This window comes from Ensifer sp. 1H6, assembly GCF_001976035.1.
Taxonomy (GTDB): domain Bacteria; phylum Pseudomonadota; class Alphaproteobacteria; order Rhizobiales; family Rhizobiaceae; genus Ensifer; species Ensifer canadensis.
Window position 1 is genome coordinate 115344 of the sequence record NZ_MOAI01000008.1, and the last position, 57178, is coordinate 172521.

Here is a 57178-nt window from a genome sequence, read left to right on the forward strand (position 1 = left end):
GTCGCCCCTGCCATTGACGAAACGGACGCCGAGCAGGCTGTCGCGAGCGGCACCGGCGATGAGGCGCCTCGGCCCCGAGACATTGGCCGCGAAAACCCCGCCGATCGTCGGTTCGCCGGTCGTTGCAAAGATCGGGCGGTGGTCCATCGGTTCGAATGACAGCATCTGCCGGTTTTCGGCAAGGGCCGCCTCGACCTCGGCAAGCGGCGTCCCGGCGAGCGCGCTGACGGTCATTTCCGCCGGGTTGTAGCTGACAATACCTGAGAGACGGCGGGTGGACAGCACCCGGTCGGCGCGCACGGGGTTGCCGAGGCCGGAGCGCGTGCCGCCGCCGATGACGGTAAGCGACGCCCTTTCCGCGGCCATCGCCCGAACCACGGTTGCGATCCCCTCTTCGCTCGCAGGCTCGAAATGCACGATCATGCGGCGGGGCGTCCTTCGAGCGGAAAGACCTTGGACGGGTTCAGGATCCATTGTGGATCGAAGGCGCGCGCGCCGCCATCTGCTGGTCCAGATCGGTCTGGGTGAACTGATGCAGCATGAGATCGCGTTTCTCGATACCGACGCCATGTTCGCCGGTCAGGCATCCGCCGGCATCGACGCAAAGCTTCAGGATGTCGTTGCCGGCGCTTTCGGCGCGTGCCGCATCATCGGGGTCGTTGATGTTGTAGAGGATCAGCGGATGCATGTTGCCGTCGCCGGCGTGAAAGACATTGGCGACGCGCAGACCGTAGGAAGCGACGATCTCGCCGGTGCGGCGCAGAACGTGGGAAAGCTGGCTGAGCGGCACGGTGCCGTCCATGCAGATATAGTCGGCGATGCGTCCGGTTGCGCCGAACGCCGATTTGCGGCCCTTCCAGATCAGCGCCGCCTCGAGCGCCGATTGGCTTTCCTTGATTGTGGTAACGCCGTGGCGCCGGGCAACGTCGATGATGCTTGCGAGCATCGCGTCCATCTCGGCCTCCGAGCCCTCCACCTCGACGATCAGTAGCGCCTCCACATCCAGCGGATAGCCGGCATGGGCAAAGGCTTCGCAGATCTCGATTGCCGGCTTGTCCATGAATTCCATGGCGACGGGGATGATGCCGGAACCGATGACGTCGGCGACGCAGGCGCCGGCGGCTTCAGAGGAGGCAAAGCCGAACAGCACCGGGCGGGCGCCCTCGGGCTTGGCGATCAGCCGCACGGTTGCCTCGGTAACGATGCCGAGCTGCCCCTCCGAGCCGCAGACAAGGCCGAGCAGATCGTAGCCGGCCGCATCGAACGCCTTGCCGCCGAGATCAATGATCGTGCCGTCGAACAGCACCATCTTCACGCCCAGCAGATTGTTGGTGGTGACGCCGTATTTCAGGCAATGGGCGCCGCCGGAATTCATGCCGATATTGCCGCCGATGGTGCAGGCAAGCTGCGAACTCGGATCCGGCGCGTAGAAGAAGCCATCGGCGGAAACGGCTTCGGAAATATTGAGATTGGTCACACCGGCCTGGACCGTCGCGGTGCGGTTGAAGAAGTCGATATCGAGGATGCGCGACATCTTCGAGAGGCCGATTACCACAGCGTCTTCCTGGGGGATGGCGCCGCCGGACAAAGAGGTGCCGGCGCCACGCGGCACGACGGGAATGCCGTAGCGGCTGCAATATTTAAGCACCGCTGCCACCTGTTCGGTCGTCTCGGGCAGGGCGACGGCAAGCGGCATGCGGCGATAGGCGATGAAGGCATCGGTCTCGAACGGCTTTAAGCCGCGCTCGTCGCTGATGAGGCAGCCTGATGGCAGCAGGTCTGCCAGGTCAGCAGCGATCTCGCGGCGCCGGGCGATGACGGCCGGCCTTGGCTGCAGAAAGCCGATCGTTTCCGCCATCAAATCCTCCGCCCATATGTCAATTGGTTCATTTTCTTTACCACTAGGATAGCCCCCTCGCAAATGCTATCGAGCTTTTCCATTTCGGAAACAATGGCAACGATTGATGACGAATTTAGGCGATCTTGAGATTTTTGCACGCGTCGTTTCCTCCGGCAGTATGTCGGCAGCAGGGCGGGCGCTGGATTTTCCCCCGCGGTCATCTCCAAACGGATCAAGCGGCTGGAAGACCGGCTGGGCACGCGCCTGTTGCAGCGCACCACCCGGCAGATCTCGCTAACCGAGGCGGGCCAGGGCTTCTACGACCGCGTGCTCGGCATCCTCACGGGCATCGAAGAGGCGGAAGCCTATGCCTCAGGACGCTCGTCGCAGGCGCAGGGCGTGCTTCGCATTTCGGCGCCGACCTCCTTTGGCCGCATGCATATCGCGCCGCATCTGACCGGCTTCATGAAGGACCATCTGGATCTCAAGCTGCACATCGTGCTCACCGACGACTTTACCGATATCGTCGCCGAGGGCTTCGACATGGCCGTGCGCATCGGTGAGCTGACCGATTCGAGCCTGGTAGCGCGCAAGCTCGCGCCGGTCCGCAGGCTGCTCTGCGCCTCGCCGGACTACATTGCCAGCAACGGCGCCCCGAACGAGATTGGCGACCTCGCCCGGCATTTCTGCCTGCCCGCCCACAACAACGACAACTGGAAGCTCGAAGGGCCGGAGGGATCGCTCGTCTGGCACCCCGAAGGGCCGCTGGTGACCAATTCCTCTGAAATCGTCCGGGCGGCGGTGATCGCCGGCGCCGGCATCGCGCTCCGCTCCACCTGGGATATCGGCCCGGAGCTGCGCAGCGGCCAGCTGGTGCAGGTGCTGCCGCAATGGGAGGGCTCGAAGAACCTGACGCTATCGGCCGTCTACCCGAGCCGCCAGTTCCTGCCGGCCAAGGTGCGCCTGTTCATCGATTATCTCGCCGGCCTCTACGGGCCTGTCCCCTATTGGGAACGATAGGCGCTATTTGTGCTCGCCGTCGCCGTGATGGTGGCGGATGCGGCGAACGATGAGCCAGACGCCGGCGACCGCGAAGGGCACGGCAAGTCCGGTCAACAGACCGGGATCGATCGGCAGCTCATGGCTGACCGCCTTGGCGAGATAGCCGAACAGACCGACGACGTAATAGGAGATCGCGGCAACCGACAGACCCTCGACAGTCTGCTGCAGCCGCAGCTGCAACTTCGCGCGCCGATCCATCGAGTTCAAAAGGGCGCTGTTCTGCCGCTCCAGTTCGACATCGACCCAACTGCGCAGGAGCGCGGTGGCGCGGGCGAGCTTGCGCGACAGGTTCGCCTGCCGCTCCTCCACCGACTGGCAGGTGCGCATTGCCGGCGCCAGCCGACGCTCGAGAAAGGTGCCGATCGTCTCGTAGCCGGGGACCGCCGTCTCGGCCAGGGTGCGGATGCGCTCCTGGACGATGCCGTAATAGGCGCGGCTGGCGCCGAAGCGATAGAGGCTGAGTGCAGCACCCGCCTCCAGATCGGCCGCAAGCCGGGTGATCTCCGCCAGCATGTCGTCCGCCTCTTCGCGGACGTTCTCCTTCATGCGCTGAGTGATCGCCGTCAGGCCGTCTTCGGTGCGGCGGATCTCCGGCGACAGTGATTGCGCCAACGGCAGGCCGACCATCGCCAGCGTCCGATAGGTTTCGATATCGAGCAGACGCTGGATCAACGCGCCGGTGCCGGCCTCGGTCATGCCGCGGTCGATCACCAGGATCTGCGTCAGACCGTCACCGTTCTGGCGAAAGTCAGTGACGAGGATCGCCTGGCCGTTCTTCGTCTCGCTGTAACAGAGGCTGGTCGGGTCGAAAGCCTTGATCGCCTCGCGGGTCTCCGGTGAGTCCGCGCGGATCTCGAGGCGGATGCCCGAAATGAGCGAGCCGGGCGGCGAAAAGCCGTCGCCGAATGGGTGGATCGCCACCTCGCCACCGAAATGCTCCGGCGCCGGCCGTCCCAAAAATAGGTCGAAAATTCCGTATGCCGTTCCCAGCGCAGCGTGCCCTGCCCCCAGGCCATGGCATGATGGTTGGCATCGCGTCCAGGCGGCGCAATGCCACGCGAACGCGACAATTCCGACAGAACGGCGTGGTCGACGATCGAGCCGCCCTCGGTCATGAAGGCGAGCTGAAAGATCACGCGCGGCGTCGCCACCAGGGCGTAAGGCCGCGAATGGACCTCGCCCAGCGCCTGCGCTCGCATCGGCGCGACCGGAAATGCAAAACTTCCCTTTGCCATGAAGCGCTTTATCCCCCTCACGCGTTCATCATGACTCTCTTATCAACCGAATGAGCAAAAGCAAAAGGACGCATTGCCGCAGTTTGACTTTTGTCAGGGCGGCCAAAGTGGACAAGGAAATTGACCAGTTGGCTGCCGATGCCTAGATTGCGGCGCATGGGAGACCCAAGCGTGACCGAAGACCAGATCGACCTCTATGCCCGCATCAGCCACAGCCGCACGGCGGACGAGGTTGTCAAACAGATCGAGCTTCTCATCCTCGAAGGCATCCTGCGCGACGGCGACAGGCTGCCGGGCGAACGGGAACTGTCGAAGCGTTTCGACGTGTCGCGGCCGATCCTGCGCGAAGCGTTGAAGGAACTGGAGGCGCGCGGCCTCGTCGAGAGCCGCCACGGCGGCGGTACCTTCGTTGCCGATGTCGTCGGCGAAGTCTTCTCCAAGCCGCTGATCGAGCTGATCGGCCGCCACCACAAGGCGACGCAGGATTATCTCGAATATCGCCGCGAACTCGAAGGCTTGACCGCGGAACTGGCGGCAACGCGCGCAACGGATTTCGACCGCGATATCCTCACGCGCATTATCGAGCGAATGCGAACCGCCCACCGCAGTGGTGACTTCAACGACGAACTAGCCTCCGACGTCGAGTTGCATCAGGCGATCGGCGAAAGCGCCCACAACATCATCCTCATGCACACGCTGCGCGCCTGTTACCGGCTGCTGACGCAGGGGATCTTTTTTTCACCGCAATTCGGTCTTCGACGCGCCAGGGGCGCGTGACCGGCTGCTCGCGCAACACGAGGCAATCTACGACGCGATCATGGCCGGAGACCCGAAAGCGGCCAAGGCCGCTGCCCAAAGCCATATCGATTTTGTTGCCGCCTCCACCCGCGAGGCCGAGCGCACCGGCGAGTGGGCGCGCATCGCGCGGCTGCGCCTCCAGCAGCGCGATCAGGCGAGCTGAAGCCGGGACCAACGCCCGGTTGCCGCCCCGCTGGCAAAACAGGCGCGAAAGCACCATATTCTGTCGCATCGGGACCACAGTTTGCAGCGAAGCTGACCGCATATCCGGCAGCCGACACGGTGCGACGTTTACACGCAACGCGACGCTGGCATACTGGCTGGAACGTCCAACGAACACTGATTCGCTAAGAGGAGAGCAAACGACCTTGAACTTCCTGAACCGGCTCGCATCCGATGTGCAGCTGATGCTGCGTCGACCGGCGCGCATGCAATATGCAGCGCTCTGTTTCCGTGTTCGCAAGAAGTCCAAGGCGCTCGAGATTCTGCTGATCACCAGCCGTGATACCGGCCGCTGGGTCATTCCCAAGGGATGGCCTATGCAAGGCAAGCGTGCCCACGAGGTGGCCGAGCGCGAGGCCTATGAAGAGGCAGGCGTCAAGGGCCGAGTGCAGAAGGCCCCGGCCGGCTTCTATCTCTACAAGAAGCGCATGGATCACGGCCTGAAGATCTCGGTCAAGGTCCAGGTGCATGCCCTCGAGGTAGACGATCTCTGCAAGCACTTCCCCGAGGAAGGTGTGCGCAAGCTGGAATGGGTCAGCTGCGAGGAGGCAGCCAGCCGTGTCGCAGAGCCGACACTGAAGGAGCTTATCCTCGCCTTCGGCCGCCGCGTGGCGGCACCGCCCTCGCCGGTCCCCAAGGCCGTCACCGGCTAGCCACCGCGGGCGATATCTTCGGCCATCTTTTGCACAGCTTTGCAGACATCATCAATTCCGCTTGAAAGCATTTCGCGGTGGCAGTAGTGGCCATGGTGAAAAGGGAGACCGCCATTGCCAAAGTCGCGCACGCGCCTTGAAAAGCAGACGCTCGACAAGGATCTGGACAAGTTCAGCCTTGCCGAGGAGGCATCGCAGCAGGTGATGCGTGGTCTGGCAGCCCCGGGCCTCGCTCTCCTGTTCCTGCTGCTCAGCATGGCATTTGCCGCAAGCTTCGTGACGAACTCGGCGACCGCGCCGATCATCATCGCCGCAGCCGCGATCGCCGGCTACATGGCGATGAACATCGGCGCCAACGACGTCACCAACAACGTCGGCGCGGCCGTTGGCGCCAAGGCGATGTCGATGGTAACGGCGCTGACAATCGCCGCCGTCTTCGAAATCGCTGGCGCGATGCTCGCCGGCCGTCAGGTGACACTGACGGTCGAGGCGGGCATCATTTACGGAGAAGACATTCTCGGGGCCCAGACGATCGTCTGGGTGATGATGGCGGCGCTCGCCTCGTCGGCCGTCTGGATCAATATCGCCACCTATTCCGGCGCGCCGGTTTCAACGACCCATTCGATCATTGGCGGCATCGTCGGAGCGGGCATTGCGGCTGCAGGCGTCTCCAGCGTGCAATGGTGGGAACTTGCCGGCATCACCGCCAGTTGGTCGATTTCACCTGTTCTCGGCGGCGTCATCGCCGCTGCCTTCCTTGCGCTTCTCAAGGAATTCATCATCTACCGCGAGGACAAGATCGCATCGGCCAGGCGCTGGATGCCCGTGCTTCTCGGGGTGACGGCAGGTTGTTTTACCGCCTATCTCGCGGTGATCGCCCTGGTGCAGGTTGCCTCGATCTCGCTGGTGACGGGCCTCGGCCTCGGCCTGATCGTCGGCATCGTCGTCTATTTCCTGAGCAAACCGTGGATTCGCCGTCAGTCGGAGGGTCTCGACAACCGCAATCAGTCGCTACGCAAGCTGTTTCGTGCGCCGCTGATCCTGGCGGCTGCGCTGCTTTCCTTCGCACACGGCGCCAATGACGTTTCCAACGCCATCGGTCCGCTGTCGGCGATCGTGTCCGCGCTCGACGGTGTCATCACCACGGAGAGATCGCCAACACCGCTTTGGGAACTTGCGATCGGCGCCATCGGCATATCGCTCGGCCTGCTGCTCTATGGCCCACGGCTGATCCGCGTCGTCGGCCAGGAAATCACCCGCCTCAATCCGATGCGCGCCTTCTGCGTTGCGCTGGCAACCGCGGTAACCGTGCTGCTCGCCTCCGCCCTCGGCCTGCCGATCAGCTCGACCCACACGGCGGTCGGCGCCGTCTTCGGCGTCGGCTTCTTCCGCGAATGGTATACTCGGCACTCGCAGCGTCGCCTGGAATATGTGCGCCAGAAGACCGGGCAGGCAGACTTCATGGGATCGACCGAGACCAACTTTGCCGAGGTCCGCCGCCGCCGACTGGTGCGCCGCTCGCATTTTCTGACGATCGTTGCCGCCTGGGTCATCACCGTTCCGGCCTCGGCCCTGCTTTCGGCCGTCGTCTACTTCATCCTTTCCAGCCTGTTCATCTAGAGGTAATCGACATGCGCGCCAATTTTCGCATGCAGCGACTGTTCGTGGAACATGCACTCCATGCCGGTGCAACCCAGGAGACGACCAAGGAACAGTTCAACTATTTGATCAACGTGCTCCGCTACGAGGAAGGCGGGTCCGTCCTCGTGTTCAACGGCCGCGACGGCGAATGGCGAGCCGAGCTTTCGCTCCCGACCAAGAAGCGCCTGATCCTGACTGCCGTCGAGCAGACACGTCCGCAGCCGGCACCTTGCGATCTCGTCTATCTCTTTGCACCGCTAAAGGTCGGCCGCCTCGACTACCTCGTGCAGAAGGCCGTCGAGATGGGCGCCGGGGTGCTCCAGCCGGTGATGACGCAACATGTTCAGGGCAAGATCGGCAACCTCGACCGGGTGCGCGCCAATGTCGTCGAGGCCGCGGAACAATGTGGCGTGCTCGGCATACCCAGTGTCGAAGAGCCCCGCCGGCTTGAGGACCTGCTGCAAAGTTGGCCCGCGGATCGGCGCATCATCTTCTGCGACGAAGGCAGCAACAGCCAGAATCCGCTACCGATCCTGAACGGCATTAAGGAAAAGAAGCTGGCACTGCTGATCGGGCCCGAAGGCGGTTTTTCCGACAGCGAGCGAAGCCTGCTGCGCAGCCTCGATTTCGTCACCGCCATTCCTCTTGGCCCCCGCATTCTCAGGGCCGATACCGCAGCGGTTGCGGCCATGGCGGTCATACAGGCAACGGTCGGTGATTGGCACTAACCGGTCGTTCGCACGCAAGCGCGGCGCATACTTTTTTTGAACAGATCTTGAAAGAAATTGACTTGCACCGCACCTGAATACGGTTCAAGCAGCCCCATCCACTTCCGCTGACCGGCGGAACCGCTCAAGCAAAAGAAGACGCTCATGGCCCGAGATACCACCGACCAGACGCCGGTAACCTCTGTCGCTGACCTGACCGCTTATCTGGCGGAGGGCTCGAAACCGGAGGAGCGGTTCCGGATCGGAACGGAGCACGAAAAGTTTGCCTTCTTTAAGGCGGACAACAGCCCCGTGCCCTATTACGGCGACGCCAGCATCCAGGCGCTGCTCAACGGTATGGCTGCAAAGAGCGGCTGGGATCCGATCGTTGACGAGGGCAATATCATCGGTCTTGCCGAGCATTCCGGCAACGGGGCGATCTCGCTGGAGCCGGGCGGTCAGTTCGAGCTCTCCGGTGCGCCACTCGAAAACCTCCACCAGACTTGCAAGGAATCGAACCAGCACCTCGCCGTCCTGCGCGAAGTGGCCGAGCCACTCGGCATTCGCTTCCTCGGCATCGGTGGCAGCCCGAAATGGACGTTTGACGAAACGCCGCGCATGCCGAAATCGCGCTATGGCATCATGAGCCGCTACATGCCCAAGGTCGGCACCAAGGGTCTCGACATGATGTATCGCACCTGCACGATCCAAGTGAACCTCGACTTCTCCTCGGAAGAGGACATGCGCCGCAAGATGCAGGTGTCCTTGAAGCTGCAGCCGCTGGCGACCGCTCTGTTTGCAAGCTCCCCCTTCACCGATGGCAAGCCGAACGGGCTCCTGTCCTGGCGCGGCGATATCTGGCGCGACACAGACAACCAGCGCTCCGGCCTTCTGCCTTCCGCTTTCAAGCCGGACTTCGGCTTTGCGGACTATGTCGAATGGGCGCTCGACGTGCCTATGTATTTTGTCGTTCGCGACGACCACTATCACGACTGTACCCATGTCACCTTCCGTCAGTTCATGGGCGGAGCGCTCAAGGGCGAGATCGCCGACTGGCAGCCGAACATGGGCGACTGGACCAATCATCTCTCGACCCTCTTCCCCGACGTGCGCCTCAAGCGCTTCCTGGAGATGCGGGGCGCCGACGGCGGCCCCTGGCGTCGGATCTGCGCTCTGCCTGCCTTCTGGGTCGGCCTGCTTTACGACGGCGAGGCGCTCTCTGCCGCCGAAGCACTCACGCGCGACTGGACCTTCGAGGAGGTCGGCTCACTGCGTGACACAGTGCCCGCCCAGGCGCTCAACACAAAATTCCGCGCCGGCAGCCTCTACGACATCGCCCGCGAAGTCGTTTCGATCTCGCGCGGCGGCCTGAAGCGACGCAACCGGCTGAACGGCGACGGCATCGACGAAAGCCAGTTCCTCGCACCGCTCGACGAAGTGCTTGCCAAGAAGGCAACGCTCGCCGAGGATCTGCTGTCGCTCTACAACGGCCGCTGGAATGGCTCCGTCGATCCGGTCTTTGCCGAGTACCAGTACTGAGCCGGTAAGCCTGCCATTACAGCGCCGCGCGTCAGGCATGACGCGCCCAAGGACGCTGTAACCGCTTAAACTTGCTGCATAATTTCGTCCTTAAATCGAGCCGGATTTAAGGAATTATGCAGTAAAAAGCGGTTTCCAGCCTCCAATTTCCCGGTATAGTGCAACGATATGCGTCGCTTGCAGCGCCGCGCATCAGACATGACGCGCAAAGGACGCTGCCACGCTTTACACTTGCTGCATCATTTTCCCCTTAAATCGTTCCGATCTAAGGAATCAGGCAGCAGCCGAAGGGAACCGGGGATGGCACCGCTTTTTGACATGTTCACGCAGGCGCAGAACGGACAGGCCACGGAGCTGATGGCTCGACAATTCGGGCTTGCGCAGGAGCAGATGGCGAAAGCTACCGCAGCGCTGCTCCCGGCCTTTTCCGCCGCCTTCAAGCGCAACACCACAAACCCCTACGATTTCGGCGCGCTGCTGACGGCGATGTCCAGCGGCAGCTATGCCAAATACTTCGAGGACGTGAGCCAGGCATTCACGCCGCAAGGCATGGCCGACGGCAACGGCATCCTCGGCCAGCTCTTCGGCTCCAAGGAAATGTCGCGCGCGATCGCGGCCCAGGCAGCCCAGGTCACCGGCATCAGCCAGGAGATCTACAAGCAGATGCTGCCGGCCATGGCCGATACGTTGATGGGCGGGCTGTTCAAGCAGGCGACGGGCCAGTTTGCAGGCGCGAACGTCGCCTTTGCCAACAATCCGATGGCAACGATGATGCAGCAGTGGATGCAGGCGGCCGGCCTTGCCAGGAAGCCGGAGCCGCAGGCCAACCCCTTCGACAATCCGTTTACGCAGGCGATGCAGGACTTCTTCGGTGCCGGCAAGAAAGAAGAGAAGGCCAAGGCGCCCGACCTCTTCGCCGATAATCCCTTCATGAAGGCGTTCCAGGACATGATGCAGACCGGCGCCGGCACGACAGCCAAGCCGGCTGCTGACAATCCTGCCGTCGCCCAGTTTTCGCAGATGATGAACAGCATGTTCGACAGCGGGCTGGAAATGCAGAAGGAATATCAGAAGAACATCGAGGCGCTGTTCGACAGCTACAAGACCGGCACCGGCGACAAGGCCTGAGCTGGATTAGAGCATTTCCAGAAAAAGTGCGAAGTGGTTTTCCGCCTGGAAATGCGTAAAAACAAAGAGATAGAGCGTTTCTGCGACTCCGTCTAAACCGGAAACGCTCGACGACGCTACCCTCACCAATCCGGCACCTGCTGGAAAAGAAAAAGGCCCGGTACATGTCTTGGTTCATGTACCGGGCCAAGCGGCAGGGTCTATTGGCTCTACCCTGCGGGGAACGTTTGGGCGCGCGATAGAGGCAGCAGCACCGAAACTTCGAAATTCGTAGCATGACCCGCGTTGGCGGCAGCTTGCGCGGATCATGCTCGACTGGCGCATCTCAAGCGGCGGGATGCGCCATAGGGAAATCAATCGTGACGGATCCCCTTGTAGAAGAGGCTCACGCGGTTTCGCGACGCACGCGTCAGATAGCTGGCGGGATTGTCGAAGAAGGGCGAGGTGATCGCCTCGTGCACATCTTCGCGCCGTAGCCCCATATCGAGCAGTTGGCGGTCATCCAGCTCATTCAGACGCGCAATCTGGCATCGGCTTCGAAACAGGCGCCATGCAGCCGTCATCACGCCGATAACGCCAGCGGCGCGGGAGGCATAGGCCTGCTTTCCGGCAACGAGGTCGAGGACGTGGTCGGTCGTGCGCATGACGGTACTCCTTTTTTCAGGCACGAAGGGACCCGTCCCCTGCGCGAGGTCAAACGCAGGGGTGGGCCAGGGAAGTTGGGATTAGCCGGCACCTGTGCCGGCCGGGATCAATGAAATTTGCCCCTGATAGATCGCAAATCCTTATTGATCAGTCCAACGAATGTTTTTAATGATATTCATCAAACAATCTTATGGGTGTATCACGGCCATGTCCGCACCGCTTGACATTGATCAGCTGCAAACCTTTGTCGCGATCGCCGACACGGGCAGCTTCACCAAGGCCGCCGACCGGGTTTTCAAGACACAGTCGGCCGTATCCATGCAGATGCGGCGCCTGGAAGAGCGCATCGGCAAGCCGTTGTTCATGAAGGACGGGCGCGGCAACCGCCTGACCGTCGAGGGTGACCGGCTGCTCAACTTCGCCCGCCGGATGATCCGTCTCAACAACGAGGCGATGGCCTCCTTCGACGACAATCGCCTCGAGGGCACGCTGCGCATCGGCACGCCTGATGACTATGCCGACCGCTACATGCCGGAGATCATCGTGCGGTTTGCCAAGACGCATCCGAACGTCGAGCTCTACATCATCTGCGAACCTTCGGTGGATCTTGCGGAGAAGATGGCCAAGGGCGATCTCGACATCGCACTGGTTACGCACAATCCACGTGCCCGAGCCTCGGACGTGGTGCGCACAGAGCCGCTCTGTTGGGTAAGTTCGATCAACCATCCGCTGCCGGAAAATGCGCCAATCCCGCTTGCGGTCGGCCGACGCGACTGCCAGTGGCGGCAGGCGGCCTGCGCCGCGCTCGATGCGACCGGCAAGGAATACCAGATCCTGTTTACCAGTTGGTCCTCGACCGTGGTCGCGGCCGCCGTGCTTGCCGGCATGGCGGTTTCGGTCCTGCCGGAATCGGCGCTGCGTCCGGGCATGAAGGTGCTGACGCTTGCGGACGGCTTCCCGGCGCTGGCTCCAGTGCAGATCGGCATCATGAAGCGGCCGGGTCTGTCGCCATCGCTATCGAATGCGATCACCAACCACATCACCGCCTGCCTGGACAACATCACGCCGATCACCGTCAACGACGACATCGACGGCGATATCAAGGGTTTTCCGCGCTATCCGCGGCTGCGGCAAAGCCACATGCTGCCGGGCTGGTAAGCATTTTTCGACACTTAGCAAAAAGGCCGCGCTTCCCGTGGGAGGCGCGGCCTTTTTTATGCGAAACGAGACGGGAGGGAAGAGGCGGACCCAGTGCCCGCCTCTTCTCCCCGCTTACAAGGTAGCGCTGCTGATCGCGCCGCCTTCATAGGCGTGAGCGGCTAGATCATTTCACTGTTTCATCGAAACAGTGAAATGATCTAACTCGTTGAAATAACGCAATTCCGGACGGGAAACCGTTTCACACTCTTCCTGGAATTGCTCTAGCCGAGCTTCGCCTTCAGAAATTCGACAGTGCGGCTCCAGGCAAGATCGGCTGCGGCCTTGTCGTAGCGGGCGGCCGACGTGTCGTTGTTGAAGGCGTGGTTGACGCCGTCATAGACATAGATCGTCGCGTCCTTGCCATTGTCGGTCAGCGCCTTGCGATAGGCTTCGATACCCGCATTAATGCGTTCGTCGAGGCCGGCATAATGCAGCAACAGCGCCGCCTTGATCTTCGGCACGTTCTCGGCCTTGGGCTGCGCGCCATAATAGGCGACACCCGCCTTGAGATCGGGCGCATTGACCGCAAGCCGATTGACCAGTCCACCGCCCCAGCAAAAGCCGATGGCGCCGACCTTGCCGGTCGACTGCGCGTGCTCTTCGAGGAATGCGACGGTTGCCACAGCATCCGCATTGGTTTCGGCGGCATCGAGCGCGCCGATCATCTCGCGTGCCTTGTCCTCATCCGCCGGCGTGCCGCCCGATGGCGACAGAAAATCCGGGGCGAGCGCGATGAAGCCCTCGAGCGCCATGCGGCGGGCGACATCGCGAATATGTGGATTGAGCCCGCGGTTCTCGTGGATGACGATGACGGCCGGCAGCTTTCCGGTCATGTTTGCCGGGCGGACCAGATAGCCCTTCATGTCGCCGTCGGCGCCGGGATAGGAAATGTCCTCGCCGATGATGCGATTGTCGGTATCTGCGATCATTTCGGCCTTGGCGCTGCTAGCAGCAAGCAAGGGGGCAATTGATGCTGCGGCCGCGGCAGAGCCGGCAAGCGCGGTCAGCGTTTCCATGAAACGGCGGCGATCAAGACTGAGATGGGTGTACTCGTCGTAAGCGTCGATCATTGCCTGCGTGATGACGGGTTTGTTCATGACGGCCTCCTTCGGTTTCTTCTCCTCAACAGCGCCGCGCGTTAGATATGGTGCGCCAAGGGCGCTGTAAGGCTTTAAACTCGCTGCATGATTTCTCCCACAAATCGGTTCCGATTTAAGGAATTATGCAGTGGCGGCAGCGCGAAAGATTACCGCCCGCGACAGAATAGGTCAGCGGGCGGCATCGAACATACAAACTTGCGTTACCGCTTGGCGGAAAGGCACACTTCGCAGCAGGCGGATCAGCCGGCGAGATCAAGCACAATGCGGCCATCGATCTTGCCCTCTTCCATGCGCTGGAAGATGGCGTTGATGTTCTCGATCTTGTCCCAGGTGAAGTGGGAGGCGACCTTGCCCTCGCCCGCAAACTCCAGTGACTCCTCGAGGTCCTGGCGGGTGCCGACGATAGAGCCGCGGATGGTGATGCGCTTCAGGACCGTATCGAAGATCGGCACGCACATCTGGCCAGGCGGCAGACCGACCAACGCCATCGTTCCCTTGGAGCGCAGCATGTTGAAGGCCTGCTCCATCGCCTTGGGTGCCACGGCCGTCACCAGCGCGCCGTGCACGCCGCCGGTCGCCTTCTGCACCTGCTCGACCGCATCCTTGTCGCGCGCATCGACGACGAGATCGGCGCCCAGCTTTCCCGCCAGCGCCAGCTTGTCGGGGAAGATATCGACGGCTGCGACATGCATGCCCATGGCCTTGGCGTATTGAACCGCCATGTGACCGAGACCGCCGATGCCGGAGATCAGCGCCCATTCGCCGGGGCGCACTTCCGTTTCCTTGAGACCCTTGTAAACCGTGACGCCGGCGCAAAGGACGGGCGCCGCCGGGCCGAACTCGAGCTTATCAGGCAGCCGGCCGACAAAGTCCGGATCGGCCAGGCCATACTCCGCGAACGTGCCGTTGACCGAATAGCCGGTGTTCTGCTGGCTGCCGCAGAGCGTCTCCCATCCGGTCCGGCATGGCGTGCAACCACCGCAGGCGGTGTGCAGCCACGGCACGCCGACGCGGTCGCCTTCCTTCAGCCGCTTGACGCCGGAGCCGAGCTTGGCGACATAACCGACGCCCTCGTGGCCGGGGATGAATGGTGGATTGGGTTTTACCGGCCAGTCACCGTTCACCGCATGCAGGTCGGTATGGCAGACGCCGGTCGCCTGAAACTTGATCAGCACCTGGCCGGGACCGGGCACTGGTATCGGCATTTCCTCGATCACGAGCGGCTTGCGGAATTCGCGCACCACGGCGGCTTTCATCGTTGCGGTCATATCGATCTCCGATGCTGTCTTGTTCGACGTCGGCGCAAAGGCCTTTGCCGGGCACGCGAGGCGCCAGCGACAAAGCTACGCTAACGACAGCCAGACTATCCGCAAAGTCGTGACGGGTACTTGATACGCATCAAGGCGCGAAGTTCATGTCGGAAAGTGTCGCAGATTTGCGTCAGTCGTGCCGGAGCGGCACCCGACCCAAAGCGCCGCGCGTCTTACCAGACGCGCAGAGGTCGCTGTAGCGTTTTGAATTGCTGCCTGTTTTGTCCTGAAACCGGCTGCGATTTAAGGAAACACGCAGCCATCAGTTCATCGCCATCCAGACGGAAAGCCAGATCCACATCCCACCGAGTGCAGCCACGCCGACCATGAACAGCGGTCGGCGGTAGCGGATGCGGTTGCTGGTGACATGGACGAAGGCATGCAGATAGCGCGAAGCAATGAACACCCAGGCGAGCGCCAGCGAGACGATATTGTCAGCCTCGGTGATGTAGAGAAGCACGCAGCAGACGTGGAAAAGCACCGGCAGTTCGAACTGGTTGGCGATGCTGTTGCGGACGACCAGGCTCTCGCCCGGCTCGTCGCGGTTCTCGCGAAACTGCGAAACCGAAACCTTGCCGGCCCGCACGAGACCGACGCGGCGGATCGACAGCAGGGCATAGAGGACGAAAACGAGCAGCACATGCGCCACCATCGGCCGGAAGATCTCGAAGCCCGTCACCGCTCTTACTCCACTCGACACAACCAAACAGGAAAACGGGGGCGCCGGATGGCACCCCCCATCAGGAAAAACGGGGGCGCCGGCCGGCGCCCCCCGGGAGGACTCTTAGTGCGAGCCCGGATAGTTCGGGCTTTCGCGGGTGATGGTGACATCATGCGCATGGCTTTCCCGAAGGCCGGCGCCGGAGATGCGCACGAAGGTGGCGCGCTCCTGATAGTCCTTGATCGTCGCGCCGCCGACATAACCCATCGACGCCTTGAGGCCGCCGGCGAGCTGATGCAGAACGCCGGACACAGGGCCCTTGTAGGGAACCTGGCCTTCGATGCCTTCCGGTACGAGCTTCAGCGTGTCGCGCACTTCGGCCTGGAAATAGCGGTCGGCCGAGCCCCGCGCCATCGCGCCAACGGAACCCATGCCACGATAGGCCTTGAACGAGCGGCCCTGGTAGAGGAACACTTCACCTGGGCTTTCGTCGGTACCGGCAAGCAGCGAACCGACCATGACGGCGGAAGCGCCGGCGGCGATCGCCTTGGCCAGGTCGCCCGAGAACTTGATACCGCCGTCGGCGATGACGGGAATGTCCGCGGCCTGAGCGGCTTCGACAGCAGCCATGATCGCGGCCAGCTGCGGAACGCCGACGCCGGCCACGATACGCGTGGTGCAGATCGAGCCCGGACCGATACCCACCTTGACCGCATCGGCACCGGCGTCGATCAACGCCTTGGTGCCATCAGCGGTGGCGACGTTGCCGGCCATGATGCGAACCGAGTTCGACAGCGTCTTGACGCGGGTGACCGCATCGAGAACGCGCTGCGAATGGCCGTGCGCGGTATCGACAACAATAAGGTCGACGCCGGCGTCGATCAGACGTTCGGCGCGCTCGAAGCCATCATCGCCGACGGAGATGGCGGCGGCGGCGCGAAGACGGCCCTGCGCATCCTTGGAGGCGTTGGGGTTCAACTGCGACTTCTCGATGTCCTTGACGGTGATGAGGCCGACGCAACGGCCGTCGCCGTCGACGACCAGAAGCTTTTCGATGCGGTGCATGTGCAGCAGGCGCTTGGCCTCCTGCTGGTCGACGCTTTCCTTGACGGTGATGAGGTTTTCACGCGTCATCAACTCGTAGATCTTCTGGTTCGGATCGGAGGCGAAACGCACGTCGCGATTGGTGAGGATACCGACGAGACGGCCCTGCTTCTGGCCACCGTTGCCGCCGTTTTCAACGACCGGGATACCGGAAATGCCATGGATCTTCATCAGGCCGAGGGCGTCCGCCAGGGTGCCATCGGGACCGATCGTCACCGGATTGACGACCATGCCGCTTTCGAACTTCTTGACCTGGCGGACCTCTTCGGCCTGCTCGACCGGCGTCAGGTTGCGGTGGATGACGCCGATGCCGCCGGCCTGTGCCATGGCGATCGCCAGGCGTCCTTCGGTCACGGTATCCATGGCCGAGGAAAGGATCGGGAGGTTGAGGTCGATATCCTGCGCGATGCGGGTAGAGATGTTCGTCTGTCCCGGCATGACTTCGGAATGCCCGGGCTGGAGCAGAACGTCGTCGAAGGTCAGAGCCTCCAGACCGGTTGCCGTTTCGATGATACGCGCCATGGCCAATTCCCTTCAATAAACGAAAATCCCCGGGAAACGGGCTGCGATTTGCCCACCGGGTGACTTCAAAGCTTTTCTTGGAAGTTGGCGAGGGCTCGTAACACGGATATGTCAGGATGAAAATAGCAAAGCCCGGGAAATGTCCCGGGCTCGACCCATTGTTGTTGCATGGCAACATTTTTGCCCGTCCGCAAAGCTCAGATATCGAGCTGGTAGCTCGCCGGCACGAAGCGATAGCCCTGGTCGTGCACTTCCACGAAACCGACGGCCGGGAATGGCATGTGGTAGCCGATGAAGGGCAGTCTTTCGTTCGCAATCATGTCGAAGACCTTGCGGCGCGAGACGGCAGCCGCTGCCTTGTCCATGTCGAAGCGCACCTCCCAGTCCGGCCGCTGCAGCGACAGGACATAATGATTGGCGGTATCGGCCGTCAGCATCATCGCCTTGCCGTCCGATTCGAGACGGAACACCATGTGTCCGGGGGAATGGCCGAAGGCAGCCATCGCCGAAATGCCCGGCGCCACGTCGGCGCCGTCGCCGATGAACGTCGCCTTCTCGGCGAGCGGCACGACCTTTTCCAGCACACCCTTATGGCCACCCTCGGCCGGCGTGCCGACCCGGGCCGGGTCCTTCCAGAAGGCATATTCGGCCTCGCCGATGATATAACGGGCATTGGCAAAGGCCGGCTTGCCGCCCTCCATCAGGCCGCCGATATGGTCGCCGTGCATATGCGTCAGCACCACCACGGAGACGCGCTCGGGCGCGTAGCCAGCCGCGCGGATGCCGTCGATGAGGCGGCCGGAACCCGCTTCCCGTCCGGCTTCGCCCAGGCCGGTGTCGAACAGGATCACCTCGCTCCCGGTATCGACGAGAACAGGCGAATAGCTGTTGAGCAGCGCGTCGGTTGGAAGAAAATTCTTGGCCAGCAATTCGGATACGGCCTGTTCCGACTGGTTCGTGCCGTAGGTCTCATGCGGCCTGGCAGAGACGCGCGTGCCGTCGCTGATGACAACAACCTTGAGCGCGCCGAGTTTGAGAGCCCGGATGGGCGTTTGTGCTGATTGCATGTTCCGGTTGTCCGCTTTTTCCTGCGCTGCGGCAGATCCCACCATGATTGAGGGTGCCGCCAATACACCCGTTGTCCCCGCCGTCATCAAGGTGCGGCGGTTCATCGACATGTCGCTCGTCATCATTTTCTCCCGAAATCGCAGCTTCGGTTCCATCACCCGGCCAGAACTAGCGTCTTGACAGCAACGGACAGGCGGGATCACAGGCTTTTGATCCACAATCGTCGGTTTGGTCCCGACAAAGCCATCGCAAGCGCTAGCTTGGAGCCGAGCTGACGCTGACCACGCCCAAGGTAAATTCGCATGAACCGTATCGTCCCGATGATCCTAGCCGTCGCGCTCTTCATGGAGCAGATGGATTCCACCGTCATTTCGACATCGCTGCCGGCTATCGCCCGCGACATCGGCGTCGGGCCGATCACGCTCAAGCTGGCGCTGACCGCCTATATGGTGTCGCTGGCGATCTTCATCCCCTTGAGCGGCTGGATGGCCGACCGTTTCGGCGCCAAGAAGATCTTTCGCGCGGCGATCCTCGTCTTCATCGCTGGTTCAATCCTTTGCGCCATCTCCGACAGCCTGCTCGCCTTCGTGCTGTCACGGTTCCTGCAGGGCATGGGCGGTGCGATGATGACGCCCGTCGCCCGCCTCGTCTTGGTGCGCAGCGCACCGCGCAGCGAGCTCGTCTCGGCCATGGCGCTGCTCACGATCCCGGCGCTGGTGGGGCCGCTTGCCGGGCCGCCGCTCGGCGGCTTCATCACCACCTATTTCTCCTGGCACTGGATCTTCCTGATCAACGTGCCTGTCGGCATCGCCGGCTATATCCTCTCCGGCATCTACCTGCCCCACATGGAACCCCGCAATCCGCCGCCGGTCGACATTGTCGGCTTCCTGCTCGGCGGCATCGCCGCATCCGGCGTCGTCTTCGGCCTGTCGGTCATCAGCCTGCCGGCGCTGCCGCCGATCATCGGTATCGGCTCGGTCATCACGGGTGTGATCGCCACCCTGCTTTACATCGTCCATGCCCGAAGCCATCCGCACCCGATCCTCGACCTCAAACTGTTTCAGGACAGCGCGTTTCGCGCCGCCCAGATCGGCGGCACGGTATTCCGCATTTCCGTCGGCGCGGTGCCCTTCCTGATGCCGCTGATGCTGCAGGTCGGTTTCGGCCTCAACCCGTTCCAGTCCGGGATGATCACCTTCATCGGCGCGGTCGGCGCGATCACCACCAAATTCTATGCGCGCCGCGTGCTCGCCTTCGCCGGCTTCCGCACGACGCTGATCATCGCCGCCATCATTGCAGCGGTCACCACCTTCGCCAACGGCTTCTTCACGCCGGCAACGCCCTATCTGGTGATGGTCACCATTCTCTTGATCGCCGGTTTTGCCCGCTCGTTCTTCTTCACCAGCGTCAACGCACTGTCGTTTGCCGATATCGACGATGCGGATGCCAGCAAGGCGACATCGATGAGCGCGGTTCTGCAGCAGATCAGCCTGGCGCTCGGCGTGGCCGTTGCCGGCGCGATCCTCGAAATCGAGACCTCGCTCAGCGGCGGGCCGCTGCAACTCGACAACTTCCATACTGCCTTCATGATCATCGCCATCGCCAACCTTCTGGCGGCAATCCCGTTCCTGACAATGGCGAAGAATGCCGGCGCATCCGTTTCCGGCCACAGGCTGCCCGTGCGGGAAATCGAAACGACGGCAGGAAAGTGAAAGATTATTCCGGCCGTTCGCAGACGGCAGACAGCTTGTTGCCATCCCGGTCGCGCACGAAGGCCGCGTAGAAATGCGCGTGGAACGGCCTGAGGCCGGGGGCGCCCTCGTCCGTGCCGCCGTTGGCAAGTGCTGCCGCATGGAAGGCATCGACCGCCGCGCGCGTTTCGGCTTCAAGCGCGATGGTCGCTCCATTGCCAAAGGTCGCAGGCTTGCCATTGAACGGTGTCACCACCCAGAAGCGGCACCTGATATCGCCATCGGCGCTGTAGCCGATTTCGGTCTCGTCCTGGCGCTGACGGCGGTATCCGAGCGTCGCCAGAACCGGGTCGTAAAACACGCCCGCGCCGTCGAGATCGTTGGTGCCGACCGTCACATAAAGCAGCATGATTTAGTCCGCAGCCTCGTCTTCCATCGGTTCGTCCGTGTCGGTGACGCGGCGTCCCTTGAAGCCCTTGGCGAGCAGGAACATTTCCACCGATTCGGCACGCGAAGACGCCGGCTTGATGTGGATGACCTGGCGGAAATTCTGTTTGAGCATGTTGAGCAGATCGCGCTCGGTGCCGCCCTGGAAGGTTTTTGCCAGGAAATGCCCACCTTCTGCGAGAACGTCGACGGCGAAATGGGCTGCGACTTCGCAGAGATGCATGGTACGGAAATGGTCCGTCTGGCGGTGTCCCGTCGTCGGCGCCGCCATGTCGGAGATGACCAGATCCGGCGTGCCGCCGATCGCTTCCATCAGCTTCTCAGGCGCCTGCGGGTCGAGGAAGTCCATCTGCAGGATGCGAACGCCCGGCAGCGGATCCATCTCCAGGAAGTCGATCGCTGCCACACGCGGATCGCCATCCGTCGAATTGGTCACCTTGGCGGCGATCTGCGACCAGCTGCCGGGAGCGGCACCCAGGTCGATGATGCGACGGGTGCCATTGAGGATCTTGTGCTTCTCGTCGATCTCCAAGAGCTTGAAGGCCGCGCGCGCCCGGTAGCCTTCGAGCTGGGCGCGCTGGACATAGGGATCGTTGATATGGCGCTCGATCCAGCGGCGGGACGAAGCCTTGAGCTTGCCCTTCTTGACCTTCTGACCAAGCTTTCGACCGCTGCGGTTGCCGCCAACAGGAGGTTTCGTCATGTCTTGTTTCCTTCGTGGCGGCGACTGCCGCACATCCCTTCGGACGCACCGGGCCTGCCGTATCTGCAGAAGTTATCGCACAATTGCCTAAATCGTTGTCCGATTGAAGGAATTATGTGGTTGAGCTGCGCTGATGCCGGCGCGGTCGCGAGCGCCGCCAGGCGCCATCATCCGCCATCATGTCGGTCAGCAAGCCTTCGCGCAGCCCGCGATCGGCAACACGCATGCGCGTCGATGGCCAGCGGCGACGGATCGCTTCGAGGATTGCGCAGCCTGCCAGCACCAGATCGGCGCGATCGGGGCCGATGCAAGGGTTTGCCGCCCGCGCATCAAAATCCCACGAAAGCAGCCGCGCTTGCATGGCGGACACCTCGTCATCGGAAAGCCAGAGACCATCGACGCGGCGGCGGTCGTAGCGCGGAAGATCCAGATGAACGCCGGCAAGCGTGGTCACCGTGCCCGACGTGCCGATCAGGTGGAAGCCGCTGCCGGCAATGCCCGTTGCCAGCGCTTCGACCGGCGGGCTGTCGAAACGCGACAGCATGCCCTCGACTTCCTGGACCATGGCTTCGAAGTTTGCCGGGGTGACATGTTGGCCGCCATGGCGTTCGGAAAGGGTCACGACGCCGACCGGCAGCGAGGTCCAGTGGGTGATGTGATTGGCGAGCCGATTAGACCTGCTATCGCCGATGCGGATGACGGCGATCTCCGAGGAGCCTCCGCCGATATCGAAGAGAACGACCGACCTTGTCTCGCGATCGACCAGCGACGAGCAGCCCGACACGGCAAGCCGCGCCTCGGTCTCGCGGTTGATGATCTCAAGCTCGAGCCCGGTTTCCTTGGCCACGCGCTCGAGGAAGCTTTCGCCGTTTTCGGCGGCGCGCGCAGCTTCGGTGGCGATCAGCCGGCGGCGGCGAATCATCCGCGCACCCAGTTTGGTAGCGCAGACTTTCAGCGCCTCGACGGCGCGGTCCATCGCGTCCTCGGACAACCGGCCGCTGGCACCCAGCCCTTCACCCAGCCTGACGATGCGCGAGAAGGCATCCACCACCCGGAACTGGCCGGGGCGGGTCGGCTGCGCAATCAGCAGACGGCAATTGTTGGTACCGAGATCCAGCGCCGCATAAAGCGGCGCCGGCGGCTCGCTGGCGGCAACGAACGGCGCGCGCGGCTGGTCGCCCCGCGGGGCAGCCTGCCCGCCGGACTGAGGCGCTCCGGGCCTAGACGTGGTTGCGCCCTCGCTGGGGCGCGATTGTGCTTGCTGCTGACGCTCGCCCGAGGTGAGCGGCCGTCCCTGAATGCCACGGCGATGCCGCGCCTTCTTGTTGCGCTTGTGCCCCTTCCTGTCGCCCATTGCCGGGTCGACAAGCTGCACGTCGCGACCGCCCGCGGAAGCGGGCGCGGCCTGAGCCTGCTGTTTTGCGGATTTCGAACGACGACGCCGTTTGCGCTTGCGCGCCGGTTCCGCATCGTCTGGTCCTGCGGGACGCCCTGCCATGCCGGCACCGCCGGGTTGGCTGGCAATTGCAGACGGCAAAGCAGACGACTTGCGCCGTTTCCGCTTGCCCTTGCCGTTGCGCGGACCCATCTTGGGTCCATCGCTACGGCCTGCTGCCGACGCCCCGGATTCGGACGGCTTTTCGCCGTGATCGGGGTCTTTCACTTGTCTCAACCATCGCGCCGCGCAAAGCCTTTCGGCCGCTCAAGGCGCTTTCTCGATTTTTCGTTGGGGCGACTGTACCAGTGCAGTCCCCATTCGCCAAACTTTTTTTGAGAAACGGCTTGTGCACAACAAAGTGGCTGCGCGGCTTTCCCCTGCCCGACACCAACGGACAGACCGGGGTTGCCGGTTCGCCGGCCTGTTGACATCGCCGCCAAGCACACCATCGCCGCCGCCTGTGCGATTTTTTTTGCAAAAGGTATTTGCATCGGCCGCTGATTTGTTTATAAGCCCGCCAACCAACCCGACGGGCTTCGCCCCGACGGCGGCTTTGGGGAATAGGTTAACGGTAGACCCACGGACTCTGACTCCGTTAGTCCTGGTTCGAATCCAGGTTCCCCAGCCAAACTCTTTCACAAACAAATTCAGTAGCGTAAACACCTCGGCACGCGTGACTTTCGCACGCCTTGCGCCGATGCCTAGAATGCCCCTTTCGAAAGACACGGTCGCGTTCGACACCCTCACATCCAGATGCCTTGCAAACGGAATTCGCGTTGAGATTGCATTAACGATGTTTGCTTACTCTTTGCTAGGGTTTTCAGGGGGTGGGCAGATGTTTCGGACGAACGGTTTTCTTGTTTTTCTCTTGTCGAGCGCATCGCTCGCAGCGGCCGCCGATATGGATGGGCCATTGGTCGGGGCGGCCGACTACTATGAAGCGCCGGTCGAACAGGCATCGCTGGGCGTAACGGGATATATCGAAGGCGCCTACGGAAGCGTCGTCGATTCTCCCGGCGACATTGATGCCGACGCATGGGCGCTGCGTGGCGCCGTCAACTTCGATGCAGGCGGCGGCTTCAATCTCCAGACGGATCTCGGCTACGCCCGCGCCTCGATCGGGGACGCCGACACGAATACTTATAACGGCACCCTGCACGGTTATTACCGAGACAACCTCTATGCGGCGGGTGTGTTCGTGCAGGCGGCGCGTCTCGATGCAGGGTTCGACAGCCACATCAACGATTATATGGGCGGCATCGAGGGCGCCTATTTCCAGGACACATGGACCATCCACGGTGCGGCCGGTTATGGCCAGGCGGGATGGGAGGGTTTCGACGCCGACCATTACATGGCCGCGCTCGGCGCTCGCTTCTATGCTACAGACAACGTACGCTTCGATGTCGACGGCGCTCTCGACCGCATCACCGACAGCGGCATCGACTACGACATCCGCAGCCTGAAGCTGACGGCGAACTATCGCTCGGTATACTTCCCGGTCACATTGTTCGGCGGATACAAATACGCCGACGAGGAGGTATCCGGTTTCGGTTCGTCGGTGTCGGGCGACAGCAGCACGATCTTCGGTGGCCTCCGGTTCTCCTATGGGTCGAACAGCATCAAGGAAGAAGAGCGCCTGGGACCGGTCTGGTCCAACAACAGCCGAGCGTTTTGATCACGAGACCTATCTCGCAAATAGCGGTCGGGTCGCTGTGTGCCGGCAAATCGCATACCGAACACCGCGCCGGCTCTCCCCAGACCTCGGCGTGGCTGCGCCCGAATGTCGAAGGCTGACGCAGTCTGCCGGCAGACATACCGCGAAGATCAGGCTCGCAAAGTTCGGCGTGGAGATCGTCACGAACGCCGGAGCCGCGGCCCGACATGTCATCTCTTGCGCGCGACGATATAGGGACGGCTGTCGTTGCCCTTGGTCGCGTGGTTTTCCGTGGCAAGCACGTCGAAACCGGCAGCATGGATGATCTGACCCAATTCAGCCGCCCGGAAGATGCCGGCGTAAGGCGCCTGCCCGAGCGCTCGCATCGCGGGCAGCAGGACAAGCCGAATGAGCGGGTTCATATCCCCGACGCAGGGCGTCTTGGAAATGAACAGACCCTGCGGCGCCAGCAGGGCGTGAATGTGGCCCAGCGTGCCGGCCAAGTCGCGAACCAGATGCAGATAGTTGAACCCCATGATGACGTCGAACTGTGTTTCTTCGGGCGTCAGCGCCTCGACGGTTGCGACCCGGAAGGCTAGCCCCGGGATGGGATCGGCGGCACACCTTTCTTCGGCAATCGCTACCATTCCTTTGGAAATATCCGTCCCAAGATAGCTTTGCACATGGCTCGCAAGCCGGAGCGCCGTTGTTCCTGTCCCGCAACCCACTTCCAGCACCCGGTCGCTTGGTCTCAAAAGGGCGCGGGTTCGCTCCAGCGTGCGCTCATATCCGGCTTGATCGGCAATCTTGCCCATGGCGTATTTGCGCGCGCTCCGGTCCCAGAAGCGGGCGTCAGTCTCCATGCTCATGGTGGGTTTTCTGCCTTTCCAGTGCGGGGCCGGTCCGCTGTGTGGGAAATTGCTCCATCGTCCATACGAGGATCAAGGTCAGGTGAAGCGGACGTGTAGATTTGAATGAGACCGCCGACATCTTGTCAACGCCGCTTGCAACTGCCACGCTAGTCCCTGCGTGATTCACGATTACATATGGGAGGGCACATGGCTCATAAGTTCGAGATCTACAAAGACAAGGCTGGCGAATATCGGGTTCGCTTCAAGTACAACAGCGAAGTGATGTTTTCGACCGAAGGCTATTCGAGCAAGGCAAGCGCTCAGAACGCCATCGATTCGATCAAGAAGAACGGACCGAACGCGCCTGTCGAAGACAACAGCCAAGCTTAACTAAATTCCATGAGAGGCCCGCCGATGAGGATCGGCGGGCCTCTTTCCTTTAAGGCGGGCACTTGCCTAGCGCGCAATCCGGGCGCTTATTTCCGGCTGATGAGCCGCGGCTAAATCAGACCACGGCTGGCGAGATTGCGCATCAGCGCGGCCATGCCGAACGTCCAGGGCGGGCAATCCGTCGACAGGCGCACCACGTTGGTCAGGCTACCAAGTTCAGCATTTGAAATCGTCACCAAATCGCCGATCCTGTGGGTGAAGCCCTGCCCCTTCTCGTCGCGGTCTTCGACCGGGGCAAACAACGTGCCCATGAACAGCATCAACCCATCGGGATATTGATGGTGTGGCCCGATCGTCTGGGCGACGAGGTCGAGCGGGTCACGACTGATCTCCGCCATGCTGCTCATTCCCTTCAGGCGGTAGCCATCGGCGCCTTCGACCAGCAGCTCGAGTTCGGCCCTGCGCACATGATCGATCGTGTAGGTCTCGTCGAACAGGCGGATGAACGGGCCGATCGCACAGGAGGCATTATTGTCCTTCGCCTTGCCGAGAAGCAGAGCGGACCGGCCCTCGACATCGCGCAGGTTGACGTCATTGCCGAGCGCCGCGCCCTTGACGGCGCCGTCAGAGGCAACGGCCAGCACGATTTCCGGTTCCGGATTGTTCCAGCGCGAAATCGGGTGGAGGCCGACATCGGCACCCGAACCGACCGATGACAACACCTGTGCCTTGGTAAAAACTTCCGCATCCGGACCGATGCCGACTTCCAGATATTGCGACCAGACGCCCTCCTCGATCAGCGCGGCCTTGACACGGGCTGCCTCCGGTGAGCCGGCCTTAAGGTTTCGCAGGCTGTCGCCGATGACGGCAGTGACGCGTGTGCGGATCGCCTCGGCGCGGGCGGCATCGCCGGCCGCCCGCTCTTCGATGACGCGTTCGATCATCGAGCGCGCAAAGGTGACGCCACAGGCCTTCACGGCCTGGAGGTCACAGGGCGCAAGCAGGCGAAGGGTCGAGATCTTGCCCTCCCCCGTGAGTACGTCGGTCACCGACGCGAGACGTTCGCCATCGAGCTGACGGATGTGGGCAACCGGGTCGGGAAGCTCCAACAGATCGCGCATGGTGGGCGCCATTTTCGAGGTGATGTCGACAATCGCGCCGTCCCTGACGGTCACGAGCGCCGGCCCGTCAATATCAGATCGCCAGACGCGCCCGACAAAGGTTCCGCTTCGGTATGCCTCAAGCGTCATGATCGCTCCCCCAAAGAGATGATTTTCTTGCAGCGAAAACAGCGGGCTGTAAAGCGCATGCGATTTGGGTGGGTTGTACCCGATGGAACATTGCAAGTTTTCGCGCGTTTCCTGTTGCAGAGCGCGTCCAGTCGAGCATGCGAGGTTCGCAACGTTAGTTTGCAACCGCACAACCCGGTCCTCTGCCTTTGCCGAGGCCGTTCCGGCCGGCAAGACCCGTAGGCCGGAGGACGCCCAGAAAGGATGTGAACGCGATGAATCAACGTGAAGAGCTCAAGGAAAAGCCGCTCATCGACCCGGTGACAGGTCAGCCGACACCCATGCCGACAGATCCGGCACCGGTCCGCTCCGGGCGCAGCAGCTGGCCGCTCGTCATCATCCTGCTTGCCGGCCTCGTGCTCGCTTTGATCGCCTGGCTCCCGGCAGAACTGACGCGGGATACGACCGAGACGGCAACGCCACCGGCCACCACCGACCAGTCGACATCAGGGCAGACGGCGACACCGCCAGCAACGGATACGACGGCCACGCCGCCGGCCGATACGACCACCGCACCTTCCGGCGGAACGATGACCGCCCCGGAAACGACGCCGCAGCAGGGCACGACCCCGCCGGCAACGAACGGAACGACAACACAGCCGGCACCGGCCCAGTAACGGTATTGTCGCAATGGCTTGCCTTTGCCGGAAGAGCGTTCTTCCGGCAAAGGCCGAGTGTTGATCGCACCAGGACGTGGTTGTGCCGAAGAGCGCGCGCATTGGGGCGACCGCGATCAATTGAGACGACGCTTATCGGCCGTCATCGACAGCAGATCTCGTCATTCTCTCGTCGATGACGCCTTGACCATCGCGTCCCACCCCGCCGCGCAACAATCGGCGAGTGCCATCAGGGTCTGACGCGAGGCTCCGTCGCGGGCGTGGATCGACATTCCATGCTGGATCGACGTGACATAGGCGGCGATGTCGTCGCAGGCCGTTCCCGCGGGCAGATCACCTTCCGCCACGCCACGCTCGAGACGCTGCTCTAATGCCGCCTGCTTTTCCAGCCGGCGCGCCTTCAGACCGTTGCACACCGCCGGGTCGACCCCCTCCATCTGCGGGGCAGAGAGCACCACCATGCAGCCGCGTGGCTCGGCCCATTGGGTAAAATTCTCGGCCGACCGGCGCAATAGGTCGTGCACCGCCTCCTTTGCCGTCGGTGCGCTGTCCAGAAACTCCCAGATACCGGCGCCATCGGTCCGGCCATAGAGGTCGACGGCCTCGAGGAAAAGCTTCGCCTTGCTGCCGAAGGCAGCGTAAAGGCTCGGCGGATTGAGCCCCATCACCCGCGTCAGATCGGCAAGCGAGGTGTTGTCGAAACCCTTGTCCCAGAAGATTTCCATCGCGCTCCTCAGCGCTTCCTCACGCGAAAAATTGCGCGGCCGGCCACGGCTGGACATCGCATGAACTCCTTTTTTTGTATCGATCAATACATAAATGACTTGACAGCGGGAGGCAAGTCGCCGCGTATATATGTATCGATCACTACAAATATGGAGCAAGAGCGTGTCGAATCTGAAAAACAAGGTCGCGTTGGTGACAGGCGGCGGACGCGGCATTGGTGCGGCGATCGCCAGGCGGCTGGCAAGTGAGGGCGCCATTGTCGCCATCACCTACGGGCAGTCGCAGGCAAAGGCCGATGCACTGGTCGCCGAAATCGAGCGCGCGGGCGGCAAGGCGCTCGCCGTACGCGCCGACAATCGAGATGCAAAGGCGGTGGAGACCGCCGTCCAGACGGTCGTCGAGCGGCACGGCCACATCGACATTCTGGTCAACAATGCTGGCATTTATGAAGCAGCCGCCATTACGGACGTGACCGCGGACGATTTCGACCGCACGGTCGATGTCAATGTGAAGGCGGTGGTACTGGCCACGAGCGCTGCGGCAAAACATATGCCGGAAGGCGGACGCATCATTTCGATCGGCAGCAATCTGGCGCAGCGCGTTCCCTTTCCGGGCATCAGCCTCTATGCGCTCAGCAAGTCGGCGCTCGTCGGCTTTACCAAGGCGGTCGCGCGTGACCTCGGACCGAAGAGCATCACCGTCAACATCGTCCATCCCGGCTCGACCAATACTGACATGAATCCGCAGGACGGCGCGCATGCGGATCCGCAACGCGGCTTGATGGCAATCCCCCGGTTCAACGATGCGAGCGAGGTGGCGAGCCTCGTCGCCTGGCTTGCCGGGCCCGAAGGCCGGGGCGTGACCGGCGCCGAATTCACCATCGACGGCGGCACGAACGCCTGACCGGCGACCAAATGCAGAAGAGGCCGGAAGCGATGCTCCCGGCCCCTTTTGGCGATCGGATAAACGATCAGGAGAAGAAGCGCTCCGGGCGATAGGGGGCGATGTCGATCACCGTCTTCTCGCCGGTCATGGCTTCGGCGAGCGCCCGGCCGGTGACCGGGCCGAGCGTCATGCCGTGATGGGCATGACCGAAGGCGAACCACAGGCCCTGGTGACGCGGCGCCTTGCCGATGATCGGCATCATGTCAGGCGTGCACGGGCGAGCGCCCATCCACGGTTCTTCGTCGCGGCGCTCGGCCAGTGGGAAGAACTCGCGCGCTACACGCTCGGCGCGGGTGAGCTGAACCGGCGTCTTCGGCGCATCGCGCCAGGCAAATTCCGCCCCCGTCGTCAGGCGGATGCCGCGCAGCATCGGCGCCAGGAAATAGCCCTTCTCGGCATCCAGTACCCAATTGTTGAGCTGGGCGCCCTCCTGCATGCCGTAATGCATGTGATAACCGCGCTTGACGGCAACCGGGAAATGGTAGCCGAGCTTGCGCGTGACCGTATCGGCCCAAGGACCAAGTGCGACGACGACTTCATGCGCCTCGAGCGGCCCTTCCGGGGTCGCGACCCGCCAGCCCGGACCTTCGAGAATGTGTTCCACCGTCGCCGCGTCCCCGGAAACCAGCCGGCCGCCGAGCGACTGGAAATAGGTGAGATAGGCCTTGTTGAGGCTGTGCGGATCGCGGATCGACCATGGGTCGCTCCAACGCAGGCCACCGACGAGATCGGCCCTGATCGAAGGCTCCAGGGTCTTCAATTCGCTGGTCGAGAGTTTCTGATGATTGACGCCGAAACCGGTCGACAGCTTCTCGGCATCCTTGTAGGCCGCGTCGCGCTCCTTCTCGGTGCGGAAGACCTTCATCCAGCCGTCCTTGCGGATCAGGTCGCCCGCGCCGGATGCATTGATGAGATCCTCATGCTCGGCGATCGAATTTTCGATCAGCGGCGCATACATGTTGGCGATGCGCTGGTGCTGGGTGAAGCCGGAATGCCACCAGTAGCGCGCCAGGAACGGCACCAGCCCCGGCAGCGCGCGAATATGGTAGTGCGCGTCGATGGTGTTGTTCAGCGCGTAGCGGAACAATGCCCCGAAATCATGCGGGAAGCCGTAGGGAAACACGCCCTCGCGCTGGATCAGGCCGGCATTGCCGTAGGATGTCTCTTCGCCCGCACCGCGACGATCAAGCAGCACCACCGACTTGCCGCGCCGCGCCAGATGGATGGCGGTCGATATGCCGACGATGCCGGCGCCGAGAACCACTACGTCAGTCTTCATGTCCAGTGCCCCGCTACTCGATCAAGACCATCAGCAGCGATGCACGCCGCTCGGCCCAAGCTACTTCTTCTTCAGCCCATTCATGATCTGCTCGAGATAACCGAGCAGAACCGCCGAAACCACGAAAGCGAGATGCATGATCGTCGCCCACATCAGTTGCTGGCTGGTATATTGCTGCGTGTTGAGGAAGATCTGCAGAAGATGGATGGACGAGATCGCGACGATCGACGATGCGACCTTGATCTTCAGGCTGCCGGCGTCGAGCTTGCCGAGGAAGGAGACCTCGGCATCAGCCTCGTCGAAGCGGCTGACGAAGTTCTCGTATCCTGAGATCATCACCATGACGATCAGGCTCGCCACTAGGGCGGCATCGATCAGGCCGAGCATCGACAGGATCATCTGGGCATCGTCGTAGACGAAGACCATGCCGGCGATCTTCAGGAACTTGTACATGAACGAAATGCCGTAGAGCGCCAACGCTGCAACAAGCCCGAGATAGAAAATGACCAGCAGCCAGCGACTGGACAGAATGATCCGCTCTACGAGGAGCTCCAGCGATTTCATGTGTTCCGCATTCCTTGGTGCGCGTCAGATCCGTTTCGGCATGAATAGCCAAGCACACCTGGGAGGGCAAGGGATGTAACCGGAGCATCGCGACATGCGAAAGGGACGAAGTCTTTCGACATTCGTCCCTTGTTGATTTCCTACTGCATAAATCCTTAAAGCTGAATCGATTTAAGCAGATAATTATGCAGCAGGTTTAATGCGTTACCAGCGCCTGGATCAGGTTCTGCGCATGAGCCCCACGACCAGCGAGATCACCAGGAAGGCGAGGAATAGGAAGAACAGGATCTGTGCAATACCTGCGGAAGCACCGGCAATACCGCCAAAACCAAGTACACCTGCGATAATTGCTACTACCAGAAAGACGAGAGCGTAGTAAAGCATAGGATATCTCCTTGTATGCGTCGCTGGAAATGAAACGTCATGACCGCCTATTTTGTTCCAGCACCGACGCAAGCAACGATGAAATCTTCAATCCCGCCCCGGAGGTTCGAAACCATCTGTTAACCATGATCGCCAAAACAGTCTCGATTTGGCACAGCCGAGGCGAAATTCGCCAGGAACCTTCGTGATAGTCTTACGTTGTTCCCTCAAGGAATGAAGCGGGTTCGACATGAAGATGCCAATGTCACATATTTGGAAGTCCGCAGCTGAAACAGCGCGCCGAAACGCCGAAACGCCGGACAGTAATCTTCACATCGGTAGAACGATGCGTGATCTCTACGCGCACAACACAGACAAACCGAGCCAGAACTTAAACAATCTTCTCGAAAAACTGAAAAAGACCGAGCCGAAACCGAAGAGATAATTGCGCAGCGCCGTTCTTCCGCTACTGCCTGTTTCCTTAAATCCTATTCGATTAAGGATAAAAACATGCAGCAATTCAAAGTGCTACAGCGACCCTTGCGCGTCTAATAAGACGCGCGGGGCTGTGGGGGCTCAAAAACCAAAAGCAAACGCCGCGACGGTCGATCACCACGGCGGCGTTTGCTTTTGGCCTTTCGGCTCGGTCGGGTTCGCCTCTCAGTGGCGGGAAGCCCAGTCGTCGATCTGGCGTTCGGCTTCATCGCGGGCGATGCCGTAGCGGGCCTGGATACGGCCGGCAAGTTCCTTGCGCCGCCCGTCGATGACATCGAGATCGTCATTGGTCAGCTTGCCCCATTCGATCTGAGCCTTGCCCTTCAACTCCGCCCATTTGCCCTGAATGATGTCCCAGTTCATGCTTTGATCCTTTCAGCGCGGCGACGGAGAATCGCTTCGCACTTTTCCTGGAGATGCTTTAGTTGCGGAACTTCGGCTTGTCGTCCGTGCGGGCAGCAACAGCGTAGGTGCCGTCGTCAGCGATCACATTGACTTCAAGCTGACGCGAAGGCGTGATCCACCATTCTATCGTCGCATCCTCGACAAACAGGGCGGGATCGACTTCGGCACATTTGCCATAGGCGCTCTTGAACGCCTTGCCGACCTCCTCGATCGACGGCGAAAGCAATTCATGAAATTCCTCGACAGTCTCAAAACCGACGACCGGTGTCGGGACTTCACGGCAGGCGGCGTCGCCCTGCATGCAACCGACGAGGACCATGATGGCAGCGATATGTTCCATCCGCATGCTCCTTCCATCAAAAACGTGAACAGCAAACGGTTATGAACGGCGCGAAGTTCCATGGGCCGAATCAAATTTCGTCGATGCCTTCGCTGGAGCGAGCACTCGACGCGGTATTTCATGCCCAGCGCGATGGTTGCGGCTGGCGAAACAGGTCGCAGGCGCACGTCGGAGCAATTGCCGCTGGCGGCCCTTCAAATCCCCGGATCGATGACAGGTCTGGGAAGAATTTGCCCAATGGAACAAATCGGCGTGATCGTCGTTTCCACAGCAATAACAAGCGCCGCACCCGTGGCGATACCACAAGGGAGACATTGATGAGCGGTGCGGATCCGACCGTTGCGAGCATTCCAAAGGTGGTTAAGATAGGCGCGAAGCCAGGGTCAGGGCTGGCGTCGGCAAGGCGTGTTCGCTTTGGCGAACGGCCTCATTGTCGTCATTCTGTTCGTCATCAGTCCCCCGCAACCGGTCTCGGCCGAATGCATCCTTCAATGTTCAACAAAGCAAACCTCGGATAGGAACGCGTCATGAAGAAGATACTTATCGTAGCAAGCCTGATCCTCCCCTTGGCGGCATGCACGCAAACGGAGAAGGGCGCGGCGATCGGCGCGACCGGCGGCGCAATCATCGGCGGTGCAGCCACGGGCAATGTCAGAGGTGCTGCGGTCGGTGCCGCCATCGGCGGTGTCGCCGGCGCGCTCGTTGGCAATGCCAATGAGCCGGGACGTTGCATCTATCGCGACCGCTACGGCCGCCGCTACGAGGCCGCCTGCTAAGGCGCAAACGTCAAGAGGTCCAGGGAAGCGGGCTTCGGCCCGTTTCTCATGTCTTGCGCTTACAACTCGGGGAGAACTTTTTCGTCGGCACGGCTACTGCATAATTGCAGCAGGTTTAAAGTGTTACCGCGTCGTTTGTGCGTCCTGTTTGACGCGCGGCGCTGCAAGCGCCTCGGCGTCATCCAGCTTTTGCAGAAGGTCGATGAAAAGGTCAGGCACCGGCTCCTGCTCGATCGCGCGGTAGAGCGCCTTCAGCTTCGAGCCGATCAAGCCGTTCGGATCTGAGCCTCTCGCAGCCTTCGCCGTTTCCTCTTCCCCTACGCCACGCTCGTCCACAGGATGCTCCATCCCACAACCCCTAAGCCAGACAGCGCTCGAAACACCTCGAGCACGCATCGCTGTTGCCAGCTTCCCATAGGCCGAAAAACGTGTTCAAAACATTCACGTCTTTCGCAGGATGCTCATTGTCCTCAGAAAACAAGCGAATCACATCAGACCCAAGGAAGTACTTGATGTCACTTTCGACCCGTATTGCACCACACCTTCCCTTTCTCCGCCGTTACTCCCGCGCCGTGACCGGTTCGCAGGCGGCCGGAGACGGTTATGTGGCTGCAATTCTGGAAGCATTGATCGAGGACATCAGCCTTTTCCCGGAGGGTTCCAACGACCGCATTTCCCTCTACAAGCTGTTCTGCTCGCTGTTCGAGAAAGTCTCCGTCGACCGGACGGAGAACGTCTCTCCATTCGCCTGGGAACAGCAGGCTGCCGCCAATCTTTCGCTGATCGCGCCCGCGGCACGGCAGGCCTTTCTGCTCGTTTCGGTCGAAGGTTTCTCGATTGCCGATGCCGCCGAGATCATGGGGCAGAGCCAGGCGGCGTTTTCCAAGCTGCTGGCGGTGGCCTCGGAAGACATTTCGCGCCAGGTGGCAACCGAAGTCCTGATCATCGAGGATGAGCCGCTGATTGCGCTCGATATCGAAGATATGGTGACGAGCCTCGGCCATCGCGTGACCGGCATTGCCCGCACGCATAAGGAAGCGCTGGATCTTTACCGCAAGACGGCGCCGAAGATGGTTCTCGCCGACATACAGCTGGCCGACGGCAGCTCCGGTATCGACGCAGTCAACGAGATCCTGAAGGATGCGGCGGTACCGGTCATCTTCATCACCGCCTTCCCCGAGCGGCTGCTGACAGGCAAGCGGCCGGAGCCCGCCTTCCTCGTGACCAAGCCGTTCAACCCGGACATGGTCAAGGCGCTGATCAGCCAGGCCCTGTTCTTCGACGAACACGCCCGCTCGACACGCGGATAAGCGCACACGCCTTAGGCCGGCAGCTGCCGTTCCGGCTGCTGCTCGCGCACCTCCTCGAAGATCGTCATGGCGATCAGCGACAACGGCAGCGCCAGCATCGCGCCGACCGCGCCCCACATCCATGTCCAGAAGATGATGGCGACGAAGACGAGGAACGGGTTGACTTCGAGCCTGTTGCCCAGGATCGACGGGATCACCAGATTTTCCATGACCAGATGCACGACGAAAAAGACGGCCGCCGGCGCCAGCGCCAGGAGGATGGCTTCGTGCGTCATCAGCCCGCCGACGAGCAGGGCCAGCGTCATCATGGTCACGCCGAGATAGGGTATGAAGCTGGAGACGAAGGCAAACAACCCCCAGAGCGGTGGCATGGCCAGGCGCCGACCAGCGCGATGAGCATGGTGACGACGCCGAGCGCCAGATAGATTAGGCTCGCGATCGAAAAATACTGCGCCAGTGCGGTTTCGATCGCGTTCATGATCCGGATCGTGCTCAGACGTCGCTCCCGGCTGTTGAAGGCAAGGATGATGGTCCTGCGCAGATGCAGGCGACCTAGCAGGAAGAGCCCGAGTGCTGCAAGGAAAATCAGCGTCTGGACCAGGGCCGGCGTCAGCCCGGCGGCGACAACGCCGAGAACCGGACCAGCGTTCTTCATGACGGTGTCGGCAAGGGCTCCGTTGCCGGTTCCTCGCGCCACCGCCAGGCGCAGCCATTCGAAACGCTCGATGAAGGGTAACACACGTTCGACGACCCCCTCCGCCAGGGCCGGTGCCTTTTGCGCCAAGTCCGTCATTGGTCCGAGCAGGGCGCTGACCACCGAGGCGAGCCCAAGCACGAAGAACAGTGCCAGCAGCAGCCCACCCATGATCGGCGGCAGGCCGAACTTTGCCAGGCTGTCGGCCGCGCGTCCGAGCACGATGCCGACGACGACGGCGAGCGTGATCGGCATCAGGATCGTTTCCATCGAGTAGACGGCGGCTGAGCCGGCGATCACGAAGAGGCCGATGATGCTCCAGGCCACCATCAGGTCGATGCCGTCCCGCTTCGGCTCGGCGGGAAGTGCCGCCTCGACCGAGGCCTTTTCCTCCTCGGCGATGCGCTTCAGCTTGTAGTAAGCAGCCGTGTGCCCGGATGTGTCCAATGCCGTCCCTCGCCGTTGTTTGTCATGCGTCACGCCTAGAGCATTTTCCAGGAAAAGTGCGAAACGGTTTTCCGTCAGGAAATACGTAAAAGGAAAGAGATAGAGTGCGTCTGCGGCTCCGTCCAAACTGGAAACGCTCTACAGCGCCGCGCGTCTTATTAGACGCGCAAAGGTCGCTGTAGCACTTTGAATTGCGGACCGGATCACTCAGTGCCGTTCAGGCGGAAACACATGCAGGGTCAGCGACAGAAGCCCCAGGCCGAGGACGATGATGAGCAATGTGTGCGCCACGCCGACGGCTGTATGCGGGATGAACCCAAAACCGATCAACAGACCTGCAAAAGCAACCACGCAGACCCGCGGTAGCCAGTAGAGCATCGACAGCCCTCCCGTTTTTTTATGGAACCACAGGTAAACGTGCGGACTGGCGAATGGTTCCTGCCTGGGAGCCGCAGGTGGGGCGGTCGCGACAAAAGAAAACGCCGCCGTGCGTTGGGCACGGCGGCGGAAAGATAACATCACGCAAAGCCTTCTCGGCTTCGCCAAGCGCCTTAAAGCGTTTCCGGTTTAGACGGAACCGTAACAGCGCCGCGCAATTTTTGCGAGAGATGCTTTAGGCAGCGGCCGCGACGACGATTACTTCGACGAGGTATTCCGGCGTTGCAAGCTTGGCTTCGCCGGTGGCGCGTGCCGGGGTGTTGCCCTGCGGTGCCCAGGCGTCCCAGACCGAGTTCATCTTCGGGAAGTCGGCCATGTCCGCGAGCCAGATGGTGGCCGAGAGAATGCGGGTCTTGTCGGTGCCGGCGAGCGCCAGAAGACGGTCGACTTCGGCAAGCGCCTGCTTCGTCTGGGTCACGACATCGTCACCGGCATTGCCGACCTGGCCGGCGAGGTAGACGGTGTTGTTGTAAACCACGGCCTGGCTCATCCGGGGGCCGGTTTCGAAACGCTTGATTTCCATGATCGTGTTCCTGAAGTTGGGTCGAACGCTGATGGTTCGACCGAAAAGCGGCTGCCCGCCGCCGGAAGGCGAGAAGTGAATGGCGGCGCGAAAGCTCTACACCATCGGCCCGGCAAGGCCAAGAAGCCGGGGCGTTCTTTCCCCGGCCTCCTATTAGAGCGCTTCCACTTTAGATAGAGTCATGGAAACGCTCCATCTCCTACGCACTTCCGGACGGAAAACCGCTCCGCACTTTTCCTGGAAATGCTCTTGTTACACGGCGCCGAAAGGCTCAGGCCGCCTGTTTCTTGGCGAGCCGTGCCTTGATGCTGGCAACGTCGGCGCGCGGCGTCGCGGCAAACAGCGTCTTGGTGTAGCTGTGCTTGGGATCAGCGAAGACTTCGTCGCGGCTGCCGTATTCGACGGCCTCACCGAAATACATCACCATCACGTCGTCGGCGATATAGCGCACCACCGAGAGGTCGTGGCTGATGAAGACGTAGGTCAGTTGGAACTCGTCCTGCAGGTCCGCGAGCAGGTTCAGCACTTGCGCCTGAACCGACAGGTCGAGCGCCGAGACCGGCTCGTCCAGCACCAGAAGCTTCGGGTTGAGCATCAGCGCGCGCGCAATGGCGATACGCTGGCGCTGGCCGCCGGAGAACATGTGCGGGTAACGATTGTAGTGCCGCTCGTCGAGACCGACCTTCTTCAGCATCGCCATCGCTCGCTCGCGACGTTCGTCGGCGGGCGTCTTGGTGTTGATGATCAGCGGTTCGGTGAGGATGTCGCCGATCTTCTGGCGCGGGTTGAGCGAGCCATAGGGGTTCTGGAAGACGATCTGCACCTTGCGGCGCATCTCCGGCGTCAGGTCACCCTTGGTGATGTCGATCTTGTTGCCATCGATCAGCAGGTCGCCTGATGTCGCCGGATCGATCAGCGTCAGGATGCGGCCAAGCGTTGACTTGCCGCAGCCGCTTTCGCCGACGATCGCCAGCGTCTTGCCCTGTTCGACCGAGAAGCTCACGCCCTTGAGCGCATGCACGGTCTTGGCCTTTTTTATCAGGCCGCCGGGGATATGGTAGTCGCGCACCAGATTGCGCGCTTCGAGAACGACGGTCATCGGGCGGCTCCTTGAAGGCTCGGCTCATCGACGAAAAGTTCGGAGATGGTCGGCAGCCGGTCACCGGTCGCATTGTCCGGCAGGGCTGCCAGAAGCGCGCGCGTGTAGTTACTCTTCGGCGATTCGAACAGCGACAGGACGTCGGCTTCTTCCATCTTGCGACCCTTGTACTGCACGACGACGCGGTCGGCCGTCTCGGCGACCACGCCCATATTGTGCGTGATCATGATCAGGCCCATGCCATGCTCGGCCTGAAGCCGCATCAGGAGGTCGAGGATCTGCTTCTGGATCGTCACGTCGAGCGCGGTCGTCGGCTCGTCGGCGATCAAGAGCTTCGGGTTGCAGGCAATGGCAATCGCGATCATCACGCGCTGGCACTGACCGCCCGACATCTGGTGAGGATAGTGCCCAAGCCGTTCGGCCGGATCGGGAATGCCGACCGCCTCGAACAGTTCGATGGCGCGCTTGCGCCGCTGAGCCTTGTCGAGACCGAGGTGAATGCGCAGCACTTCCTCGATCTGGAAGCCGACCGTGAAGCACGGATTGAGGCTTGCGACCGGCTCCTGGAAGATCATCGAGATATCCTTGCCGATGATCTTCTTGCGCTCGGACGACGACATGCCGAGCAGGTCGCGTCCGTTGAACGTCAGCTTGTCGGCCGTAACGTTGGCCGTCCAGGGCAGGAGACCCATGGCCGCCAACATAGACACGGATTTGCCCGAGCCGGACTCGCCGACGATCGCCAGCACTTCCTTTTCATGAACCTTCATCGACACGCCGTCGACGGCGCGGAAGGGACCGGTGGCCGTCTGGAATTCGACGACCAGGTTTTCAATTTCGAGAAGCGCCATGATCAGGACCTCTTCAGCTTGGGATCGAGAGCATCGCGCAGGCCGTCACCCATCAGGTTGATCGCCAGCACCGTGACCAAAATTGCAACGCCCGGAAGCGTCACTACCCACCACTTGCTCTGGATGAACTCACGCGCTTCGGCGAGCATCGTGCCCCACTCCGGTGTCGGAGGCTGTGCACCCATACCGAGGAAGCCGAGAGCGGCGGCGTCGAGGATCGCGCTCGAGAACGACAGCGTCGCCTGGACGATCAGCGGCGCCATGCAGTTCGGCAGGATCGTCTTGAACATCAGGCGGCCGTGGCCGGCACCCGCCACCTTCGCGGCAATGACGTAGTCACGGCTCTTCTCGCTCATGACGGCAGCACGCGTCAGGCGCACGAAGTGCGGCTGGAAGACCAGTGCGATGGCGATCATCGCATTGGTCAGGCCCGGTCCGAGAACGGCGACCAGCACGAGGGCCAGCAGCAGCGACGGGAAGGCCAGGATGATGTCCATCACACGCATGATGACGGTATCGACCCATCCACGGAAGTAACCCGCGATCACGCCGACGAAAATACCGCCGACCAGCGAGAGCGTGGTGACGATGACGCCGACGAACAGCGAGAACTGGGTGCCGTAGATCAGGCGCGAGAGCATGTCGCGACCAACGGCGTCGGTCCCGAGCAGGAATTCGGCACGGCCGCCTTCCTGCCACACTGGCGGGATCAGCACCGCATCGCGGTACTGGGCGGTCGGGTCATGCGGCGCGATGATCGGCGCGAAGATCGCGAGCAGGACGAGGAACAGGAAGAACACAAGGCCGATGACGGCACCGCGGTTCTCGGAGAAATAGTACCAGAATTCGGCCAGTCGCGCCCGGCGGGACGGATCTGTCGAAACGGCGCTCGTTGCAGCAGCTTGAGACATATCGCCCTCCTTAGTGCCGGATGCGGGGGTTGATGAGACCGTAGAGCAGGTCGACGGCAAGGTTCACCAGCATGATGATGCCAGCAATGACCAAGAGGCCACCCTGAATGACGGCGTAGTCGCGCCGGAAGACGGAATCGACCATCCACTTGCCGATGCCCGGCCAGGAGAAGATCGTCTCGGTCAGGATCGCGCCGGCGAGCATGACGCCCACCTGCAGGCCGATCGTCGTGATGACCGGGATCATCGCGTTTCGAAGCGCGTGGACACCGACGACACGGAAGGTCGAGAGGCCCTTGGCGCGCGCCGTGCGCACATAGTCTTCCGAAAGCACTTCAAGCATCGCCGATCGGGTCTGGCGCGCAATCACCGCCAGCGGGATGGTGCCAAGCACGATCGTCGGCAGGATGAGATGGCTCACCGCAGACTTGAACGCACCCGCCTGCCCCGACAACAACGAGTCGATCAGCATGAAGCCTGTAACCGGCGGGAAGAAGTACATCAGCGAGATGCGGCCCGAAACCGGCGTCCACTGCAGGATGCCGGAGACCAGCATGATCAACAGCAGGCCCCACCAGAAGATCGGCATGGAGAAACCGACGAGTGCGGTGCCCATGATCGTCTGGTCGACGAAGGAGCCGCGCTTGATCGCCGCGATGACGCCGGCGGGAATGCCGAGCACGATCGCGAAGATGATCGCGCAGAGCGAAAGCTCCAGCGTCGCCGGGAACAGTTCGAAGAACTGGTCGATCACCGGCTTCTTCGTCACGATCGACGTGCCGAAGTCGCCCTGGACGACGCCCAAGAGATAATCGAAGTATTGGATCACGATCGGCCGGTCGAAACCGAGCGCGTGTGAAATTTCCGCATGCCGCTCCGGCGACATGACACGCTCGCCCGAAAGCAGGGCGACAGGATCGCCCGGAAGCATGCGAATGAAGGAGAAGGCAATGATGGAGACCCCGATGAAAGTCGGGATCAGGACCGCCAAACGCCCCAAGAGAAATCGAAACATGTTTTACCCCGCGCCACGTTGCCGCGCCGTTGTCTCCCGGCGCTGGCACCACTGCATGTTTCCTTGAACCCTTCGGATTCGAGGGCAAAAACATGCAGCAACTCAAATTGCTACAGCGACCTTTGCGCGTCTGACAGGACGCGCGCCACTGTAGTAGATGCAAAGAGGGGCGTTTGCCCGTGGCAAACGCCCCCTTTCGGATCAGTTCATTAGCTTACTCGACAATATCCACGCCGTCGAAGGCAAAATCGCCGAGTGGGCTCTGGACGAAACCTTCGACATTCTTGCGCATCGGAACGACCGACAGCGAGTGGTCGAGCGTTGCCCAGGGCGCTTCGCGCTTGAAGACGACCTGCGCCTCTTCGTAGAGCTTGGTGCGCTCTGCCAGGTCGGACGTTTCCTTGGCCTTCTTGACCAGGGTGTCGAATTCCTGGTTGCACCACTGAGCGCGGTTGTTGCCGCCGACAGCGTTGCAGCCGAGAAGGGTGTCGAGGAAGTTGTCCGGGTCGCCGTTGTCGCCGGTCCAGCCGAGGATGACGGCACCGTCACGGTCCTTTGCCTTCGACTTGTCGAGGTATTCGGCCCATTCGTAGGACACGATCTCGACCTTGACACCGATCTTGGCGAAGTCAGCCTGCATCAATTCGGCAGCGCGGCGGGCGTTGAGCATGTACGGGCGCGAAACCGGCATCGCCCACAGCTTCATCGACAGATCCTTGACGCCTGCGTCTTCGAGCATCTTCTTGGCTGCGTCGAGATCGTAGGTGTCGTCCTGGAGCGTGTCGTTGTACGACCACATCGTCGGCGGGATCGGGTTCGTTGCCGGCTGGGCAGCGCCCTGGAATACGGCATCGACGATCGCCTGCTTGTTGATCGCCTTGTTCAGCGCCTTGCGGACTTCCGGCTTGTCGAACGGAGCCTGCGTCGTGTTGTAGGCGAGGTAAGCAACGTTCAGACCGGCCTGTTCCATGACCTTCAGGTTCGGATCGGCCTTCATGGCCTGTACGTCGGCCGAGTTCGGGTACGGCATCAGGTGGCATTCGCCGGCCTGCAGCTTCTGGAAGCGAACCGAAGCGTCGGTGGTGATCGCGAAGACGAGGTCGTCGATCTTCTGCTTGCCACCCCAGTAGTCGGGGTTTGCCTTGTAGCGGATGACGGCATCCTGCTGGTAGGCGACGAACGCGAACGGACCGGTGCCGAGCGGCATCTGGTTCATCTGGTTCATCTTGCCTTCGGCCTGCAGCTTGTCGGCATATTCCTTCGACAGGATCGAAGCGAACGGCATGGCGATGTTGGCGAGGAACGGTGCTTCCTTGCGCGTCAGGGTGAACTTGACCGTCAGGTCATCGACCTTCTCGACCGACTTGATGACTTCCGGGAAGCCCATGCCGGCTGCGTATTCCCACGAAGCGCCGGTCACGTATTTGTTCCAGGGATTGTCGGCCTTGAGCTGGCGCTCATACGAGAACACGACGTCGTCGGCGTTCAGCTCGCGAGTGGGAGTGAAGAACTCCGTCGTCTGGAACTTCACGCCCGGACGCAGCTTGAACGTGTATTCAAGGCCGTCATCGGAAATGGTCCAGCTCTCAGCGAGGCCCGGCTCGGTTTCGGTCGTGCCCTTCTTGAACTCGAGCAGGCGGTTGTAGACCGTGTGCGCCGCTGCGTCGAACGTCGTGCCGGCGGTGTAGAGGCCCGGATCAAAACCCTCAGGCGAACCTTCCGAGCAGTAAACGAACGTTTTCGACCAGGCGGAGCCGGCCATCAGCGTGGCAAGCGCCGTCGCTGCGAAGAGTGTAGTGAGCTTTTTCATGAGCTTTGCTTCCCAGATTTGTTCTTGTTCTCGTATTTTCCTGACGCGGAATGACGTTTGCCCCCGGTCAAGGCCGGATGGAACGACATTTGGCGTCGCATTGCAATAAGTCGCCAAACAAATTTGTCTATGCGAAAAATTCCTCCTATGGCGGAGCCGGAAATCTGTCCACTGTTTTAGAATACCCTGACATTTCCAGGGGCTTTTTCGGCCGCTGCTCGGCCGGCGTGCAACATCCCGATCCGGCTTATCGGTGACGGCGTGACCGAAGTGCGACGGTGACAGGCGGGAGTGTGGAGCAGGTCACATGTGCCGACCGCATCCATCGTGCACCCGCCTTGCGTGTGTCGCTCCGGCCGGGCGATCGGCGATTCGACGAAAATCGCAAGAAACGGTCAATCCCAAGATAGTTGGGTAGAAATCCCCTATGTGATCGTGCAATAGAACCTGGACAAAATCTCGGGGGAGACAATCGACGTGCCAAAACGTCCTTGGGAGGGGGCGGCATCCGCCACTCGGCGCTTTCAACATCGCGGCGACGCGACCGCGAGACGACCATGATGATGCCGATCCGCAATTTCGTCACCGGCTTCATGCCGTTGATTGAGCCGGCCTTGCGAGTAGACTGCCGCCTCGCGACAAAAGGGTAGCGCACGCGTGGCACGTTTGCTGGAAAATCACAGGCGTTACGATCTCCGCGACGATCTGGAGAAAGCGCTCAACCGCGTCGACTTCTTCCGCATCTTTCACACGATGGCATTGCGGTTCGGCTTCAACCATTTCGGCATTCTGCAGCTCGGCAACGAGAACGACGCCTGCATGTTGTCCACCCGGCTCGTCCTGCACGATCTTCCGTCGGGCCTCGCGGAAGAATACGACAAGCGCCACCGCTTCGGCGATTCGCTTTTCTACAAAACCCTGCACACATCGATCATTTCCTCCGTCTGGAGGTCAGGCGATCGCGGCTGCGCCAATGGCCAGAACCTGCTGGTCCAGCTCGGCTTCGAGCTGCTCTTGAGCGTGCCGGTGCACGCGGCAGCGACCGGCGCGCGATACGCCGTCCTGTTTCTGGGCGACGGCAACGACATCGGCCGCTCCGAGCATTTCGAGCTGACCTATGACGCCGTCTGCGCCTTCGACTATTTCTATCGCATCGCGCTTTCCAACAAGGCCGGCATGGGCCTGACGCCGCGCGAGACGGAGATCCTCAAGTGGATCTCCCATGGCAAGACGGCAAGCGAGATCGCGCTGATCGTATCGGTGTCCGAACACACCGTGAATTCGCATACGGCGACAATCCTGAAGAAGCTGGATGTCGTCAATCGGACCCAAATGGTGGCGAAGGCGATACGCGAACAGATCATTCAGTGAAGCCGATCGACGGGGCGATCTGAACCTGGCGGCGTCGCAAGGCGGCCCCGCTGACAGCAGGCGCCGCAGAAACGATGCAAACTCGCCACCCCACCCGCTTGCCGATGACAGGCGCGCGCAGCAGAATGGCTCCCGGTCACTCAGGTACTTGGACGATCATGACACAAAAAGCCCATATCCTGCTCGTTGACGACGACCCTGCGGAGAACCTCATTCTGCGCGGGCTGATCAAGAAGGTCAGCACCATCGAGATCGAACTGCATTATTGCCAGACGATCGAAAGCGCCCTCGAATTCCTTCGTTCGGGCAAACCGGTGTCGATGGTGTTGATGGACAATCGCCTTCAGCCGCAGCGCGACTTTCGCGAAACCGTGCCGGCACTCCGGTACCAGGGCTTCATCGGCCCGATCGGCGTGATCTCGGGGTCGCTCGTCGAGCCCTATTTCCAGAGTCTGGAAGAGTACGGCGCGGATTTCCGGATCGACAAGTCCGAGATCGATCCGACGGCAATAGAGTTCATCCTGAGGGAATATCTGGCACCGAACTGAAGGGGCGGCCGGCGGCGCTTTGAGCGGCTAAATCATGAGCGGTAGAGCTACGGCGCCGAGGTCATGACTGATACGCGGCGCCGCAAACGTCGGATCAGGCCGCAGTCGTCTGCGGGGCCTGCGGACGCTTGGTCTCTTCCAGGCCGAGCAGGAAGTTGATCTGGGGACGCGCCTTGACCAGATCGTCGATGGTGTAGCCCTGAAGCACCTCGAAGAAAGCGTTCAAAGCCTTGCGCAGAGCGGTATTGAGGCCGCAGCTGTCAACCAGCGGGCAATCGATTTCACCGGCTTCGAAGCACTCGGCCATCGCGAAGCTGTCTTCCGTGACCTTGACCACGTCGAACAGGGTGATTGCGGAAGCGGGCCTCGGCAGCCGTACGCCGCCGTTGCGGCCACGAACAGTCTCGACCAGGCCAGCGCGGGTCAGCGGCTGGAGAATCTTGAACAGAAACAGCTCTGAGACGCCATAGGCCCTGGCGATTTCAGGAATGCGGCTGAGCTTCTCGCCGTTTGCAGCGCAGTACATCAACATGCGAACCGCGTAGTTCGTTTGTTTCGTCAGTCGCATCATTCACTCCGAAATCGAGAGGTTTATCAAACCTTCATATAGGACGGATCGTAGTTTGGAACAATTCCAAAATACCAAAAAAGTCACATCTGCTTGATCGTTAACGGTTTCCCAGTTGACTGTTTGGTGGCTGCCGATCAAAAAGATGAGCGATTTTGTTAACTTAGCTCAAACCAAAAAAATGGAGGAAACCATGTCCGTTTCAAGAGCTGCAATGGGCGTATTGTCCCTCACCGCCAGCCTGTTCGCGTCCACTGCTGCCTGGGCCGATGGCGAGGTCAACATCTATTCCTATCGTCAGCCCGATCTGATCAAGCCATTGCTTGATGCCTTTACCAAGGAAACCGGCATCACGACGAACGTGCTCTTCCTCGACAAGGGCCTCGTCGAGCGCATCCAGGCCGAAGGCGCCAACTCGCCTGCGGACGTGATCCTCACCGTCGACATCAGCCGCCTCACTGAAGCCAAGGATGCGGGCGTGACGCAGCCGGTCGCCAACGAGACGATCAACAAGGACATCCCGGCGCACTTCCGCGACCCCGATGGCAACTGGTTCGGCCTGACGACCCGCGGACGCGTTGTCTACGCCTCCAAGGACCGCGTCGCCGAAAACGACATCACCTATGAGGAACTCGCCGATCCCAAGTGGAAGGGCAAGATCTGCACCCGTGATGGCCAGCACTCCTACAATATCGGCCTGTTCGCCTCGATGATCGCCCACAACGGCGAAGCCGAGACCGAGAAGTGGCTGACTGGCCTGAAGAACAATCTGGCGAAGAAGCCCGATGGCGGCGACCGCGACCAGGCAAAGGCGATCCTTGCCGGCGAATGCGATCTGGCGCTTGGCAACACCTACTATGTCGGTCTGATGCTGACCAACGAGAAGGAGCCGGAACAGAAGGAATGGGCGGCGGCTATCAAGGTGCTCTTCCCGAACGCCAAGGACCGCGGCACGCATGTGAACATTTCGGGCATGGCACTCGCCAAGAACGCCCCGAACAAGGACAATGCGTTGAAGCTGATGGAATTCCTGTCGGAAGGCGAAGCGCAGAAGATCTACGCCGAGCAGGTATACGAATATCCGGTGCTGCCGGGTGCCGAGCCCTCCGACGTGGTCAAGTCGTTCGGCACGATCAAGCCCGACGAACTGCCGTTGGCCGACATTGCAGCCAACCGCAAGAAGGCATCGGAACTGGTCGACAAGGTCGGCTACAACGACGGCCCGCAGGACTGATCCTACTGCATGTTTCCTTAAATCCCATTCGATTTAAGGATCAAAACATGCAGCAATTCAAAGTGCTACAGCGACCTTTGCGCGTCAAATTAAGACGCGCGGCGCTGTAGCCATCGCGTGAATTGGAAACAGCGGGCCGTGTGCCCGCTGTTTTCGTTTTGATGACAGCGTCGCGCCTTGTGTGGGGAAGCCGCTCGACGGACCAGAGGGCTACTGAGCCTGCGCCCTCAGTTCGCCGGCATAATCGAGGATCGCCTTGCGCCGTTCCGGTGTGCCGGGATGGGTCGCAAGGATGCTGGTGTCGGAACTGTCGCCAAGCTCCTTTTCGAGCAGGTCGAAGAACCGTGCGATTGCCGTCGGATCCCGCCTGGCTTTCAGCATCAGTTCCACCGAATGCCGATCTGCTGCCGCTTCCGCGCTACGCGAAAAGGAGAGCGTAAGGAGACCGGCACCCTGCACCAGAATGTCCTCAGCACCGGAGCCGATGTCGCCACCGATCATCATGACCAGCCCAGCGACGCCCGCGGCGCGGTAGATCTGGCGCAGGCTATGCTCGAGTTCGACATGACCGATCTCGTGCGCCAGCACGCCGACGATCATTTCGGTATCGTCGCCGGCAAGCTCGATCAGCTCATCGGTAACGATCAGCGTGCCGTCGGGCAGCGCGAAAGCATTCGGGCCGATGGTCCCGCCCATGCGGAAGTTGAGGGTGTAGCCACCCTCGCCGCGATCGGACAGCCGTGCGATCGCGTTGAACCCCTCACGGATCTTGTCCTGGCGCTCAATTGCAAGCGCCGACGTGTCGAGCAGCGTGCGATCCATCGTCTCCATGGTGCTTGCCGACATGATCTTCGGCACGATCGGCGGCGTCACCAGCACGGCGATTTCGACCAGCGCCGGTACGGCATAACGATAGATGGCCACGCCGCTGAGCACGGTCGCCAGGACGACCGCGATCAGGCGCGGGTGAAAACGCTCCCATTCGTGGACGAGATTGGTTTTTCCCTTGCGTTTCAGGAAACGATCGACGGCGTCGTTGTCGGTCGTCTCGAACAGAGAACCATCGGGAAACTCGATGCGACGCGGAATGGCGCCGACGCGCGCAGAAATATCGACGGCAGCAAGTGCTCCACCTGCAAGTTCGGCGCCGGCCTCATCCAAAGCCTTGAGGCCACCGCCATCTTCGATCAGCCGCGAGGGCACCGACCGGCTGGAACCGGCCGGATGCCACTCGCCAACAGCAATCTCCGTGCCGTTAGAAGCCAAAGTCGAACCCTTCGAAGTCCATGAACTCCGAACCGACGGCCGAACCTTCCTGGGCGATCCGGTCGAACATCTCGCCGACATTGCCTTCGAAATGGACGCCCGTGTGTTCATTGACATAACGCGCCATGCGCACGGCTGCCCAGGGACGCATAAGGCCCAGCGTGAAGATGGTGACGATCATGTTGGTAATCGCGATCCAGGCGTAACGGCCCCGCGACAGGTCGCTCGTCAACTGATGCTTGCCGTCGAAGGTCGTTGCCGACCAGGCGACGTTGCGCACGCCGGCACGGTAGAACAGCGCCGCGACCCCGAAGATCGAGAGGAATGCAATGTAGGCGATGACGAACAAGGCAATCATCGAAACGTGCATTCCCAGCGTTGCCTCAATGGAGCCGTCGAACAACGACATGATCACGGCCAGATTGAGGAAACCAATAAAGGCAATGATCAGCAGGCCAGCGACGATGATGGCCGCCGACAGGAACCACGACTTGTAGATCGCACCGACGGAAGGATCGGTCGCGAATGCCCGTTGCCCATAACGCAGGTTGCTGCCGATGTAGCGATAGGACCAGCGGCTGGCGAGCGGCACCAGGATGCCAAGTGTGAGGACCGAAATAACCGGACCGACGATGAAGGCGAGAAACGCACCGCCGACGCCGCCGACGAAATCGAACCGCACATTGCGATAGCTGGTCACGCGGGCACTGAAGCGCAGGCCCCTGACGACCAGCCATGGCACGAAGGCCACCAGCAACAGGGCAAGAATGATGCCGGCGATCGGCACGACGTTCAGCATGACGTTGTAGAAGATCAGGTAAGCGAAAACGATCACCCGACCGATCAGGATCTGCTTACCCTTTGCGTGATATTCGAAGGCGCGCCCGAGAAGCACCGTGTTACCGTAGAAATAGCGGTTGCGGCGGACCTTCGCCCAGGCGGAATAGATGCCGAGCGTGATGATCGTCAGCAGCACGTTGACGATCCAGATGCCAAAATACTCTTTTCCGCTACCGGTAAACGACAGACGGTGGAAATTGTCCGGTACCCTCTGCGTCAACGTCCCTTGCATCGACGCCGTTTCGGCCACGACCATGATAAAACCTCTCTCAATGAAATCAGCTTGCGGCAGCCCGCCATCACACAGGCGCCGCGTTGCGACAGATTGACGTCAATTGTGAACCCAGCGAACTGTGGCTATCCCCCGGATGAGCCTTCCATGCAAATGAACGGTCGAAATGCCTGCAATATTCGACCAAGGCGCGAATCAATTTTCCGCCGCCTCGGGCATATCAAATTAGTTGCAGTGCAACATGACATGCAACAGAAAAGGGTCTTTCGAAGGGGCCCCGGCATGCAAAAAAAGGCCTCTCGAAGGAGGCCTCGGGCACGCAACAAAAAAGGGCCTCCCGAAGGAGGCCCTGGAGGCGGGAGGATCTTTATCCCGTCATTACTTCATCGTCGGCATGACGAACTCGGCACCGTCCTTGATGCCTGACGGCCAACGCTCAGTGATCGTCTTGGTCTTGGTCCAGAACTTGATCGAGTCCGTGCCGTGCTGGTTGAGGTCGCCGAAGGACGAGGACTTCCAGCCGCCGAAGGAGTGGTAGGCGAGCGGAACCGGGATCGGAACGTTGACGCCGACCATGCCGATGTTGATGCGCGAGGCGAAGTCACGGGCAGCATCGCCATCGCGGGTATAGATCGCGACGCCATTGCCGTATTCGTGCTTCATCGGCAGGTCGAGGGCTTCCTCGTAGTTCTTGGCGCGAACAACCGAAAGGACCGGTCCGAAGATTTCGGTCTTGTAGATATCCATATCCGGGGTGACGTGGTCGAACAGGCAACCGCCGACGAAGTAGCCGTCCTCATAGCCCTGGAGCTTGAAGTCGCGGCCGTCGACCACGAGTTTCGCACCCTGCTCGAGGCCGCTGTCGATCAGGCTTCTGATGCGCTTCTCCGCTTCCTTGGTGACAACAGGGCCCATGTCGGCCTTCTCGTCGGTATAGGGGCCGATGCGCAGGCTTTCGACCATCGGCGTCAGCTTGGCGATCAGGCGGTTGGCAGTGTCCTCGCCAACGGGAACGGCAACCGAGATAGCCATGCAGCGCTCGCCGGCCGAGCCGTAGCCGGCGCCCATCAGCGCGTTGGCGGCCTGGTCCAAATCGGCGTCCGGCATGATGATCATGTGGTTCTTGGCGCCGCCGAAGCACTGGGCGCGCTTGCCGTTCATGGCAGCCGTGCCGTAGACGTAGCGGGCGATCGGGGTCGAGCCGACGAAGGATACGGCCGAAATGTCGGGGTTGGTGAGGATCGCGTCGACCGCGCCCTTGTCGCCATTGACGACGTTGAGGATGCCGGCCGGCAGACCTGCCTCGATCATCAGTTCGGCCAGGCGGACCGGCACGGACGGATCACGCTCGGACGGCTTCAGGATGAAGGCGTTGCCGCAGGCGATCGCCGGGGCGAACATCCACATCGGGATCATGGCGGGGAAGTTGAACGGCGTGATGCCGGCGCCGATGCCGACGGCCTGGCGGATCGAGTACATGTCGATGCCGGGGCCGGCACCTTCGGTGAACTCGCTCTTCTGCAGATGCGGAATGCCGATGACGAATTCGCAGACTTCCAGGCCGCGCACGAGATCGCCCTTGGCGTCTTCAATCGTCTTGCCGTGCTCGCGCGAGAGGATCTCGGCCAGCTCGTTCATGTGGGTGTTGAGAAGTTCGACGAACTTCATGAACACGCGGGCGCGGCGCTGCGGGTTGGTGGCTGCCCACTTCGGCTGCGCGGCCTTGGCGCTGGCGACGGCAGCGCCGAGTTCCGCGTCGCTTGCCAGCGCCACGGTGCCCTGCACTTCGCCCGTTGCCGGGTTGAAGATGTTGCTCGTGCGCCCGCTGGTGCCGGCGACGCGCTTGCCATCGATGAAATGACCGAGTTCGTACATGGATGTCTCCTCCTGATCTTGATTGTGGCGGCATGATCGCACTACGATTTGAACAAAGCAATTTCCGATATTCAGCAACCGTTGTGCGCAAATTGAAGTCCATAGGGATCAGAAACATGAATTGGGACGACGTGAGAATGTTTCTGGCGGTCGCGCGCACCGGGCAGATCCTTGCCGCCTCCAAGCGGCTCGGCCTCAACCATGCCACGCTCAGCCGGCGGGTGACCTCGCTTGAGGAAACGCTGAAGACCCGTCTCCTGGTGCGCAGGCCGAACGGCTGCGAACTGACGGCCGAAGGCGAGATCTTCCTGGCGGCGGCCGAACGCATGGAAACGGAGATGCTGGCAGCACAGTCGCAGATCGGCCGCATCGACACGGCGATCGCCGGGACGGTACGCATCGGCGCGCCGGATGGATTTGGTGTCTCCTTCCTCGCGCCGCGCCTCGGGCGGCTGACGGCGCGCTATCCGGAACTGAAGCTGCAGCTCGTGCCGGTGCCCCGCTCCTTCTCGCTGTCGCAGCGTGAAGCCGATATCGCCATCACCATCGAAAGGCCGGAACAGGGACGCCTGGTCTCATCGAAGCTTACCGACTACACGCTCGGTCTCTACGCCTCCTCGACCTATCTTGCGCAGCACGGCACGCCGCAAACGATCGACGACCTCAAGCACCATCGCCGCATCGGCTATGTCGAGGACCTGATCTTCACGCCGTCGCTGAATTTTTCGGCCGAGATCATGCGCAGCTGGGATGCCGCCTTCGAAATCTCGAGCGCCACCGGGCAGACGGAGGCGGTGCGCTCCAGCGCCGGCATCGGCATCCTGCACAACTACATCGCCCGGCACACGCCGGAACTCGAGCGCATCCTGCCTGAAACCACAATCCGGCGTGCCTACTGGACCACCTACCACGAAAGCGCCCGCGACCTGGTGCGCGTGCGCACCGTGGCGGCCTTCCTGCAGGAGCTGGTGACCGCGGAGCACCAGATGTTTGCCTGACCGCGCTCCAGAGCTACAGCGCCGCGCGTCTTGTTAGACGCGCAAAGGTCGCTGTAGCACTTTGAATGGCTGCATGTTTTTATCCTTACATCGAAAACGATTTTAGGAAACATGCAGTGGAGCGATCCCGGACGATTGCGCGCCGGCGAATGTCTCTACCCACAGAATCCAACGCGGCGGTCTGGCGCGTTTTTCGCTGTCAATGTGCGACTTGTGAAACTGCCGACATCAATTCTTCGGGATTCAGCGCCCGGCACATATTTTGGCCCTGGCCATCAACTTCCGTGAAGCTCCAACGCACCACACCTTCTCGATCGAGCAGGAACTGGCCAATGAGTTGCATATGGCCGGGTACCCTCACCTGCTGATCGGCTTCTGTGATTTCGTACCCATCCTTCTCGCTGAGAAGGTCGCCCGCGGTCGCCGGATCCATCGGTTCAGGCAATTCACCCGGCCGATCGACCCGCATCGTCATGACCACGTCCATTCCAACCTTGCGTGGCCAGTCGGTCTCATTCTCCGTAAACTCGAGGAGGGGTAAGCCGAAGGCGCGGTGTGAAGCTCGCTCCGGGTCCGATGCAGCAAGAAGACCGGGTATCGGATGATAGCGGAAATAGAGTCGCGCGCGCTCGACCGGGGTGTTGACCACCGCCAGAGATTCGACGCCTTTTTCGCGCAGAGCCGTGTTGAACTGTGCCATCGCCGCGACATGGCGTCGGCAGAACGGACACAGCAGGCCTCGAAACAAACCGACCAACAACGGGCGACGGCCGCGAAAATCATCAAGTGCGATCTTCCCCTCGCGTGAGATCGCATCCAGCACAAAGTTCGGAGCCTGGTCGCCCGGTTGTAACGGATGATCCAGATAATGTGCAGACATGGTCAACCTCCTCGCCCGAAGGACCAATGAAGAAGAGGCAGCACAAGACGTACTTCAAAGAGCCCGTACTGGGCGCAAACGTCCTGCTCCAACGCAGAGAGCTCTCGGCCTCCGCCATGTTGCCGAGGTCGAAATCAAGCGCCGCAGGGCCTGACCTCTCGCCATACAGCGCCGCGCGTCTTATTAGACGCGCAAAGGTCGCTGTCGCACTTTGAATTGCTGCATGTTTTTTCCTTAAATCGAATAGGATTTAAGGAAACATGCAGTAGCGTACAGCCAGGATCGACCTGAGAATGGCCTCACATTGGCCCACGAGCAAGCAGTAAACAGCGAATCGTCATCCGTGCCACGGGACGGCACGGCGGCGAGGTCGAATGGACCTCCTGACACGCGCCTTCCCTGGTTAGATAGACACTCCGGCCTCGCGGAGTCCGTCCGCCAGTCGATCGAGCACAGTGGGATCCCGGTAAGGCAAGGCCCGCTTGAGGTGGTTGATGGAAAAGTTCGGGTTAACCTCGAACACTTCGCGCCAGTAGCGGCGCGCCTCCTCGTGGCGCCCGGTGCGACCATAGAGGCAGGCGAGATAAAAGCGCGTCATGTCCGATCGCGGCGCAAGCGCCAGGCGGCGCTTGAAGGCGATCTCGGCCTCGCCGAAACGGCCGAGGTTCAACAACGTCCGACCCAGGAAATGCAGCGACAGGTCGAATTGCGGATCGAGCCGATGGGCCCGTGTGTAGAATGGCAGCGCGTCTTCGTACCGACCTTGGAAATCCCGTATCGTGCCAAGTGCAGTATGGCAGCTCGCGGAATTGGGATCGAGTTCGATCGCCCTTTGAGCGGCATGCTCCGCTTCGTCGAAGTGCCGCATCCAACAGTGCGCGAGCGAGAGAGCGTGATGGCCATGCGGCTCGTTATCGTCGATATCGACGGCCCTTTGTGCCAGCTCCAAAGCGCGTTCAAGATCGTCGGCCGTCCCGCCGTTCCACCGATTGATGAAATCGGTCAAGGCGATGATCGCGAGAGAAGCGTAGGCAGCCGCAAGCCCCGGATCGATGGCGATGGCACGCTCGAGCATGCTGCGCGCCTCCGCGGACGATACGGCGTTGAACTGCAGAATCGCCTGGCGGGAACGGACGAGCAGATCATAGGCTTCTGGATCGACCTTGCCGAGGCTCCCGCGTCGCTCTTCCTCGCCGGTTGTTAGCTTCACCTTGAGCGCGGTGACGATGGTGCGGGTCACTTCGTCCTGAACCGCAAAGATATCTTCAATTCCCCGATCGTAGCGCTCGGCCCATAGATGACCGCCGGTCGTGCCGTCGATCATCTGGGCATTGATGCGGATTCGATCAGCGGCCCGGCGTACGCTGCCTTCCAGGACATAGCGGACGCCAAGTTCCCGGCTCACCTTGCGGATATCTGGCGCCTTGCCCTTGTAGGCGAAAGAGGAGTTGCGGGCGATCACGAAGAGGCCGGAAACCTTTGAGAGATCCGTGATGATGTCCTCGGTGATGCCGTCGGCGAAATACCCCTGCTCCGGGTCGCCGGACATGTTGTCGAACGGCAGAACGGCTATCGATGGCTTCTTTGGAAGCTGCGGCGGGGCTTCGGTGGCAATCTTGACGGGATCGTTTGTGCGGTCGTCCGGCGACCACGTCCAGATATGCACCGGGCGTTCGATGTTCTTGACCTCGTGATGACCGCTGTCGACGAAGTCGAGGTCGATGCGACCATGCACATATTCATGAACACCATCCGCAATGGCTACGCTGCCAGGCCTGGCAAGCGCCTCGATACGCGCCGCCACATTGACCCCATCGCCGTAGAGATCGCTGTCGGCGACCATGATGTCGCCCAGGTTGACGCCGACGCGAAGCACGATCGCCAGGTCTGCCGGCACGTCCTTGTTGGCGGCTGCCATGGCCCGCTGAAGTGCCGCGGCGCATTCGACGGCGTTGACGGCGCTGGAGAACTCGACGAGCACGCCGTCGCCGGTCCTCTTGAAGACGCGGCCCTGATGTGTGGCGACGAGTGGCTCCAACACCTCTTTCCATCGCGCCATGAGCTGCGTGTAGGTGCTTTTCTCGTCACGCTCCATGAGCCGGCTGTAGCCGACTACGTCAGCCGCCAAAATGGCAGCGAGCCGCCGTGTGATGGGTTCGTTGGCCATGGACAATGGCGCCTTCCTGGGGCGCCTTCCTGGCGCCCATTGGCGAAATTTTACTGGCGTCTTGCTCCCATGTCCATTCGGCTTGAAGCCGATTGGTCGATATCCAACATCGTGGCAGGGCGCGCCAACCTCCACTTGTGTGGCGGTTCCAAAAAATGTCAGCTTCAGGGTGCGATCCGGGCCTCAGGAACGACCGGTTCGGGTCGATGGCGGAGATGGACACAGCGACGTTTGGAATTCCGTTCCTGCCTTAAGCGGATTTAAGCGTTGGAACACCAACCCGCACCGTCGATTGTGGTGCATTTGTCGTCCAAATATCCGGAGAACGTCGATAGAGACGGAAGCAGGTGCGCGAAAAGCGCTTAATATCAGATAGATATAAAGAGAATGGTACGGTTGGGGGGTCTCGAACCTCCGACCTCAGGTGCCACAAACCTGCGCTCTAACCAACTGAGCTACAACCGCACAAACGAGCGACATCAGTCGCTTGGCGGCTCACATACGGAGACTTCCGCCGCTTTGCAAGCCTAAACTTGAGATTATCCTGCAAAAAGACCGGATGGCAAGCCACCCGGTCCCATTCATGCCCAGCGCGGCCAGGGGCCGGCGCGGATCAGACCTTCTTGAAAGAAGACATCGCCTTTTCAGCGGCTTCCTTGCCAGGCTTGGTAACATTCTCAGCAACCTTCTTGGTTGCTTCCTGCATCGACTTGGTCTGTTCGACGGCAAGTTCAGCCTGCTTGCGGAAGAAAGAGGTCTGCAGCTCGACGAATTCGGACAGCGACTTCACACCGAGCAGCGCTTCCATGTGCGAAAGCGAGTTTTCGGCATTGGTGCGCAGGGCGTCGATGGCCTTGAGGCCGAGTTCAACGCTACCGGTCTGGGCGCTTTCAAGCGTCGCTTCGACGGTCTTGCTTGCTTCCTCGGCAGCGGTCTTCATCTTGGAATAAGCGTCCTTCGACTGGGCAGCGCCCTTTTCCGCGAAGTCGCGGAAGCTGTCGGCAACCTTTGCCGGGTCGAAAGAGGAGAAGGAAAATGCGTCGTCGATCTTCTTGGTAGCCATGAATGCGCTCCTTGGTGTCAGGGCCCTCTTTTGAGGCGCCGTTGATTGATGCACACTATATAACCGATCCTATTGTGCATTGCAATAAAATTGTGCAGTGCACAAATTCGCCTGCGTTAACCCTTCGCGATGAAAGGGGTGAGCGAAAGACGCCGATTGCTGGACCCTCAGCCGCGTGGCGGGTATTAATAGAGTGTTAACGTACCAGCGACCCGTCAATAGGCCCGTCCATGCCCGCAAGACAGTACCCCTTCATCGACATTGCCGTGCATGAGCGGGTGCGCGAACATTTTGCGCGCGGCGATGCGGCGATCCTGTTTTCGAGGGACCTTAACCGCGTTCTGTGGGCCAACGATCAGGGTGCCGCCTTCTTCGGCGCAGACTCGATCTACGACTTCATCGACACGGGCCCCAATGCGAACGACCTGTCGGCGCGGCAGTTGAAGGCCGCCGCGACGCAGCTGGTTTCGGTCGGCGATCGTCGCCAGCTCTTGATGCGCATTGCCGCGGGCTTTCGAAGCGTGCCGCTCAATACGACGGTGGAACTGATCCGCGTCCGGCTGGACGAATTGGGCGTGCTGTTCACCGCACCCCATTCCGGCAAGCCGCTTTCGACGGAAGATCGCGCGGCGCGCATGATCGCCGGGCTCGACGGCCCGGACACGCACATGGCCGTGCTGGATGCCGACGGTACGATCGTCGCCCAGTCGCCTGGCTTTGCCAATCTCGGCATGTCCGACGAGACGCGCCGCCAACTCGTCGCCGCCGTTGCCCGCGACCATGACTGGCTGATCAAGCGCCCGGTCGCCACGGCAAAGGGACACCTGCCCGCCGCCATCGGTAAGATCGCCGACGAACCGGCGCTTCATCTTCTCTTTGCGGTGGAAACCATCCTCGGCAACCTCGACCCGGATGAAGCACCGGCCGAGGCTGTCTTGCCGCCGACAGCCGTCGCGGAGGTCGTCGAGGCCGATGTTGTGACCGACGTCGCACCCGCTGTCGTCGAAACGGAAGCGGCGATGGCTACTGGCGCGGTGGAAACGGTCGTCGAGCAATCGGCTCCCGACGAGCTGGCTTCGGCGGATCAGCGGATCGTCGCCGAACGTGAAATCGAGCAGCCGCTTGCGGAAGCCGACGACGTCGTCGCCGCAGTCGAAGCAGAGGAACCCGACCTCGCCGTCGACACCGATACCGAAACGCCGCTGGAAACAGCGACCGCCGAAACATCAGATGCGGCCCAGGAACAGACGGACGCCGCACCAGAAGGCGCGGAGCAGTTGCCGTCCGCCGAGACGGCAATTGTCGCCGAGGCAGCGCCTGTCCCCGATGCTACATCGGTTGAACCGCGCGAACACAAAGACGCCCCTGTCGGCGCTCAGTCCGACTTCGCCTTTGCGATCGGCGGGCGGGCGGTGCGGTTCGTCTGGAAAATCGACGCGGAAGGACAGTTCAGCGAAATCTCGGAGGAGTTTGCCTCGGCGGTCGGGCCGAAGGCCGCCGACGTGATCGGTGTCAGCTTCGCCTCGCTTGCGGCGCGCTATGGTCTCGACCCCGACAACAAGATCAACGAGCTCCTGCACCGCCGCGACACCTGGTCCGGCAAGACGATTTTCTGGCCGGTCGAAGGCAC

Annotated in this window: 52 protein-coding genes, 2 tRNA genes and 5 pseudogenes (2 of these 59 only partly in view); 21 read left to right on the top strand and 38 right to left on the bottom strand. The window is 61.3% G+C overall.

The window, feature by feature from the left end; genetic code table 11:
- Together glcE and BKP54_RS11925 are read right to left on the bottom strand one after the other, a co-directional pair.
- Nucleotides 1-423 carry the beginning of a glycolate oxidase subunit GlcE gene (glcE, locus tag BKP54_RS11920; protein WP_057211572.1) on the bottom strand. It extends 789 nt beyond the left edge of the window, so the window shows 423 of its 1212 coding nt (coding positions 1-423); it begins with the start codon at nt 421-423; its stop codon lies off the left edge, out of view.
- A pseudogene (locus tag BKP54_RS11925) lies at nt 420-1858 on the bottom strand (FAD-linked oxidase C-terminal domain-containing protein). The gene glcE and the pseudogene BKP54_RS11925 overlap by 4 nt, the downstream one beginning before the upstream one ends.
- A 106-nt stretch (nt 1859-1964) precedes the next feature.
- Between BKP54_RS11925 and BKP54_RS11930 the strand changes: the two are divergent.
- Nucleotides 1965-2860: pseudogene (locus BKP54_RS11930) on the top strand (LysR family transcriptional regulator).
- A gap of 3 nt (nt 2861-2863) precedes the next feature.
- Here BKP54_RS11930 and BKP54_RS11935 read toward each other — a convergent pair.
- Nucleotides 2864-4137: pseudogene (locus BKP54_RS11935) on the bottom strand (DUF3422 family protein).
- Between the two features lie 156 nt (nt 4138-4293).
- Between BKP54_RS11935 and BKP54_RS11940 the strand changes: the two are divergent.
- The 6 genes and pseudogenes from BKP54_RS11940 to BKP54_RS11965 all read left to right on the top strand — a co-directional run bounded on the left by BKP54_RS11940 (nt 4294) and on the right by BKP54_RS11965 (nt 10825).
- Nucleotides 4294-5098, top strand: a pseudogene (locus tag BKP54_RS11940) (FadR/GntR family transcriptional regulator).
- 205 nt (nt 5099-5303) lie between these two features.
- Nucleotides 5304-5810 carry an NUDIX hydrolase gene (locus tag BKP54_RS11945; RefSeq protein WP_025426038.1) on the top strand — a complete coding sequence of 169 codons (507 nt, stop codon included), beginning with the start codon at nt 5304-5306 and terminating at the stop codon, nt 5808-5810.
- Nucleotides 5811-5924: 114 nt separating this feature from the next.
- Nucleotides 5925-7430 carry an inorganic phosphate transporter gene (locus tag BKP54_RS11950; RefSeq protein ID WP_025426037.1) on the top strand — a complete coding sequence of 502 codons (1506 nt, stop codon included), beginning with the start codon at nt 5925-5927 and terminating at the stop codon, nt 7428-7430.
- A gap of 11 nt (nt 7431-7441) precedes the next feature.
- Nucleotides 7442-8179, top strand: coding sequence for a 16S rRNA (uracil(1498)-N(3))-methyltransferase (locus BKP54_RS11955; RefSeq protein WP_025426036.1), 738 nt, complete (start codon nt 7442-7444; stop codon nt 8177-8179).
- Between the two features lie 144 nt (nt 8180-8323).
- Entirely contained in the window at nt 8324-9697 is a 1374-nt protein-coding gene (locus tag BKP54_RS11960; RefSeq protein ID WP_025426035.1) for a glutamate--cysteine ligase, read from the top strand.
- 300 nt (nt 9698-9997) lie between these two features.
- On the top strand, nt 9998-10825 hold the full coding sequence (locus BKP54_RS11965; protein ID WP_057211571.1) for a DUF937 domain-containing protein: 828 nt from the start codon (nt 9998-10000) through the stop codon (nt 10823-10825).
- Nucleotides 10826-11178: 353 nt separating this feature from the next.
- Here BKP54_RS11965 and BKP54_RS11970 read toward each other — a convergent pair whose 3' ends face one another.
- Nucleotides 11179-11469 carry a DUF1127 domain-containing protein gene (locus BKP54_RS11970; protein WP_057211569.1) on the bottom strand — a complete coding sequence of 97 codons (291 nt, stop codon included), beginning with the start codon at nt 11467-11469 and terminating at the stop codon, nt 11179-11181.
- Between the two features lie 208 nt (nt 11470-11677).
- On the opposite strand from BKP54_RS11970, the gene BKP54_RS11975 reads away from it, so the two are divergent.
- The gene (locus BKP54_RS11975; RefSeq protein WP_025426032.1) at nt 11678-12628 is read left to right on the top strand and encodes a LysR substrate-binding domain-containing protein; all 951 of its coding nucleotides are present in this window, start codon (nt 11678-11680) and stop codon (nt 12626-12628) included.
- Nucleotides 12629-12891: 263 nt separating this feature from the next.
- On the opposite strand, the gene BKP54_RS11980 is transcribed toward BKP54_RS11975, so the two are convergent.
- The 5 genes from BKP54_RS11980 to BKP54_RS12000 form a co-directional block, all read right to left on the bottom strand.
- Nucleotides 12892-13767, bottom strand: coding sequence for a dienelactone hydrolase family protein (locus tag BKP54_RS11980; RefSeq protein WP_025426031.1), 876 nt, complete (start codon nt 13765-13767; stop codon nt 12892-12894).
- Between the two features lie 242 nt (nt 13768-14009).
- Nucleotides 14010-15038, bottom strand: a complete 1029-nt coding sequence (gene adhP, locus BKP54_RS11985; protein ID WP_025426030.1) for an alcohol dehydrogenase AdhP — start codon at nt 15036-15038, stop codon at nt 14010-14012.
- A 304-nt stretch (nt 15039-15342) separates the two neighbouring features.
- Nucleotides 15343-15759, bottom strand: a complete 417-nt coding sequence (locus BKP54_RS11990) for an MAPEG family protein (RefSeq protein ID WP_025426029.1) — start codon at nt 15757-15759, stop codon at nt 15343-15345.
- A 105-nt stretch (nt 15760-15864) separates the two neighbouring features.
- A complete protein-coding gene (guaB, locus tag BKP54_RS11995; protein WP_025426028.1) occupies nt 15865-17367 on the bottom strand; it encodes an IMP dehydrogenase in 1503 nt (500 codons plus the stop codon).
- A 197-nt stretch (nt 17368-17564) separates the two neighbouring features.
- Nucleotides 17565-18557: an MBL fold metallo-hydrolase gene (locus BKP54_RS12000; RefSeq protein WP_025426027.1), complete on the bottom strand. Its 993-nt coding sequence runs from the start codon at nt 18555-18557 to the stop codon at nt 17565-17567.
- A 180-nt stretch (nt 18558-18737) separates the two neighbouring features.
- Here BKP54_RS12000 and BKP54_RS12005 point away from each other — a divergent pair, with 180 nt between their 5' ends.
- Nucleotides 18738-20147 carry a DHA2 family efflux MFS transporter permease subunit gene (locus BKP54_RS12005; RefSeq protein ID WP_025426026.1) on the top strand — a complete coding sequence of 470 codons (1410 nt, stop codon included), beginning with the start codon at nt 18738-18740 and terminating at the stop codon, nt 20145-20147.
- Between the two features lie 4 nt (nt 20148-20151).
- Here the strand turns inward: BKP54_RS12005 and BKP54_RS12010 are convergent, their stop codons facing one another.
- The 4 genes from BKP54_RS12010 to BKP54_RS36260 form a co-directional block, all read right to left on the bottom strand.
- On the bottom strand, nt 20152-20535 hold the full coding sequence (locus BKP54_RS12010) for a VOC family protein (protein WP_025426025.1): 384 nt from the start codon (nt 20533-20535) through the stop codon (nt 20152-20154).
- Nucleotides 20536-20538: 3 nt separating this feature from the next.
- A complete protein-coding gene (locus tag BKP54_RS12015; protein ID WP_025426024.1) occupies nt 20539-21276 on the bottom strand; it encodes an RlmE family RNA methyltransferase in 738 nt (245 codons plus the stop codon).
- A 112-nt stretch (nt 21277-21388) separates the two neighbouring features.
- Nucleotides 21389-22939, bottom strand: a complete 1551-nt coding sequence (locus tag BKP54_RS12020; protein ID WP_025426023.1) for a Ppx/GppA phosphatase family protein — start codon at nt 22937-22939, stop codon at nt 21389-21391.
- A 5-nt stretch (nt 22940-22944) separates the two neighbouring features.
- Entirely contained in the window at nt 22945-23205 is a 261-nt protein-coding gene (locus BKP54_RS36260; protein ID WP_128090403.1) for a hypothetical protein, read from the bottom strand.
- 63 nt (nt 23206-23268) lie between these two features.
- Here BKP54_RS36260 and BKP54_RS12025 point away from each other — a divergent pair.
- Nucleotides 23269-23342, top strand: a tRNA-Gln gene (locus BKP54_RS12025).
- 207 nt (nt 23343-23549) lie between these two features.
- The gene (locus BKP54_RS12030) at nt 23550-24389 is read left to right on the top strand and encodes a hypothetical protein (protein ID WP_025426022.1); all 840 of its coding nucleotides are present in this window, start codon (nt 23550-23552) and stop codon (nt 24387-24389) included.
- A gap of 209 nt (nt 24390-24598) precedes the next feature.
- On the opposite strand, the gene BKP54_RS12035 is transcribed toward BKP54_RS12030, so the two are convergent.
- Nucleotides 24599-25237, bottom strand: coding sequence for a class I SAM-dependent methyltransferase (locus tag BKP54_RS12035; RefSeq protein ID WP_057211566.1), 639 nt, complete (start codon nt 25235-25237; stop codon nt 24599-24601).
- Between the two features lie 189 nt (nt 25238-25426).
- On the opposite strand from BKP54_RS12035, the gene BKP54_RS12040 reads away from it, so the two are divergent.
- Nucleotides 25427-25609 (top strand): YegP family protein, encoded by a 183-nt coding sequence (locus BKP54_RS12040; RefSeq protein WP_025426020.1) that lies wholly within the window; start codon nt 25427-25429, stop codon nt 25607-25609.
- A gap of 110 nt (nt 25610-25719) precedes the next feature.
- On the opposite strand, the gene BKP54_RS12045 is transcribed toward BKP54_RS12040, so the two are convergent.
- Nucleotides 25720-26859 carry a fumarylacetoacetate hydrolase family protein gene (locus tag BKP54_RS12045; protein ID WP_107026893.1) on the bottom strand — a complete coding sequence of 380 codons (1140 nt, stop codon included), beginning with the start codon at nt 26857-26859 and terminating at the stop codon, nt 25720-25722.
- A gap of 245 nt (nt 26860-27104) precedes the next feature.
- Between BKP54_RS12045 and BKP54_RS12050 the strand changes: the two genes are divergently transcribed.
- On the top strand, nt 27105-27515 hold the full coding sequence (locus BKP54_RS12050) for a hypothetical protein (RefSeq protein WP_084814474.1): 411 nt from the start codon (nt 27105-27107) through the stop codon (nt 27513-27515).
- Between the two features lie 161 nt (nt 27516-27676).
- Here BKP54_RS12050 and BKP54_RS12055 read toward each other — a convergent pair whose 3' ends face one another.
- Nucleotides 27677-28297 (bottom strand): TetR/AcrR family transcriptional regulator, encoded by a 621-nt coding sequence (locus BKP54_RS12055; RefSeq protein WP_084814475.1) that lies wholly within the window; start codon nt 28295-28297, stop codon nt 27677-27679.
- Between the two features lie 73 nt (nt 28298-28370).
- On the opposite strand from BKP54_RS12055, the gene BKP54_RS12060 reads away from it, so the two are divergent.
- The gene (locus tag BKP54_RS12060) at nt 28371-29144 is read left to right on the top strand and encodes an SDR family NAD(P)-dependent oxidoreductase (RefSeq protein WP_084814476.1); all 774 of its coding nucleotides are present in this window, start codon (nt 28371-28373) and stop codon (nt 29142-29144) included.
- 67 nt (nt 29145-29211) lie between these two features.
- On the opposite strand, the gene BKP54_RS12065 is transcribed toward BKP54_RS12060, so the two are convergent.
- From BKP54_RS12065 to BKP54_RS12095, 5 genes are all read right to left on the bottom strand, one after another.
- Complete coding sequence (locus tag BKP54_RS12065) at nt 29212-30465, bottom strand: FAD-binding oxidoreductase (RefSeq protein ID WP_025426015.1); 1254 nt, start codon at nt 30463-30465, stop codon at nt 29212-29214.
- A 60-nt stretch (nt 30466-30525) separates the two neighbouring features.
- Nucleotides 30526-31029 carry a TIGR00645 family protein gene (locus tag BKP54_RS12070; RefSeq protein WP_081788838.1) on the bottom strand — a complete coding sequence of 168 codons (504 nt, stop codon included), beginning with the start codon at nt 31027-31029 and terminating at the stop codon, nt 30526-30528.
- A 219-nt stretch (nt 31030-31248) separates the two neighbouring features.
- Nucleotides 31249-31413: a DUF1328 domain-containing protein gene (locus tag BKP54_RS12075; protein ID WP_025426013.1), complete on the bottom strand. Its 165-nt coding sequence runs from the start codon at nt 31411-31413 to the stop codon at nt 31249-31251.
- Nucleotides 31414-32052: 639 nt separating this feature from the next.
- Nucleotides 32053-32250, bottom strand: a complete 198-nt coding sequence (locus BKP54_RS12090) for a CsbD family protein (RefSeq protein WP_025426012.1) — start codon at nt 32248-32250, stop codon at nt 32053-32055.
- Nucleotides 32251-32308: 58 nt separating this feature from the next.
- Nucleotides 32309-32632 (bottom strand): hypothetical protein, encoded by a 324-nt coding sequence (locus tag BKP54_RS12095; RefSeq protein ID WP_025426011.1) that lies wholly within the window; start codon nt 32630-32632, stop codon nt 32309-32311.
- Between the two features lie 527 nt (nt 32633-33159).
- Here BKP54_RS12095 and BKP54_RS12100 point away from each other — a divergent pair.
- Nucleotides 33160-33408 carry a glycine zipper domain-containing protein gene (locus tag BKP54_RS12100; RefSeq protein ID WP_025426010.1) on the top strand — a complete coding sequence of 83 codons (249 nt, stop codon included), beginning with the start codon at nt 33160-33162 and terminating at the stop codon, nt 33406-33408.
- Between the two features lie 123 nt (nt 33409-33531).
- Here BKP54_RS12100 and BKP54_RS12105 read toward each other — a convergent pair whose 3' ends face one another.
- Nucleotides 33532-33756 (bottom strand): NepR family anti-sigma factor, encoded by a 225-nt coding sequence (locus tag BKP54_RS12105; protein ID WP_025426009.1) that lies wholly within the window; start codon nt 33754-33756, stop codon nt 33532-33534.
- Nucleotides 33757-33920: 164 nt separating this feature from the next.
- Between BKP54_RS12105 and BKP54_RS12110 the strand changes: the two genes are divergently transcribed.
- Complete coding sequence (locus tag BKP54_RS12110; protein WP_084814477.1) at nt 33921-34718, top strand: response regulator; 798 nt, start codon at nt 33921-33923, stop codon at nt 34716-34718.
- An 11-nt stretch (nt 34719-34729) separates the two neighbouring features.
- Here the strand turns inward: BKP54_RS12110 and BKP54_RS12115 are convergent.
- From BKP54_RS12115 to BKP54_RS12145, 8 genes and pseudogenes are all read right to left on the bottom strand, one after another.
- Nucleotides 34730-35859 (bottom strand): annotated as a pseudogene (locus BKP54_RS12115) (AI-2E family transporter).
- A gap of 207 nt (nt 35860-36066) precedes the next feature.
- Nucleotides 36067-36381, bottom strand: a complete 315-nt coding sequence (locus BKP54_RS35010; protein ID WP_144239133.1) for a hypothetical protein — start codon at nt 36379-36381, stop codon at nt 36067-36069.
- Nucleotides 36382-36472: 91 nt separating this feature from the next.
- Nucleotides 36473-36820, bottom strand: coding sequence for a RidA family protein (locus BKP54_RS12120; protein ID WP_025426006.1), 348 nt, complete (start codon nt 36818-36820; stop codon nt 36473-36475).
- 271 nt (nt 36821-37091) lie between these two features.
- Nucleotides 37092-37919, bottom strand: a complete 828-nt coding sequence (locus BKP54_RS12125) for a dipeptide ABC transporter ATP-binding protein (protein ID WP_025426005.1) — start codon at nt 37917-37919, stop codon at nt 37092-37094.
- Nucleotides 37916-38770: an ABC transporter ATP-binding protein gene (locus tag BKP54_RS12130; protein WP_025426004.1), complete on the bottom strand. Its 855-nt coding sequence runs from the start codon at nt 38768-38770 to the stop codon at nt 37916-37918. Before BKP54_RS12130 ends, BKP54_RS12125 begins: the two co-directional genes overlap by 4 nt.
- Nucleotides 38771-38772: 2 nt before the next feature.
- A complete protein-coding gene (locus BKP54_RS12135; protein ID WP_025426003.1) occupies nt 38773-39681 on the bottom strand; it encodes an ABC transporter permease subunit in 909 nt (302 codons plus the stop codon).
- 10 nt (nt 39682-39691) lie between these two features.
- Nucleotides 39692-40696 carry an ABC transporter permease subunit gene (locus BKP54_RS12140; RefSeq protein ID WP_025426002.1) on the bottom strand — a complete coding sequence of 335 codons (1005 nt, stop codon included), beginning with the start codon at nt 40694-40696 and terminating at the stop codon, nt 39692-39694.
- Between the two features lie 214 nt (nt 40697-40910).
- Nucleotides 40911-42506 carry an ABC transporter substrate-binding protein gene (locus tag BKP54_RS12145; RefSeq protein ID WP_025426001.1) on the bottom strand — a complete coding sequence of 532 codons (1596 nt, stop codon included), beginning with the start codon at nt 42504-42506 and terminating at the stop codon, nt 40911-40913.
- Between the two features lie 657 nt (nt 42507-43163).
- Here BKP54_RS12145 and BKP54_RS12150 point away from each other — a divergent pair.
- Together BKP54_RS12150 and BKP54_RS12155 are read left to right on the top strand one after the other, a co-directional pair.
- A complete protein-coding gene (locus BKP54_RS12150) occupies nt 43164-43877 on the top strand; it encodes a helix-turn-helix transcriptional regulator (protein ID WP_057221820.1) in 714 nt (237 codons plus the stop codon).
- Nucleotides 43878-44035: 158 nt separating this feature from the next.
- A complete protein-coding gene (locus BKP54_RS12155) occupies nt 44036-44425 on the top strand; it encodes a response regulator (RefSeq protein WP_025425999.1) in 390 nt (129 codons plus the stop codon).
- Nucleotides 44426-44519: 94 nt separating this feature from the next.
- Here BKP54_RS12155 and rirA read toward each other — a convergent pair whose 3' ends face one another.
- The gene (rirA, locus tag BKP54_RS12160) at nt 44520-44993 is read right to left on the bottom strand and encodes an iron-responsive transcriptional regulator RirA (RefSeq protein WP_025425998.1); all 474 of its coding nucleotides are present in this window, start codon (nt 44991-44993) and stop codon (nt 44520-44522) included.
- Between the two features lie 193 nt (nt 44994-45186).
- On the opposite strand from rirA, the gene BKP54_RS12165 reads away from it, so the two are divergent.
- Nucleotides 45187-46227, top strand: a complete 1041-nt coding sequence (locus tag BKP54_RS12165) for a Fe(3+) ABC transporter substrate-binding protein (RefSeq protein ID WP_025425997.1) — start codon at nt 45187-45189, stop codon at nt 46225-46227.
- Between the two features lie 210 nt (nt 46228-46437).
- On the opposite strand, the gene BKP54_RS12170 is transcribed toward BKP54_RS12165, so the two are convergent.
- From BKP54_RS12170 to BKP54_RS12180, 3 genes are all read right to left on the bottom strand, one after another.
- Complete coding sequence (locus BKP54_RS12170; RefSeq protein ID WP_025425996.1) at nt 46438-47493, bottom strand: M48 family metallopeptidase; 1056 nt, start codon at nt 47491-47493, stop codon at nt 46438-46440.
- Complete coding sequence (locus tag BKP54_RS12175) at nt 47483-48565, bottom strand: YjgN family protein (protein WP_051509196.1); 1083 nt, start codon at nt 48563-48565, stop codon at nt 47483-47485. Before BKP54_RS12175 ends, BKP54_RS12170 begins: the two co-directional genes overlap by 11 nt.
- Nucleotides 48566-48943: 378 nt before the next feature.
- Nucleotides 48944-50440, bottom strand: a complete 1497-nt coding sequence (locus BKP54_RS12180) for a CoA-acylating methylmalonate-semialdehyde dehydrogenase (RefSeq protein ID WP_025425994.1) — start codon at nt 50438-50440, stop codon at nt 48944-48946.
- Nucleotides 50441-50556: 116 nt separating this feature from the next.
- On the opposite strand from BKP54_RS12180, the gene BKP54_RS12185 reads away from it, so the two are divergent.
- Nucleotides 50557-51438, top strand: coding sequence for a LysR family transcriptional regulator (locus BKP54_RS12185; RefSeq protein ID WP_025425993.1), 882 nt, complete (start codon nt 50557-50559; stop codon nt 51436-51438).
- Between the two features lie 199 nt (nt 51439-51637).
- Here BKP54_RS12185 and BKP54_RS12190 read toward each other — a convergent pair whose 3' ends face one another.
- From BKP54_RS12190 to BKP54_RS12210, 4 genes are all read right to left on the bottom strand, one after another.
- Nucleotides 51638-52318: a peroxiredoxin-like family protein gene (locus BKP54_RS12190; RefSeq protein ID WP_025425992.1), complete on the bottom strand. Its 681-nt coding sequence runs from the start codon at nt 52316-52318 to the stop codon at nt 51638-51640.
- A 403-nt stretch (nt 52319-52721) separates the two neighbouring features.
- Nucleotides 52722-54485 (bottom strand): adenylate/guanylate cyclase domain-containing protein, encoded by a 1764-nt coding sequence (locus BKP54_RS12200; RefSeq protein ID WP_057221819.1) that lies wholly within the window; start codon nt 54483-54485, stop codon nt 52722-52724.
- A gap of 388 nt (nt 54486-54873) precedes the next feature.
- Nucleotides 54874-54950, bottom strand: a tRNA-His gene (locus tag BKP54_RS12205).
- A gap of 148 nt (nt 54951-55098) precedes the next feature.
- On the bottom strand, nt 55099-55548 hold the full coding sequence (locus BKP54_RS12210) for a phasin (RefSeq protein WP_025425989.1): 450 nt from the start codon (nt 55546-55548) through the stop codon (nt 55099-55101).
- A 230-nt stretch (nt 55549-55778) separates the two neighbouring features.
- Between BKP54_RS12210 and BKP54_RS12215 the strand changes: the two genes are divergently transcribed.
- Nucleotides 55779-57178: the 5' end (the start) of a PAS domain S-box protein gene (locus BKP54_RS12215; RefSeq protein ID WP_057211559.1), read on the top strand. It continues 2239 nt past the right edge of the window; the window shows 1400 of its 3639 coding nt (coding positions 1-1400); it begins with the start codon at nt 55779-55781; its stop codon lies off the right edge, out of view.

Coding starts and splice junctions, on each gene's coding strand:
- BKP54_RS11955 (WP_025426036.1), top strand. CDS start 7,442: ATGCGCGCCAATTTTCGCATGCAGCGACTGTTCGTGGAACATGCACTC.
- BKP54_RS11960 (WP_025426035.1), top strand. CDS start 8,324: ATGGCCCGAGATACCACCGACCAGACGCCGGTAACCTCTGTCGCTGAC.
- BKP54_RS11965 (WP_057211571.1), top strand. CDS start 9,998: ATGGCACCGCTTTTTGACATGTTCACGCAGGCGCAGAACGGACAGGCC.
- BKP54_RS11970 (WP_057211569.1), bottom strand. CDS start 11,469: ATGCGCACGACCGACCACGTCCTCGACCTCGTTGCCGGAAAGCAGGCC.
- BKP54_RS11975 (WP_025426032.1), top strand. CDS start 11,678: ATGTCCGCACCGCTTGACATTGATCAGCTGCAAACCTTTGTCGCGATC.
- BKP54_RS11980 (WP_025426031.1), bottom strand. CDS start 13,767: ATGAACAAACCCGTCATCACGCAGGCAATGATCGACGCTTACGACGAG.
- adhP (WP_025426030.1), bottom strand. CDS start 15,038: ATGACCGCAACGATGAAAGCCGCCGTGGTGCGCGAATTCCGCAAGCCG.
- guaB (WP_025426028.1), bottom strand. CDS start 17,367: ATGGCGCGTATCATCGAAACGGCAACCGGTCTGGAGGCTCTGACCTTC.
- BKP54_RS12000 (WP_025426027.1), bottom strand. CDS start 18,557: ATGACGAGCGACATGTCGATGAACCGCCGCACCTTGATGACGGCGGGG.
- BKP54_RS12005 (WP_025426026.1), top strand. CDS start 18,738: ATGAACCGTATCGTCCCGATGATCCTAGCCGTCGCGCTCTTCATGGAG.
- BKP54_RS12010 (WP_025426025.1), bottom strand. CDS start 20,535: ATGCTGCTTTATGTGACGGTCGGCACCAACGATCTCGACGGCGCGGGC.
- BKP54_RS12015 (WP_025426024.1), bottom strand. CDS start 21,276: ATGACGAAACCTCCTGTTGGCGGCAACCGCAGCGGTCGAAAGCTTGGT.
- BKP54_RS36260 (WP_128090403.1), bottom strand. CDS start 23,205: ATGCAAATACCTTTTGCAAAAAAAATCGCACAGGCGGCGGCGATGGTG.
- BKP54_RS12030 (WP_025426022.1), top strand. CDS start 23,550: ATGTTTCGGACGAACGGTTTTCTTGTTTTTCTCTTGTCGAGCGCATCG.
- BKP54_RS12035 (WP_057211566.1), bottom strand. CDS start 25,237: ATGAGCATGGAGACTGACGCCCGCTTCTGGGACCGGAGCGCGCGCAAA.
- BKP54_RS12040 (WP_025426020.1), top strand. CDS start 25,427: ATGGCTCATAAGTTCGAGATCTACAAAGACAAGGCTGGCGAATATCGG.
- BKP54_RS12045 (WP_107026893.1), bottom strand. CDS start 26,859: ATGACGCTTGAGGCATACCGAAGCGGAACCTTTGTCGGGCGCGTCTGG.
- BKP54_RS12055 (WP_084814475.1), bottom strand. CDS start 28,297: ATGTCCAGCCGTGGCCGGCCGCGCAATTTTTCGCGTGAGGAAGCGCTG.
- BKP54_RS12060 (WP_084814476.1), top strand. CDS start 28,371: ATGTATCGATCACTACAAATATGGAGCAAGAGCGTGTCGAATCTGAAA.
- BKP54_RS12065 (WP_025426015.1), bottom strand. CDS start 30,465: ATGAAGACTGACGTAGTGGTTCTCGGCGCCGGCATCGTCGGCATATCG.
- BKP54_RS12070 (WP_081788838.1), bottom strand. CDS start 31,029: ATGAAATCGCTGGAGCTCCTCGTAGAGCGGATCATTCTGTCCAGTCGC.
- BKP54_RS12075 (WP_025426013.1), bottom strand. CDS start 31,413: ATGCTTTACTACGCTCTCGTCTTTCTGGTAGTAGCAATTATCGCAGGT.
- BKP54_RS12090 (WP_025426012.1), bottom strand. CDS start 32,250: ATGAACTGGGACATCATTCAGGGCAAATGGGCGGAGTTGAAGGGCAAG.
- BKP54_RS12095 (WP_025426011.1), bottom strand. CDS start 32,632: ATGGAACATATCGCTGCCATCATGGTCCTCGTCGGTTGCATGCAGGGC.
- BKP54_RS12100 (WP_025426010.1), top strand. CDS start 33,160: ATGAAGAAGATACTTATCGTAGCAAGCCTGATCCTCCCCTTGGCGGCA.
- BKP54_RS12105 (WP_025426009.1), bottom strand. CDS start 33,756: ATGGAGCATCCTGTGGACGAGCGTGGCGTAGGGGAAGAGGAAACGGCG.
- BKP54_RS12110 (WP_084814477.1), top strand. CDS start 33,921: ATGTCACTTTCGACCCGTATTGCACCACACCTTCCCTTTCTCCGCCGT.
- BKP54_RS12120 (WP_025426006.1), bottom strand. CDS start 36,820: ATGGAAATCAAGCGTTTCGAAACCGGCCCCCGGATGAGCCAGGCCGTG.
- BKP54_RS12125 (WP_025426005.1), bottom strand. CDS start 37,919: ATGACCGTCGTTCTCGAAGCGCGCAATCTGGTGCGCGACTACCATATC.
- BKP54_RS12130 (WP_025426004.1), bottom strand. CDS start 38,770: ATGGCGCTTCTCGAAATTGAAAACCTGGTCGTCGAATTCCAGACGGCC.
- BKP54_RS12135 (WP_025426003.1), bottom strand. CDS start 39,681: ATGTCTCAAGCTGCTGCAACGAGCGCCGTTTCGACAGATCCGTCCCGC.
- BKP54_RS12140 (WP_025426002.1), bottom strand. CDS start 40,696: ATGTTTCGATTTCTCTTGGGGCGTTTGGCGGTCCTGATCCCGACTTTC.
- BKP54_RS12145 (WP_025426001.1), bottom strand. CDS start 42,506: ATGAAAAAGCTCACTACACTCTTCGCAGCGACGGCGCTTGCCACGCTG.
- BKP54_RS12155 (WP_025425999.1), top strand. CDS start 44,036: ATGACACAAAAAGCCCATATCCTGCTCGTTGACGACGACCCTGCGGAG.
- rirA (WP_025425998.1), bottom strand. CDS start 44,993: ATGCGACTGACGAAACAAACGAACTACGCGGTTCGCATGTTGATGTAC.
- BKP54_RS12165 (WP_025425997.1), top strand. CDS start 45,187: ATGTCCGTTTCAAGAGCTGCAATGGGCGTATTGTCCCTCACCGCCAGC.
- BKP54_RS12175 (WP_051509196.1), bottom strand. CDS start 48,565: ATGCAAGGGACGTTGACGCAGAGGGTACCGGACAATTTCCACCGTCTG.
- BKP54_RS12180 (WP_025425994.1), bottom strand. CDS start 50,440: ATGTACGAACTCGGTCATTTCATCGATGGCAAGCGCGTCGCCGGCACC.
- BKP54_RS12185 (WP_025425993.1), top strand. CDS start 50,557: ATGAATTGGGACGACGTGAGAATGTTTCTGGCGGTCGCGCGCACCGGG.
- BKP54_RS12190 (WP_025425992.1), bottom strand. CDS start 52,318: ATGTCTGCACATTATCTGGATCATCCGTTACAACCGGGCGACCAGGCT.
- BKP54_RS12200 (WP_057221819.1), bottom strand. CDS start 54,485: ATGGCCAACGAACCCATCACACGGCGGCTCGCTGCCATTTTGGCGGCT.
- BKP54_RS12210 (WP_025425989.1), bottom strand. CDS start 55,548: ATGGCTACCAAGAAGATCGACGACGCATTTTCCTTCTCCTCTTTCGAC.